This window comes from [Clostridium] ammoniilyticum, assembly GCF_025566905.1.
Lineage (GTDB): Bacteria > Bacillota_I > Bacilli_A > Erysipelotrichales > Coprobacillaceae > Faecalibacillus > Faecalibacillus intestinalis.
The window spans coordinates 57672-106199 of the sequence record NZ_JAOQJR010000009.1; the positions used below are offsets into that span (position 1 = coordinate 57672).

The window sequence follows — 48528 nt, forward strand, 5'->3', positions numbered from 1 at the left end:
GTGCGTAAAAAAACTAAAATTATTATTTTAGGAATCATAGCACTTGTCGTGGTGATTGCTATGTTAGGATTTATTTTATTTTTTAAAGGAAATAAACCATCTTATTCACCAGATAATCTTGTTAGTCAACATGTTGAAAAACCATTACATTTAGAAAAAAGTAAAGTTACATTAAATATTGGAGATGAATATACCATTCAAACTAATCTTAAATGTACTTATCAATCGAAAAATGAAAAAATATGTATCGTAGATACAAATGGTAAAATTACGGCTTTATCATCAGGTAAGACAAAAATAATTTGTACTAGTGAATCTGGTAAAGAAAAAGCCCTTCAAGTTATTGTAAATGAAAAAATAGAAACAACAGTAGAAGAAAATACAGATGAGGATGAATATATATTTGCTCATAGTGATACAGAACTTCTTACAGAAGCTGATTTAGAAAATAAAGATGATTCTCAGTTACGGTTAGGACTTAATGAAATTTATGCCAGACATAATTGTACGTTTAAAACACCTGAGATTGCAGACTATTTTAAATCTAAAAGTTGGTATAGTGCAGATGAAACTTTGACATCAGAAATGATGAATAATCATATGTCAGAGTATTTTAATGAAATTGAATTAAAAAATATTTCCTTTATTCAAGCACATCGATGAAAATAATTTGCATACACTAAATCATAAATGAAAAAATATATGAAAATAGTTATCAAAATCTATAAATTTCATTTTCAATTCATAAAAGATATGTAAAATGAAAGTGTAATCAAAGAAGATTATAAAGTCATTCTTCTCTTAGATATTTTTTTGACAACTATATTCATTGAATGACGTAGGAAAAGTAAGCGACGCCCGTTTACTTTTCTTTTTTTTATCTATTAAGAATTTGGATGCGTCAAGAAAGATAGTATATAAAAATTCATATCAAAACACTATGATATGTTTGCGTGATCTGGTATGAATTTTTTTACCCTGTGTTATATAACAGTTACCTAACTCTTCTCATAGGACCTTTACATACAGGACATTCTATTTCAACTTCACCATGTTTACTGGAGATTCTGTCTTCTTCTGCCAATTCACCAATAATCCAGTTAGGAACATTGTCAATATGACCACAAGCAGTACACTTCGTTTCGATAAGTGTATCTTCTGCAATCATTGATGCATTTTTCACTGTAGAGTCTGTCATTAGGGGTACCTATGTATATTCACATTTCATAAGATTGCCACATGAACATAAAAGAATATTTTTTTGCAATGATTCTATCATATGTGTGCGGTATTTTAGATGGTCAAGTTTGTTTTTTAAATCTTTTTTTCTTTCAGATTTCTGATACGCTTTTTCTTTTTTATGCCATAAAGTTCATATATCTTTTCAAGCAACTTTTTATTCCTGTTTGAATAGAAACCATAGTATCTGATCATTTTAAAGTTTTCATCAGGACAGTGAAGGATAAGATTGTTTATAAAGTTTTCAGCGCTTTCATATATTTCGATATATTTTTCATCCTCATGACGGTTGTACCACCATCTGATCATCTTTTTGTCATCTTCATATTTGATGATGCGGTTTTCAGCCATGGGAGGTCTGGAAGTGTATCTGGTAATGTAGTTGACGCAATCATCAACGTTATTGTCGTCATTGTCTTTTTCTTTCTTTTTAGCGTAGACATAAAAGCCGTTTACAAGTTCTTTATAGAAACGTTGTTTGAGATAATTGAAATTCTCAAGTTCTTGTTTTGAAAGAAGATCAAGGCCCTGATACATCCAAGTCTTTCTGAGCTTTTTATAGGAAATAAAAGAAAAGTTCTTCATTTTATTTTTTTTGGTATCAAAAGCTTCTTCACAAACAAGGCAGTGGATATGGGGATTCCATTTCAAATCTCTGCCAAAAGTATGTAAAGTCAAAACAGAACCGAAAACGATCTTGTTTCTGTTATTTTTATAGGAGTAAGGGCATTTTGATTTTTCTGTACTTTGCATCATTAAAAACACAGGCAAGGGTGTTTCTGGCAGCGATAAAAAGAAGATTCAAAAGGAATCTGTCTTTAATGAAATAACCTCTTAGATGTTTTGGAATGGTAAAGACGATATGACGGTGCTTGGCATCGAGTGCGATAGAGAAAATATGAGTAGCACGTAATTTAGCCTCTTTGGTACCACAAGAAGTATAGAGCTTAGACTAGCACTAAAAAGATAATAATCTTCAAAGATTATTACCATGTGGACAAAATTTATTTTTCCCCTTTTTTATAAAGAAAATATTTTTTCAAAGATAGGATCTTATTCATCAAAGGTAAGTGCAGATTATATAATGGATATTATATTCTCTTTATTGTTTAAAAATAACTATAATATTAACTTAATTGAAAAGCTTGAAAGAGCAAAAAATATTCAAAATATAGAATTTTTAAAAAATTAAAACAACGATTTTCTTTTAGGAAATCTTACTAGAAGGAACGTTGTTTTTTTATTCACATAAGCGTATAATAGAGGTAGTCTAAAAGAATTGGGGGAAACCAGAAATGTACAAAATAGTCAAAAAAGAAAGACTAAATGATGTTGTTGAATTAATGGAAGTTCATGCTCCAATGGTTGCTAGAAAGTGCGAACCAGGTCAATTCATTATTTTAAGAGTTGGTGAAGATGGAGAAAGAATTCCTTTAACAATTGCTGATTATGATCGAGAAGCTGAAACAATTACAATTATTTATCAAATTGTAGGTTTTTCAACTCGTCAATTAGCAAAATTAAATGAAGGTGATGAAATCACTGACTTCGTTGGACCTTTAGGTGTACCAACTGATTTACATAAATCAAATCATGTTGTTGGTATTGCTGGTGGGGTTGGTAGTGCACCATTATATCCACAACTTAAAAAATTAGCTGAAATGGGTGTAGATGTGGATGTTATCATTGGTGGACGTGAAGCACAATATGTATTATGGGCAGATAAGTTTAAAGCTTTCTGTAAAAATGTATATGTGATGACAGATGATGGATCTTTAGGAGAAAAAGGATTTGGAACTGTTAAATTACAAGAATTAATTGATAGTGGTGATCCAATTGATGAAGTTATCGCTATTGGACCAGTACCTATGATGAAAGCTGTTGTTGGGGTAACAAAACCTCATAATTTAAAGACAATGGTTTCATTAAACCCTATTATGATTGATGGTACAGGTATGTGTGGATGCTGCCGTGTTACTGTTGATGGTAAAATTAAATTCGCATGTGTTGATGGACCAGACTTTGATGGTTTATCAGTAGACTTTGATGAATTAATGGCTCGCCAAAGAATGTTTAAAGAAGAAGAACATCAAGTAGATGCGAATGCAGATCGTATTTGTAATTTAATGGGAGGTGCAAAATAATGCCTAATATGTCACCAAATAAGGTTAAAATGCCTGAACAAGATCCTAATGTAAGAAATAAAAACTTTGAAGAAGTTTCTTTAGGATATACAAAAGAACAAGCTATGGAAGAAGCAACTCGTTGCTTAAACTGTAAAAAACCATTCTGTATGGATGGGTGTCCAGTAGGAGTACCAATTCCTGAATTCATTCATCATGTTGCAGAAGGTGAATTTGAAGAAGCTTATCAAACAATTACAAGAGAAAATGCATTACCTGCAATTTGTGGACGTGTTTGTCCTCAAGAAAATCAATGTGAAGGTAAATGTGTTAGAGGAATTAAAACTGAATCAGTAGGAATCGGACGATTAGAAAGATTCGTTGCTGATTATCATAGAGAACATGGAAAACCTGCAGAATTAAAAATTGAAAAAAATGGTAAAAAAGTTGCTGTTATTGGATCAGGACCTGCTGGTATTACATGTGCTGGTGAATTAGCTAAAAAAGGTTATGATGTGACTGTTTTTGAAGCATTACATAAAACAGGTGGGGTATTATCTTATGGTATTCCAGAATTCAGATTACCTAAAAAATTAGTACAAAGCGAAGTAGATGGTGTTGCTGCTTTAGGTGTAGATTTCGAAACAAATGTTGTTGTAGGACGTTCAATTACAATTGATGAATTACAAGAACAAGGATATCAAGGAATCTTCGTAGGTAGTGGTGCTGGTTTACCACGTTTCCAAGGAATTCCTGGGGAAAACTTAAACGGTGTTTATGCAGCGAACGAATTCTTAACTCGTGTTAACTTAATGAAAGGATATCAATTCCCAGATCATCCAACTCCAGTTAAAGTAACAGATACAGTATGTGTTATCGGTGCTGGTAACGTTGCTATGGATGCCGCAAGAACTGCAAAACGTTTAGGAGCTAAAAACGTATATATCGTTTATCGTCGTGGACCTGAAGAAGTTCCTGCTCGTGCTGAAGAAGTACATCACGCTAAAGAAGAAGGAATTATCTTCAAATTATTAACTAATCCAGTTAAAATTGAAGGTGAAGATGGATGGGTTAAATCTATGGAATGTGTTGAAATGGAATTAGGTGAACCTGATGCATCTGGAAGAAGAAGACCAATCGCTAAAGAAGGATCTAACTTCACAATTGAAACAGGAACAGTTATTGTTGCTATTGGACAAAGTCCAAACCCATTAATTAGACATACAACTCCTGGTTTAGATTGCCAATCTTGGGGTGGAATTATCGTTGATGAAGATTCAATGAAAACATCTAAAGATGGTGTTTATGCAGGTGGAGATGTTGTTACTGGTGCAGCAACAGTTATCTTAGCTATGGGTGCTGGTAAAAAAGCAGCTAAAGCAATGGATGAATATCTACAAAATAAATAGTATTTAAAAAGTCAATTCACATTACGAATTGACTTTTTCTTTGGCTGTCATTAAATAACTAATTATATTTTCTATTAATGTTAGGACTATAATCATATTTATTTTTGGAATTAGAAGGCAAATGACTTCAATGCACATTGTTAATTTTGCTTTTTTATTTAAATATTTAAAATATTTGCTCATTACTAGTAATAATACAAATAGTATAAATAAAAATACAAGGAAATAATTACTTAAATATTGATATGCTAGTATTGAAATAAGATAAACGCTATTAGATGTAATAAAACATTTAACAGGACTATCACAATGATATCCACCTAAATTCACTCTTAATCCGGAAAATGCTAACATCCAAACTAATGTCATAAGTCCTTCATGTAAACATAATCCTAGAATAAACATAAATATATTAACGATTGAATTAAATATTAAAACTTGTTGACCATACTTATATACTTCATAATCTTGATCAAAATCATATTTATCATAAATTTTCTCTAACATCATCATCTGTTCCTTTTAATAAAAATTTCATGTAATAAATACCATCTTTATAAATGTTCTTTTTCTTAACAATTAAATCAGATTCAATTTTACATCTATCATAATCATAAAAATCATTTTCTGAATAAAGCTCAACTAACGTATAAATACCTTGACCTTTAATGTGCAAAGTTATTTCATTATGTCTTTTAACATAATCTAATATTTCAGAAATAACATCAATAAAATCTAAATCATCATATTTTTCATTTTGGCTAATTTCAAAGAAAGGTTTAATACTTATATTATCATCTTGTAACCTATTGATTTTTACAGAAATCAAAATATCAAATACTGGATTTTTAGATGCAACTAATTTTTGGTAAGTGTTTTTAGATTGATATTGTTCAATAGCTTTGGATATTTTTGGATTGGTATCGTTATTTAAGTGTTTAATGTGTTCTAATATCCAATGAATACGATGTTTCTTATCATCAATATCATAACTAATGTTTTGTATGAGACGTAAGCTTTGTTTTATATATTTTTCTTTTTGTAATTGTTTTTCATATTGCATCTTTTCTGTATATATTTTATTAAAATAGATACCATTTATAATTATAAGAAAGAAAACGATTAGTAAGAGAGAACATACGATAAATGAACTGAAACTTACAGTAATATCAACAGAAGCATATCCGATTATACGAAAATACTTAAAACTAATATTTCTGTAATGATTACAATTAGATATTGTTGATTCGGTACATTAAGGTCATATTTTAAATGTGAAAGTAGCCAATAAGTAAATAATACTAAAATGGTTTTAGAAAATACGCCAACCAATATATAAAATAGAATGGAGAAATCGCTATTTAACAATGGCCTGAATAAATAGTATAAAATAAATGTACATAAGAAAATAAAAAATATATAACCACCAAGTATAAATGCATCTCCTAGAAACATTCTGTCTTTTTTATATATTACAAATGAGTAACTTATAATAAAATAACCAATCATTAGTATAAATCCATTTTCTTTGAAAATATCACATAATTCACATATTAAGAATAAAGAAGTAAGTAGAAGACAAAACTGTTTTCTACTTGAAAATGAGTAATAAAGGTAAACGAAAGTAGTAAGGGTAAATACTTCTACAAAATTAAGAAATATATTATAAGCTACCATTGAGTAAATAATCCTGATAAGTTAGTTTAAATTTCTTTTTATATGTTTTACCTATATTGATTTCTTTTTTATTTCTTAAGATGATGAACTTGGAATTTACATCATAGACAAAATCTAAATTAATAAGATAGGATCTATGCACTTGAATGATATTGTTATTATTGAGTTGAGTTTTAAATTCTTTTATTTTTTCTTTGAATTTGTATTCACCATCTAATGTGATAATTTTTAAGTAATGACCATCAGCTTCTATGTAGATAATATCACTGGTATTAATACGTACACGTTTTTCTCTAGCGTTAATGACTATAAAACTTGTGTTTTCTAAATGTTCTTTAAACATTTTAAAGAAGATAGACATGTCTTCATTTAAATGATCTTTTCTAATGAAATAAAATGGTTGAAGTTCCATAGATTTATGAACAAAGTTATTGTTCATGGTCACAAAAACAATAAGTGCTTTAGGAAACCTCTTTTTAAGTTCTATAGAAAAATCGATACCATTTATTGATTTACTTAAATGAACATCTATAAAAATAATTTGGTAATCTTTTGTATCATCAATCTTTTCAAAGTGATCCCCTAGACAAAAGAAATGGGCATCAGTGAATAGATTGTTATTTTTGAGTATATCAACAAACTCCTCTACAAAAGTATTTGTATCCTCTAATATCAAAATATTCATAATGATGCCACCTTCCTTATTTGTTTAAATTCTTTAATTGTTCGGGTTTGTCGAATTCATAGAAGTTAAAAGCAGACATTGATGTTGCGTTACTATAGGCAACTCCACCTAACAATGCAAAGTATTTTTCAATTAAATAGTTTATCATAATTACCTCCTTAAGTGTACTTTATATTTGACATAGATATGAAGTCAATAGAACGTGCATGAAAGAATAGTTATCGTTCCTGAAGGTATCTTTTATAATGCGTAAAATGCACGATTTAATTGTTAACATGAATTAAAAGGGTGACGGATAATGAATGTTAATGAGATAATTATGAATAAAAGAATAGAAAGAGGCGTTTCTAGAAAAGAGCTTGCAGAGGGCTTAGGAGTAAGTGAGAGTACTATTTATAGAATTGAAACAAATCCTAATTTAAATCCCAATAATAAATTAGTAAAAAGAATTTATGATATTTTACGTATGAATGTAACGATTATTGTGGATGATGCACCAATATATGATGAGCATGCACATGAGATAGATTTTGAATCATATAGTCCTACAAGTAAAAGTATTATTTTTAAAACGATTGCAAAAGAAGAAAAAATGAAGAAATTAAAAGAAAAATAGTTATCTGATCGATAACTATTTTTAGGCTAATGTGATTTTTGTAATTGTATTGTTTGAAAGCGTATAGGTCATTTTAACTGTTTTATTTTCACTATAGGCAATATATTGATTGTTCGCTTCTTTGTGATTTTCGTAATCTAAATTATTTTTTTCTAAACCAACGTAGAAATTACCTTCAATTTTGTAATGATCTGTAAATAGTTCTACTTTTTTAACTTTATTCTTTTTATTTAAAGTAATTTGAATAGAATCATTATAATAAACTGTATCATTATTCTTTTTTGATTCTATATACTGATCACCAATATAATCATTTATATGATTTATCTTAGAATCCTTTGTAATTCCACGACCATCTTCAACGATAATTGTAAAACCAATATCATTATTTGTAAGAAGTTCTTCAGTTTTAGTGTCTTCCTTTTTTGAACAACCACATAATAATAAAATAAAACAACAAATAAAGAGTATTTTAGATTTCATAGAATTCCTCCTTTAGATAATTGTACTAAATATTTGATTTTTATTAAAGTAAAGATTTATAGACAAAATGTTAATCCTTAGAGCATATCTTCTTCTTATCTCATGTTATGATGAATAAAAGGATGAAAGATTATATGACACTTGGAGAACGTATTCAAAAATATCGGAAAATGAAGGAATTATCGCAAGAAGAATTAGGTAAATTACCGCATATATCAAGACAAACAATATCAAAATGGGAAAGTAATCAGTCATCACCTGATATATAAAGTTGTAAGGCTATGGCTGATGTTTTTGGCATCTCTTTAGAAGAACTTTTAGATGAAAGCAAAAAAATAAAAACGGATCAAAGTACTAATCATCGAAATATGATTATTATCTTTGGAATTGTTATTTTTGTAGTTATTATTATGGAAAGTTATGTAGCAGTTAAGATGAGTGAGAGAATAGATGCATTGGAAGAAGCAAATTCTTCGTTGCAACAACAAATCAATGACTTTTATGGTGATCAACCAATTTCACTAGATACAAATTCTATTTGTTCTTATTTTAGTGGTTATATCAGTGATATTAAAAAGGATAGTTATAATATAAATATTGATTTGATTTTAAAAAATTATCAAGATAATACAACAGCACAAGTTATTTTTAAAACAGATAAAGATACATATACACTTTCTTTAAATAAAGAAGAAGATCATTTTAAAGAAACAATAAATCTTCCTATTCAAACCTTTCAATCTGCACAGCTTATTTCACAAACAAATGGTGAAACAAATTCGGAAGTATTAGATATAGATGTGAACTTTGAAAACTATTTAGATGAAGATACTGTGATGGTTGAATATACGTATACAAATGAAATGGGAATAAAAAAGAAACAAGAAGCAACAGCTCAACTTAAAAAGAATTGGCAAGGATATTATTTGGCATGGAAATAAAAAATTAGTATGATAATTATATTTTAATTTATTTAATTCCCAATCATTATCTTATATAATTTTTCTATAGATAGAGCGAAATTGCTTATAGGAGGCCATTATGAAAAAAGATCTACTTATGACAATTCAATATAAAGACATGGGCCCTTTTTCGCTTTTTATTTTTTAATTTGAAACATATCTTTTCTAAGATATGTTTTTTTTACAATCAAAAGGAGGATTAAAGATGCCAAAAAGAGAAGATATTAACACAGTATTAGTCATTGGTTCAGGACCAATTATTATTGGTCAAGCATGTGAATTTGATTATTCAGGAACACAAGCTTGTAAAGCATTAAGAGGATTAGGGTATAAAATTGTTTTAGTCAATTCTAACCCAGCTACAATTATGACAGATCCAGAAACTGCAGATGTGACATATATTGAACCATTGAATGTAGAAAGATTAACACAAATCATTGAAAAAGAAAGACCAGATGCTTTACTTCCTAACTTAGGTGGACAATCAGCTTTAAATCTATGTTCTGAATTAAGTAATGCCGGAGTTTTAGACAAATATAACGTTCAAGTATTAGGGGTAAAAGTAGATGCTATTGAACGTGGAGAAGACCGTTTAGAATTCAAAAAAGCCATGAATGAACTTGGTATTGAAATGGCAAGAAGTGAAATTGCAAATACGGTTGATGAAGCTTTAGCTATTGCTGATAAATTAGGATATCCAGTAGTTGTAAGACCTGCCTATACAATGGGTGGAGCAGGTGGAGGACTTGTTTACAATGTTGATGAATTAAAAACAGTTGTAAATAGAGGGTTGCAAGCAAGTTTAGTACACCAATGCTTAATTGAAGAATCTATTTTAGGATGGGAAGAATTAGAATTAGAAGTTGTAAGAGATGCTAAAAATAACATGATTACAATTTGTTTTATTGAAAATATTGATCCATTAGGAGTACATACTGGAGATTCTTTCTGTAGTGCACCAATGCTTACAATTTCAAAAGAAGTGCAAAATCGTTTACAAGAACAAGCTTATCGTATTGTTGAATCAATTGGAGTTATTGGAGGTACAAATGTTCAATTTGCTCATGATCCAGTAACTGATCGTATTGTTGTTATTGAAATCAATCCAAGAACATCACGTTCATCTGCTTTAGCTTCTAAAGCAACAGGTTTCCCTATTGCTTTAATTTCAGCAATGTTAGCGGCTGGACTTACATTAGATGAAATTCCATGTGGTAAATATGGAACATTAGATAAATATTATCCTGATGGAGATTATGTTGTTATTAAGTTTGCACGTTGGGCTTTTGAAAAATTCAAAGGAGCAGAAGATAAACTTGGTACACAAATGAAAGCTGTTGGGGAAGTTATGAGTATTGGTAAAACTTATAAAGAAGCTTTTCAAAAAGCAATTCGTTCTTTAGAAACAGGACGTTATGGTTTAGGATATGCAAAGAACTTTAATGATTTATCTAAAGATGAATTATTAAAATTATTAATTAATCCAACAAGTGAAAGACAATTCATTATGTATGAAGCTTTAAGAAAAGGAGCTACTGTTAATGAATTATTTGAACTTACAAAAATTAAACATTATTTCATTGAACAAATGAAAGAACTCGTTGAAGAAGAAGAAAAAATTGCTTCTTATAAAGGAAATCAATTACCAGATGACGTTTTAAAACAAGCAAAGAAAGATGGATTTGCTGATAAATATATTTCTAAGTTATTAGATGTTGAAGAAAAAGAAATTAGAAATCAAAGACTTGCTATGGGTATGCATCAAGTCTGGGAACCAGTTCATGTATCAAGTACAAAAGATAGTTCTTATTATTACTCTACATATAATGGAAAAGATCAAGATGAAGTATCAAATAATAAAAAAATCATGATCTTAGGTGGAGGACCTAACAGAATTGGTCAAGGTATTGAATTTGACTATTGCTGTGTTCATGCTTCTCTTGCCTTAAAGAAATTAGGATTTGAAACAATCATTGTTAACTGTAACCCAGAAACAGTTTCAACAGATTATGATACATCTGATAAACTTTATTTTGAACCATTAACATTAGAAGATGTTTTAAGTATTCATGAAAAAGAAAAACCATTAGGAGTCATTGCTCAATTTGGTGGACAAACACCATTAAATCTTGCAAGTCAATTAAAAGAAAATGGTGTAAATATTTTAGGAACAACACCTGAAACAATTGATATGGCAGAAGATCGTGACTTATTTAATGAAATGATGGAAAAATTAGAAATTCCAATGCCTGAATCAGGAATGGCTGTAACAATCGATGATGCTTTAGAAATCGCTCAAAGAATTGGTTATCCATTAATGGTAAGACCATCTTACGTATTAGGTGGTAGAGGTATGGAAGTTGTTTACGATGATGATTCATTAAAACAATATATGGCAGCTGCTGTTGGGGTAACACCTGATCGTCCTATCTTAATTGACCGTTTCTTAAATGATGCGATGGAATGTGAAGCAGATGCTATTTCTGATGGAGAAAATGTTTTTGTGCCTGCTGTTATGGAACATATTGAACTTGCTGGTATTCACTCAGGGGACTCAGCATGTATTTTACCATCTAAACATATTCCAGTAAGACATGTACAAACAATAAAAGAATATACTAAGAAAATTGCTAGAGAAATGAATGTACGTGGTTTAATGAATATGCAATATGCGATTGCTGATGATAAAGTTTATGTTTTAGAAGCAAATCCACGTGCTTCAAGAACAGTACCTTTAGTATCTAAGGTATGTAACATCAACATGGTAAAACTTGCAACAGATATCGTTACGCGTGAACTTACAGGTAGACCATCACCTGTTAAAGATTTAAAAGATAGAAAGATTCCTCATATTGGTGTAAAACAAGCTGTTTTCCCATTCAATATGTTCCCTGAAGTTGATCCAATTCTAGGGCCTGAAATGAGATCAACAGGAGAAGTATTAGGTTTAGCTAATTCTTATGGAGCTGCTATCTTTAAAGCTGAAGAAGCTACTCAAACAAAATTACCAACATCTGGTCGTGTTTTAATTTCTGTCTCTGATAGAGATAAAAAAGATGTTGTTGCTCTTGCTAGAAAATATTATGATGCAGGATTTGAAATTGTGGCTACAGGTAAAACATTTGAATTAATCAATAGCAATAACATTCCAGCTATCAAAATTAAAAAGATCAAAGAAGGTCGTCCAAATATTGCAGATGCTCTTACAAATGGTGAACTTGATATGGTGATCAATACGCCACATGGTAAAGAATCTGCACATGATGATAGTTATATTAGAAAAACAGCTATTAAAATGAAAATTCCATACATGACAAACATTGCTGCTGCAAATGCAGCTGTAGAAGGTATCTTAGAAGCTGAAATTCATGGAACACATGAAGTAAAATCACTTCAAGAATATCATAAAGCAATTAAAGATTAATATGAATGATTGTTAGGAAGTCATAAGATTTCCTAACAATTTTTTTATTTTTACAAAAAAGAAGAAAAAATAAAAAAAGAGCGAATAAATAAGTAGGAGGACTACTTATGGAAACAATCAATAAAATAACAACGAGTAAACAAACAACAATGTATGATCATTTATGTAAGATGATCATAGGAAATGAAGAAGTATTATCAAGAATCATAAAGGCAGCTGTAGATGAAGCAAATCATTTAAATGTTGAAGAAATTAGAAGACTAATAAAAGGAGTACATATAGGTGATCTAATAGTTAATCCACATTTTCATCTTGTAGATAAAAAGGGCTTCATCAAAGATGAAGGTATGGTTTATTATGATATTTTATGTTATATTGATGTACCACAAGAAGATGGAAAGAATATACGGGTTTATTTATATGTAGAAATACAAAATAATCCTTATCCAGGGTATTCTATTATTACCAGAGGATATGCTTATGTTTCAAGAATAGTATCAGAGCAATGGGGAAGCGAATATGATGATAAAAACTATGATGGGATGAAGAAGGTCTATTCATTATGAATCATGCCAAAGGCACCAAAAAGAAAAGATGGGCATATGAATGTCTATGAAACAAACGAAAGGATTATTTGTGGAACGACAGTAGAAGAAAAAGAAATTTATGACAAGGGAGTAATTCTTGCGATATACTTAAACAAAGAACATGATGAATTGTTGACACCATTGATGGTCCTTCTAAATAATGTATTAGATTATAAGGGAAAGCAAAGAATTATAGAAGAATATGGATTGAATACAAAGAAAATAGAAAGTGAGGTTAAAGATATGTGTGATTTAGGTGAAAGCATTGTCTTAGAAGCAAGAAATGAAGGCAAACAAATAGAACGTAAAGAAAAGAATATAGCGCATGTAAAAAAACTGATGATAGGATTACAAATGTCATTTAAAGAAGCAATTAACTTATTAGAAATACCTGAAAAGGAAGTAAAAGAAATAGAAAAGTATTTTCAATCATAGAAAGAGAGTAAAATCTCTTTTTTCTTATACTAAAAAAATGTTAATAAAATAAAATTACATAATAATAAAAAATTATAAATTGGTGTTGAAAAATGTTGTCAAATCTACTATACTATTCAAGAACAAAAGGAGATGAGGGCTATGTTACAACAAAGTGTCAAATATGATTGCTTACAATTGAATACGAGTACCTCATTTTTATATTCTCATTGTTTCTAACATATCATTTTTAATTGATATGTTTTTTTATAACAAAAAAAGGAGGAAAATATATGAAAGCCTATTTAATCTTAGAAGATGGAAACGTATTTGAAGGTGAAAGCGTAGGAGCTGACAAAGAAGTTGTCAGTGAATTTGTATTTAATACTTCGATGACAGGATATGTAGAAGTACTGACAGATCCTTCCTATGCTGGACAATCAGTTGTTATGACATATCCATTGATTGGAAACTATGGAGTATGTTTAGAAGATCAAGAATCTACAAAACCTTATGTTGAAGGATTTGTTGTAAATGAACTTGCAAGACTTGGAAGTAACTTTAGAAAAAATGTTGATTTAAAAGATTATTTAATTGAACATGATATTCCTTGTATTCAAGGAATTGATACAAGACATTTAACTAAAATTATTAGAAATAAAGGTTGTATGAATGGAATGATTACAACAACAAAATATGATGATTTAAGTGAAGTGATGGAAAAAATACATAACTTTAAAGTAACTGGTGTCGTTGAAAGAACAACATGTGACAAACCTTATACAGTAGGTAGTGGAGATCGAAAAGTTGCTTTATTAGATTTTGGTGCTAAGAAGAATATTGCTAAATCACTTGCAAAGAGAAATATAGAAGTCACAGTTTATCCAGCATCTACTCCTGCAAGTACAATCATTGAAGGAAACTATGATGGAGTGATGTTATCAAATGGTCCTGGAGATCCAAGCGAAAATGTTGAAATCATTAAAGAAGTTAAAAAACTATCTGAAAGTGGTTTACCAATCTTTGCAATCTGTTTAGGACATCAATTGATGGCTTTAGCTCATGGTTTTAAAACAGAAAAATTAAAATATGGACACCATGGTGCAAATCATCCTGTTAAAGATTTAAATACAGGTCGTGTTTATATTTCTACACAAAATCATAACTATGTAATTTGTGATGATTCTATTGATCGAAATATCGCAAAACCTTGGTTTATTAATGTAAATGACCAAACAATTGAAGGTGTTGAATATATTGGTAAAAATATTAAAACAGTACAATTTCATCCAGAAGCATGTGCTGGTCCATTAGATACAGATACTTTATTTGATGAATTTGAAAAAATGATGGAGGGTAAATAAGATGGCAAGAGATTTAAGTATAAAAAAAGTATTAGTTATCGGTTCAGGGCCTATCATCATTGGTCAAGCAGCAGAATTCGATTATGCTGGAACACAAGCATGTCGTGCTTTAAGAGAAGAAGGGGTAGAAGTTGTTTTAATTAACTCAAACCCAGCAACTATCATGACAGATGCTGATATCGCAGATAAAGTTTATATCGAACCATTAACTGTACCTGTTGTTAAAAAATTAATCATGGAAGAAAAACCAGATAGCATTTTACCAACATTAGGTGGACAAAATGCATTAAACATCGCTATGGCTTTAGCGGATGAAGGATTCTTAGAAGAACACAATGTTCGTACAATTGGGACAAATACAGATACCATCAAACTTGCAGAAGATCGTTTAGAATTTAAAAACTTAATGGAAAGAATTAACGAACCATGTGCTGCATCCATCGTTGTTAACCATGTGAATGACGCTTTAGAATTTGCAGAAAAAATTGGTTATCCAGTTGTTGTAAGACCTGCTTATACTTTAGGTGGTACTGGTGGAGGTATTGCAAATAATGAAAAAGAACTTCATGATATTTGTTCAAATGGTTTACGTCTATCAAGAGTAAGTCAATGTTTAATTGAAAGATGTATTGCTGGATGGAAAGAAATTGAGTATGAAGTAATGAGAGATAGTGTAGGAAACTGCATTACTGTATGTAACATGGAAAACTTAGATCCTGTTGGTGTTCATACAGGAGATAGTATTGTTGTGGCACCAAGCCAAACTTTATCAGATAAAGAATATCAAATGTTACGTTCATCAGCTTTAAATATCATTACAGCATTAAATATTGAAGGTGGATGTAACGTTCAATATGCATTAAATCCAAATAGCTTTGAATATTGTGTTATCGAAGTAAACCCACGTGTTTCTCGTTCATCAGCTTTAGCTTCTAAAGCAACAGGTTATCCAATTGCTAAATTAGCGGCTAAAATTGCTTTAGGATATACCTTAGATGAAATCAAAAATGCCGTTACAGGTAAAACATACGCTTCTTATGAACCAACATTAGACTATGTTGTATGTAAAATTCCTAAATGGCCATTTGATAAATTCGTTGATGCTTCAAGAAAATTAGGAACACAAATGAAAGCAACTGGAGAAGTTATGTCAATCTGTAATAACTTTGAAGGAGCTTTAATGAAAGCTTTACGTTCTCTTGAACAAAATGTTTTCTACTTACATTTAGATGCCTTTACAAAATTAACACATGATGAATTAAAACAAAAATTAAAAGATGTTGATGATCAACGTATCTTTGCAGTAGCTGAATCCTTAAGAAAAGGAATTACTGAACAAGAAATCCATGAAATTACTAAAATTGATGTTTGGTTCATTGATAAAATCAAACATTTAGTAGAAATGGAAGAAAGAATTAAAACAGAAGAATTAACAGTTGATTTATTAAAACAAGCAAAAAGATTACAATTCCCAGATAGAGTCATTGCTGAATTAACTGGAAAAACAGAACAAGAAATTCATCAAATGCGTAAAGAAAATAATATTGTTTCAGCTTATAAAGTTGTTGATACATGTGCGGCAGAATTTGATGCACAAACACCTTATTACTATTCAATTCAAGGTGGAGTGAACGAAGTAGAACCTCAAAGAGAAAAGAAAAAAATCATGGTTTTAGGATCAGGACCAATTCGTATAGGACAAGGTATCGAATTCGATTACTGTTCGGTACATTGTGTATGGGCCTTAAAAGCAGCAGGATACGATACAATTATTGTTAATAACAACCCTGAAACAGTATCAACTGACTTTGATATTGCAGATCGTTTATATTTTGAACCATTAACTGCTGAAGATGTAGAAAGCATTGTTGATATTGAAAAACCAGATGGAGCCATCGTGCAATTTGGGGGACAAACAGCCATTAAACTTACAAAAGCTTTAACAGATATGGGTGTTAAAATCTTAGGAACAGATGCTGATGATGTAGATGCAGCTGAAGATAGAGAAAGATTTGATGAAATTCTTGAAAAATGTCATATTGACCGTCCAAGAGGTTCAACAGTCTTTACAACAGAAGAAGCCATTGAAGTTGCTAATAAATTAGGATATCCAGTTTTAGTAAGACCATCTTATGTATTAGGTGGTGCTGGTATGGAAATTGCCTTAAATGATGGCGATATTAAAAAGTTCATGAAAATCATTAATAGACAATACCAAGAACATCCAATCTTAATTGATAAATACTTATCTGGTAAAGAAGTTGAAGTTGATGCAGTTTGTGATGGACATGGTATCTTAATTCCAGGTATTATGGAACACGTTGAACGTGCGGGAGTTCACTCTGGAGATAGTATTTCTGTTTACCCACCACAAAAAATCAAACAAGAAATTAAAGATGTTATCGTTGATTATACAAAACGTCTTGCTAAAGCATTACATGTTGTGGGATTAATCAATATTCAATTCATTGTTTATGAAGATCAAGTTTATGTTATTGAAGTTAACCCAAGATCTTCAAGAACAATTCCTTATATTTCAAAAGTTACAGATATCCCAATTGTTGCCATTGCTACAAAAGCAATTATGGGACATACAATTGAAGAACAAGGATATTCTTATGGAATTGTTCCGGAAAAAGAAACAATTGCAGTTAAAATGCCAGTGTTCTCATTTGAAAAAATCAAAGGTGCAGAAATTTCTTTAGGACCTGAAATGAAATCAACAGGTGAAGTTTTAGGTATTTCTAAAAACTTAGATGAAGCTATTTATAAAGCATTCATGGGAACAGGTATTCAATTACCTAAGAGAAAGAATATCATTTGTACAATTAAAGATTCTTCTAAAGAAGAATTCTTACCAATCGCTAAACAATATTATATGTTTGGTTATGATTTATATGCAACAGAAGGAACATATAAATTCTTAAAAGAACATGACGTACCTGTACATTTTGTCAATCGTATCTGTGAAAAAACAAATACAATCTTTGACTTAATGTTTACGGATACAGTTGATTTAGTAATCGATATTCCAACAAGAAATGATAACTTAAAAGATGGCTTCTTAATTAGACGTTTTGCCGTAGAAGCAGGTATTCCAATTTATACGTCACTTGATACAGCAAAAGCACTTATTGATTCACTTGAAAAACGTAAACAAGGTGTACCATCATTAATTGATATTACAAAATTAAGATAAAACTAAAAAGAACAATGTAGTAATACTAAAGCATTGTTCTTTTTTATATGAAAAATTAGGTTATATCTTATTGGATATAACCTAATTCTTTACATGCGTAATAAATACCATCTTCATCAATAGAAGTTGTCACAAAATCACTTAATCTCTTTAAATCACTATTTCCTTGTCCCATACAAATAGAAAACGATGCATGCTTAAACATTTCAACATCATTTAAAGAATCACCAAAAGCGACATAATTATCTATATTCCATAACTTCATAAAATAAGCAATACCTGTTGCTTTAGAAATGCCTTTGATTGTAATATCTGCATAACTACTTTCACCAACCATTACATCTAATTCATCAATAGCTTTAAATTCTTGATAATCATATCCTAAAGGACCATAGGCAATCATGGCACCTACTTCTTGATTTGTATATGTACCTACAGTTGGAATAGGGTTATTGAAATAATTACATGAGCGAATAACATCTTCATTTGGTTCCATATTAATAATTCTTGGTGTACATTTAAGTGCTAAAGGAATGTTATGTTTTTTAGAAGCTTCTAGAGCTTTTAAAACCACTTCTCGAGAAAGATTTTCTTTGTGAATTAAATTTAAATCTTTATCTAATAAAGCTTGTCCACTATTACATACATAGCCATCAAAAGAAAAAGTATCATAAATATGTGTATTTTTTAAAGAATCCACACTTCTTCCTGTTGAAACTAGTAAAAGATGTCCTTTTTCTCTTAATAAGTTTAAAGCTTTGACAGTGCTTTCTGGTACTTGATGATCTGTGGTTGTTCTTAAAGTACCATCAATATCAAAACAAAACAATTTCTTCATTATTTACCTTGAGGGAAAAATCTTGCAAGTGAATTTGCGACTGCTGAAATAGGCATTGTTTGAACCACAATTTTACCAGGGCCAGTAACCACTGTATTAAATAATCCCTCTCCTCCTAAAAATTTATTTTTTAAACCAGGAACTGATTGGATATCCATTTTACAAGTAGCATCCATCATTGCAAGATAACCGGTATCAATCACCATTTGTTGACCTGGTAGTAAATTATATTCTACGGTACTTCCATCAATTTCAATAAAACATGTTCCGTGTCCTGAAATCTTTGTTAAAATAAAACCTTCACCACCAAATATACCAGAAGAAAATTTCTTATTAAAGCAAACCGATGTTTCTACATTTTCTTCACTAGCTAGAAAAGCAGATTTTTGAATGATGACTTCTTTTCCAGGCTCTACATCAATAGCGACAATTTTTCCAGGGAAACTTGAGGCAAAGGCAATCAAACCATCTTTGTTTGCCGTATAACTATTTCTAAATAAAGTTTCACCAGAAAACATTCTACCGATGATTTTACCAGCACCACCACCATTTGTTTCCATTTTCATACATGGATCCATCCAAGCCATAGCACCACTATCACTAATCATTTTTTCACCTTTATTTAAATGACAAATAACAACAGGGAGAGTATCTCCAACAATTTCGTATTTCATAATTTTTCTCCTTTTATAAAGCCACACAAACAGGTTGAATAATATCTAAGGTATTTCCTGTAGGCTTAATTTCTTCTTTTTCTTCATCAAATGTATAAAGCTCCAAACGATCATCTTCTTGACTAGCAACAACAATATAACGATCATCAATAATATTAAAATCACGAGGTCCTTTTCCAGTATGCACCATATAAAGTAAAGTGATTTTTCCAGTTTCTTGATTCACACGATAAAGGACAATACTATCATGACCTCTATTAGAAACAATAATATGTTTACCACTTGATGTCATATGAATAGCAGCAGCACTTGAAAAGCCATGGAAATGACGAGGTACACAATGAATAACTTGAATCAAAGTAAAGTGTCCATCTTCATATTGATAAACCATAATACTATTTGCAATTTCGTTAACAAGATAACAATATTTACCATCATGAGAAAAAATCATATGACGAGGCCCACTACCAGGAATCACAGATTGACTTAATGATGTTTCTTGTAATTTTTCATTAATAAATTCATACATAATAATTTTATCAGCACCTAGGTCAACACTGTAAAGATATTTATGATCAGGAGTAATTCCTACATAATGAGCATGAGGACTTGTTTGTCTTTTAAGTAAATCAATTCCTGAACCATGATGGTGAACAACTGAAAGTTTATCTCCAATTTTATGATCCTTTAAAGGGAAAGCAGCTGTTGCTCCAACGTGATAATTGGCTGTAAATAAATATTTTTGATCAGGACTTAAACATAAATGAGTATAAGAACGACCATGGGAATTATAAAAAGAAAGTTGTTTTAAATCATCTTCTTCAATATGATAACTTGCGACACCTCCTCCTTCACCAACACGTGCATCTTTTAAAGATACATAAAGATAATCATCTTTTTTAATAACATAAGAAGGAAAATCTTCGGTAGGAATATGTTTATTTAAATGAAGTTCATTTTTAGTTTCATCTAGAGTACATACATAAAGACCTTTTTCTTTTCCTTTAGCGTAACTTGATACGTAAAAACGATACACAAAATCGCCTCCTTTTGAAATAATTGTACCATAAAATAACTATAAAAAACTTTCTATATAAGAAAAAAGAGATGCATGAAGCATCTCAAAACATTATTTTTGCCCAATGCCTTTACAATAAGTTTGAACAACTTCATAATCTCTATCTAAAACAACAAGATCAGCATCATAACCAACGCCAATTGTTCCTTTACGATCATCAACATGTAAACATCTTGCTGGGTTTGATGTACATGCATTGATCGCGTAATTAACAGGAACTAAAGCATCTTCAATTAAGATTTTTAATCCTTTGTTTACATTTAAAGTAGAACCAGCTAAGTTACCTGCTTCTACTAAATGAGCACTTCCATCTGGATAAATAACAACTTCTTGTCCACCAAAATCAAATTTAGTACCAACAGGGAATCCTTTACACATTAAGGAATCTGTAATCATAATACTGTAATCAGGACCTTTTGAAGTAAAGAAATTATTTAAAGCGGCAAGAGTAGAATGATTTCCATCACAAATAATTTCTCCATACATATTTCTAATACGTAAGGCTCCACCAACAAGACCATTTGCACGATGTGTAAATGGTGTCATTGCATTATAAACATGAGTCATACTTCTTGCTCCATGAGCGTATGCTTGAACAGCTTGTTCATAAGTTGCATTTGAATGTCCAATACTTACGACCACATTATTTTGACTACAATATTTTGTAAGAGCGTAATCTTCATCATTTTCAACAGCCATAGTAATATATTTAATTAAACCATGAGCAGCTTTTTGATATCTTTTAAATTGTTCAATATTAGGTTTTACACAATATTCTTCAGGTTGAGCTCCTTTATGTGCTTTATTTAAATAAGGACCTTCAAAATGAATACCTAAGATTTCTGCACCTTCATAACCTTCTTCTACAACTTTTGCGACATTACTTACCGCGTTTGTAAGAACTTCTTCACTTTGAGTAAGAGTTGTCGCAAGGAAAGAAGTAACTCCTTCATCAACGATTCCTTTTGCCCACTTTCTTAATCCTTCAGGATTAGCATCATTTGTATCAAAACCATAAGCTCCATGGCAATGAATATCAATAAAGCCAGGAAGAATTCTTAAATCTCCATAATCTTTCGTAACTTCTTTTTCATTGTAAGGATATATTTCTTTAATAATTCCATCTTCTAATTCTAATTGTGCTGGCGTGAATTGATCCGCAATCCAGACTTTTTTACTTTGTATAATCATAATTTCACCTCATATTTATTATAGAACACTTTACTTATCTAGACAAGAAACAACTCCTCTTATTTCTAATAAAAATTCAATTTACCTTACCTCTAAATTAGTATATAATTAGAGTCATAATAAGGAGGAAGAGGATATGGATGAAAATTTACTTTTATCATTAATTGAAAACAACGCGAAAATGGAAGTCGTTGATCTTGCGGCCGCCTTAAACGAAACAGAAGAAAATGTTGATAAGACAATTAAAGATTTAGAAAAAAATAAAACAATCTATGGTTATCATACTTTGATCAATTGGGATAAAACAAATCACGATGTGTGTACAGCAGTAATTCAAGTTAACGCGAAACCTGAAAGAGATTATGGATATGATCGTATTGCAAAAAAAATCTATAATTTTCCAGAAGTAGATACAATGTATTTATTAGCGGGAAATTATGAGTTTTTATTAATTGTTAAAGGAAAAACAATGGTGGAAGTTGCTAAATTCGTTAATAGTCGTTTAGCGGTTATTGAAGGTATTGAAAGAACAGCCACAATGTATGTTTTGAAACAATATAAAAACATGGGTAAACTTGTTGAGGATGATAATAAAGATGCAGCAGAAAGATTATTGGTAACTCCATAATGGATTTTGAAAAAATTGTTAATCCTATTGTAAAAGATATTCCACCAAGTGGAATTCGTAAATTTTTTGATTTAGCTAATCAAATGGAAGGTGTTATTTCTTTAGGGGTAGGTGAACCTGATTTTGCAACCCCTTGGACAATTAGAGAAGCTGCAATCTATTCAATTGAAAAAGGAAAAACATTCTATACTGCTAATCAAGGGTTATTAGAATTAAGAAAAGAAATTTGTAAATATCAAAAAAGAAGATTTAATTTAGATTATAAACCAGAACAATGTATTGTCACTGTTGGGGGATCTGAAGGAATCGATTTAGCCTTTAGAACAATTATTAGTCCAGGTGATGAAGTCATTTTATTACAACCAAGTTATGTTGCTTATACACCAGGTGTTGCACTTGCTGGTGGAGTAGTAAGAAACATTATTTTAACTGAAGAAAATGAATTTAAATTAACACCTGAACTTTTAAAAGAAGCTATCAATGAAAAAACAAAGGCCATTCTTTTAAACTATCCAAGTAATCCAACAGGTGGATTTATGACAAAAGAAGACTATGAAAAATTGGTGCCTATCTTTAAAGAATCAGGAATTATGATCATAACTGATGAAATCTATGCAGAACTTTCTTATGAACATAAATTCTGTTCAATTGCATCTTTTGATGAAATCAAAGATCAAGTTATTTTAGTGAGTGGTTTTTCAAAAGCTTATGCGATGACAGGATGGCGTTTAGGTTATGTTCTTGCTAATGAATATCTTATTAAAATGATGAAAAAGATTCATCAATATGTCATTATGTCAGCACCAACATGTGCTCAATATGGTGCCATTGAAGCAATGAGACATTGTGACGAAGAAATTGAAAAAATGCGACAAGCTTATCTTGCAAGAAGAAATTTCTTAGTCAAAACATTTAATGAAATGGGACTTAAAACATTTACACCACAAGGGGCTTTCTATGTTTTCCCATGCATCAAATCAACAGGTTTAACATCGGAACAATTCTGTGAAGAATTATTAAATGATCAGTTAGTAGCCTGCGTGCCAGGAAGTGCTTTTGGTGAAGCTGGAGAAGGTTATATTCGTGTTTCTTATGCCTATAGTTTAGAAGAACTTAAAGCGGCAACAAAGAAAATTAGAAAATTCTTAGAAAATAAGGGAGTTATTTAACTCCTTTTTTTTGGCTTTAAAACAGATACAAATTAATCATAAAAATCATCATTTTCCTATAATATAGATAAAGAAAAGGGGATGATTTTAATGGTAGTTAAAAGTTATGAACAAATGACAGATGTATCAATTATGGAAGTAAAAACGTATTTATTAATTCATAGTGATGGAATTTATCAACAAGATATTTATGATTTAATGAATACGTGTATTGATGTTTTTCAATTAAAAAGAAAATTAAATAAAAGAAAAGATATTCAATTATGGCTTTTTTCAAATATTAAAAGATATATTGATTGTAGTTTATCTTATAATGAAATGGAATATCATTTAGTCATGATGAATTTATTAATCAATCAACATTTTAAACCATTAGTCGAATATAAATATAATTTATTTTATTATATTTTAGATCATAGTGATTTTAATATAGAAATTTATTGTCTAGTAAGGCATTTGCTTACATTTAAAATGAATCAACTCAATCAAGTCATTTTAGGTATGACACATTATAAAATGATGAGTGATGAACAAACACATTATCAAGCAAGTCTTATTCTTTTATTAGAAAAACAATATAAACAAGCTTATTTTCATTTACCATTTGTTACAATAGATGAATCATTTAAACGCTTTGAAAAATCTCTTTATAATTATTCACCATCCCGTTATGAAATGTTGTATCATAAAGATAAGACATATTCCACATTGTATGCTAGATAGGAGATCATTATGGATAGACTTTATTACACATATTTAATTATTAAAGAATCTTTAGATTATATACCTGCTGTTGAAATAAAAAAACTACTTGAAGAAAACTATCAAATTAAAGTAGATATTAAAACAGTTTATCAAGCAATTAGAAATATTAATGAATTATCTAAATATATTTATCAAAAAGAAATCATTAAAACTAAACATCGAAAAGGCTATAGTATTGATGAAGAATTCTTTAATGATGGACAATTTCAATATCTATGGGATAGTGTGCTTTTCAATAATGATTTAAATGAAGATGAAGTAAATGCTTTACTCACAAAATTACAAACTTTAAGTTCAAGTAAACAACTTTCACGTATTCAAAATCAACCAAGAAAAAATCAACCAAGAAATTATAATCTGCTTTTAAATATGACAACCGTCATTAAAGCAATTCATGAAAAGAAAAATATTTATTTTAAATATGTAAGTTATGAAATCAAAAGAAATAAGTTTGTAGAAATTGCGCATAATCATGGAAACCATAAAGAAAATAATGAATTCTATATTATTTCTCCTTATAAACTAATTCAAAGAGATTCTAAATACTATGTATTAGGTTATTTTAACCAACGACCTGATAAACTTTCTATTTATCGTCTTGATCGTATGCGTCTTGTAAGAAATCATAAAAGCCCTTTTGAAGAAGGGGAACAATTTGATTTAGAACAAGAAGTTGATCATATAAATATGTATGTTTCAGGACAAAAGGATACACTTGAAATTAGTTTTGATGAAGTGGTTTTAAGAGAAGTCATTGATCAATTTGGACAAGATCATCCTGTTAAAAAAGACTTTGAAAATCGCTATCATCTTACTATAGAAGATGTTCTTATTTCTGATGGATTGATAGGATGGCTCATGATGTTACAAGATCATGTAAAAGTTATTAAACCTTATTCTTTACAAGAAGAAATGAAAAAAAGAATTGAAAAAATGTTTATACAATATAAGTAGAGCTATCATTTAGATAGCTCTTTTGTTTTTTTCCAATCAATATTTTTGATTTGTTTAATAATAGGTTGAAATAAATTTCTTTTATCTTTTGGATAAATCGCATAATAACGAACATGGGCTTCTGGATCAGTAATCGGTATTAAAATACGATTATCTTCTGCCTCTTCTCTTTGAATCGTGATATTGCTTCTAAAATTAGGTAAAGCGGACATCTTTGTAAGTTCATTAAAAACAGAAGGATCGTCTTGAAATAAAAGATGTGATTCAGGAATCATACGTTGACAAACTTTATTCCAAAAACCAATACGTGTAAGAAGTAAAACACTTTGACCGTTTAAATCAGAAAAAGATATTTCTTTAAAAGGTGCTAAAGGATGTGCCGGAGGCACAGACAAATAAAGAGATTCATTTAAAAATTCTTGTGAAATATATTTTTTATCTTGTAAAGGATGATGTAAAACGATTAAAGAATAATCTCTTTTTTCTAGACCTTCAATTAATGTCTTTTCATCTTGAACTAGGGTACTTTCAATTTGGGCTTCTGTATTATTTAATAAAGCATATTCAACACCCCATAAAGGAGCTGGTGCACAAGAACCAAAAGAAATATGATTTTGACTAAGTTTTGTAAGTTCTTTAATCATTTCTTCTCGTCCATCAAGTAACTTTTGTGCAAATTCTACCGCAAGTTTTCCATTTTCATTCAATTCAATTTTATTTTTCTTACGATTAAATAAAGAAAGTCCTAAATCATCTTCTAATCTTTGCATAGATCTTGTAAGTCCTGGTTGAGAAATCAACAATTCCTCAGCGGCTTTTGAAATGGTTTTATTTTTCGCAATGGATACAAGATGTTCAAGTTGGTTAAATTCAATCATAGTTTCACGTCCTTTTCGTTATTATAACACACTATGACTTTGAGTTATAGTGAGACAATTGAATGATAATGTGCTTTTTTAATGCATATATTAAAATAAAAATATTAATAATTAGTGGAAGCCCTCGTCCAAGAGAAAATACAAAGATTGCCCTCGATGAAATGGTTAAAATCTTTGATCAAGAAGATATTGAAAGTGAAATTGAGCATGTTGGAAATAAGGATATTCGTGGATGTATTGCCTGTATATCATGTAAAGCAAGATTAGGTCATTGTGTCTTTGATGATTGTGTCAATGCGATTGATGATCAAAAGTTTGAAGAGGCAGATGGACTTGTCGTTGGAACACCTGATTATTATGGCTCTGCCAATGCGACCTTAGTTGCTTTTCTATATAATACGTCCTTTGATAAAAACGATGAAGGTTGGAATTTTATGGCAATATTTGGTAAAAAACTATCTTTGGATAGCTTTTTTTGTATAACTGACAGTTATAGTGAGATGATTTATTGATATTGTACTTTTGTTTCTTTGAAATCTACAATAAAGATGTAAGGAGGAACAAGATATGGAATATATAACTTTGGCTAATGGTTATCAACTACCGATGTTAGGATACGGTACTTTACATATACCTCCTAAACAAACAAAAGAATGTGTTTTAAAAGCTTTTGAAGCAGGTTATCGTTTGATTGATACAGCCGCTTCTTATCAAAATGAAAAAGAAATAGGGGAAGCCATTAAAGAATCAAAACTTAAAAGAGAAGAAATCTATTTGACAACAAAGGTATGGGTTCAAGATGCCGGTTATGAAAATACGTTACAGGCATTTCATCAATCATTAGAAAACTTAGGAGTTGATTATTTAGATCTTTATTTAATTCATCAACCCTATGGTGATTATTATGGCTCATGGAAAGCTGTGGAAGAACTTTATCAACAAGGCAAAATCAAAGCAATTGGTGTTTGTAACTTTTCACCAGAAAGATTCATGGATCTTTATATGAATAGTTTGATACACCCTATGATCAATCAACTTGAGTTTCATCCCTTCTATCAACAAAAAAATCAAAAATGTGTTTTAAAACAATGTGATTGTCTGTTAGAAGCATGGGGCCCTTTAAATGAAGGACAACGTGATATCTTTCATCATCCAATGTTATTAGATATTGCGAAAAAACATCAAAAATCAGTTTCACAAATTATTCTAAGATGGCATCTAGAAAATCACATTATTGCCATTCCTAAAACCACACATTTAAAGCGTATGAAAGAAAATATAGATATTTTTGATTTTCAGTTAGATAAAGAAGATAAAAAACAAATAGAACAACTTGATTTAGGTTATAGTGAAATTATTGATCATCAAAATTATATGACCGCAAAATGGCTTAATAAATATAAAATACATGATTAAAAGGAGAAAGGAATATGTTATTTTATTTTACAGGTACAGGGAATAGTTTGTATGTGGCGAGACAAATTGAAGAAAAGCCCATCAGTATCCCTCAAATCTTACATCAAGAAAACTTAAAATTTAAAGATGAAAAAATAGGAATTGTTTATCCTGTTTATGCAGGAGAAGCACCCAAAATTGTTTTAGAGTTTTTAGAAAAGGCAACATTTGAAACAGATTATTTCTATTTGATTTTAACTTATGGAAAAGATGTCACAGATGCTCCTGAATGTATAGCACGCTTATTAGAAGAAAAAGGAAGACATGTAAATTATATTCATTCTATTTTAATGGTAGATAACTACTTACCATCTTTTGATATGAATGAACAAAGAGCAATGAATAAAAATGTTGAACAACAAATCCAACAAGCACTTCAAGATATCCAAAATAAAAAAGAAGAAATTCCTGAAGCAACACAGGCAGGAAGAGATTTCCATGCTTCTGCCAAAGAAATCTTTGCGAAAAATCCAGAACTCATTAATGGTGAACAAATTACGGTAACTGATAAATGTGTTGGCTGTGGTATTTGTACAAAGGTTTGTCCAAGAGGTCTTTTCTATATTGAAGATAAAAAGGCTAAAAGAAAACAAAATACCTGTGAATTTTGCTTAGCATGTGCACAAAACTGTCCATCAAAGGCCATCATCACAAAATTGAAAGACGCCAATCCTAATGCTCGTTATAGACATGAAAAAGTAAGTCTAAAAGATATTATTGAAGCAAACCAACAAGTATAACTTCCAGTTATACTAACATGCACTATTTATATTGTACATTTATAGAATTTAAAACTAAAATAAAGATAGAAATTGGAGGAGATCATAATGAAAACATTTGAATTAAATAATAAACAAACAATCCCAGCAGTAGGATTTGGAGTCTTCATGATTCCTAATGATGGACCTACTTATGATGCAACTTTAGCAGCTTTAAAAGCAGGATATCGTCATATTGATACAGCTGCTGGTTACTGCAACGAAAGTGATGTAGGAAAAGCAATTAAAGATAGTGGTATTGATCGTTCAGAAATCTTTATTACTTCTAAATTATGGTTACAAGATTATGGTTATGAAAATGCGAAAAAAGGTATTGAAACTTCTATGAAATTATTAGGAGTAGATTATATTGATCTTTATTTATTACATCAACCTTATGGTGATTATTTAGGAGCTTGGAAAGCTTTAGAAGAAGCGTATCAAGCAGGTAAAATTAAATCTATCGGTATTTCTAATATTACTGTGAACTTATGGAATAAATTTAAAGACGGTATGACTGTAATGCCAGCAGTTAACCAAGTAGAATTTAACCCATTTGTTCAACAAAAAGAATTAAGAAAAGTAATGGCTGAAAACAATATTCGTTTAGAAGCATGGTATCCATTAGGACATGGAAATAAAGATTTATTAGAAAATGAAACAATTGTTTCATTAGCTAAAAAATATCATAAAAATGCTGGTCAAATTATCTTAAGATGGATTTATCAAGAAGGAGTTATTTCTTTACCTAAATCTACAAATGAAGAAAGAATGAAAGGAAACATTGATATCTTTGATTTTGAATTAACAGATGAAGAAATGAAAGCAATGCAAGCCTTAGATACAAACAAACCATCTCATAATCCTGAAGATCCTGCCAACGAAACACGTTTAATGGGATTAAAAATTCATGACTAATTTTATTACTTTAAACAATGGGTACCAAATCCCTCAACTTGGATTTGGTACCATTCAACAATTTGGTAAACAAATTGAAGACAATGTGGCTTTTGCCTTAAACCATGGCTATCAACTCATTGATACAGCCAACCGTTATGGAAATGAAGTTGAAGTAGGAAAAGGTTTAAAACAATCAGGATTAAAAAGAGAAGATTATTATTTAGAAACAAAATTAGGACCTACACTTTATGAAAATGATCAAGCTATTGATGATACTTTAAAAAGATTAGGCGTAGACTATATTGATGTTATGATTTTACATCATCTCGTTAATAATTATATCTATGCTTATAAGATGCTAGAAAAAGCCTATAGAGAAGGAAAAATCAAAGCGATTGGACTTTCTAATTTCCAAGTTTCACAAATTCAAGAAATCGTTGATCAATGTGAAATACCACCAATGATTATGCAAGTAGAATGTCATCCTTATTATCCAGCAGAACATGTATATGATTTTTGTAAGAAAAATCATATACAGCTTCAATCATGGTATCCTTTAGGTCACGGAAATAGTGAAATGTTAAAAGAGGCAATCTTTGTAGAACTTGCAAAGAAATATCATAAATCAACGGTACAAATTATTTTAAGATGGCATCTTCAAATGGGATTTGGTCTTGTTCCGGGAAGTAAATCATTAGATCATATTGAAGCGAACGCACAAATCTTTGATTTTGAACTAACAGATGAAGACATGAAAGAAATTGAAAAAGTGAATAAACATACACAATTTTATAAAGTGACTAAAGAATCTTTACAAAGACTTGCCACAACAAAATGTAATTTTGAAGAAGGAGAATAATTATGGAATACAAAACATTAAATAATGGAGTGAAAATGCCAGTTGTTGGTTTTGGTGTTTTCCAAGTTAAAGATGAAGAAGAATGTAAAAGAGTTGTTTTAGATGCAATCGATGCAGGATATCGTTTAATTGATACTGCACAATCTTATGGAAATGAAGAAGCTGTTGGTAAAGCAATTCAAGAAACAAATGTACCAAGAGAAGAATTATTTATTACTACTAAAGTATGGATTTCTAATTATGGTTATGAAAAGGCAAAAGCTTCCGTTGAAGAATCATTAAAGAAAATGCAATTAGATTATTTTGATTTGGTTTTATTACATCAGCCATTTAAAGATTATCATGGAGCTTATCGTGCTTTAATTGATTTGTATAAAGAAGGAAAAATTAAAGCTATTGGTGTATCTAACTTCTATCCAGATCGTTTAGTAGATTTAGCTTTAGATACAGAAGTTGTACCAGCTGTTAACCAAGTAGAAGTGAATCCTTTCCATCAACAAGATACAGCTTTAATTTACAATACAAAATACGGTGTACAATTAGAAGCATGGGCACCATTTGCGGAAGGTAAAAATGGTATCTTCACAAATGAAACACTTGTAGAAATTGGAAACAAATACAATAAATCAGTTGGACAAGTTATTTTAAGATGGCTTGTACAAAGAGGAATTGTTCCTTTAGCTAAAACAGTCAGAAAAGAAAGAATGCAAGAAAACTTAAATATCTTTGATTTTGAATTAAGTGAAGAAGATATGCAAACAATTACTTCACTTAATAAAGATACAAGTTCATTTTTCTCTCACTATGATCCAGCAACTGTAGAAATGATTTGTGGCTTAAAACGCTAGTGGAGAAAAGTTTATAGCGTGCTTGATAGTGTAAGTGGTTAGCTCTATATAAATAAAACAAAGTGATCTCTTAATGAAATTAGGTTTATATTTAAAATATGTAAGAAAATAGTGGGACGTAGTTCTCACTTTTTTGTATAACTGATAGTTATAGTGGTATGAGATATCAATAATGTACTTTTATGGGAGTGTGGATAAAATAATATTAGATAGAAATTTGATTAAAGGAGCCAGGTTATGAATGATTCAACAAAAATAAATGATATTTTAAAAAATCTGTTATTTAGCGATATAGGACAATTTTTATTCAATTACAAATAATATGACCCTAAAAGATGTAGACTATTTACTTCCTTATCATAGTCATATTGAAGTAAGTACAACTTTAGAAGTATTAGAATATTTAGAAAAGCAAAAACAAAAAAGAAATATGAAAAAGCTCTAACCCTTATGGAACCTAAAGAATGGTATAAAGCAAGTGAACTTATAAAAGATTTAGATATTAAAGAAAGAAGAACAAGAGAACTTTTAAATGAACTTGAAGAAAAAGGAGTTACTAAGGGTAAATGTTATGGGAAAAAATAATAAAAAGTGAGTTCGTGTTTATAAACATGGACTTTTTTCATTTTACATAAACTTAACATAAACCATACGTTCTTTTGATTTTTGAAAGTGTTGAAAAACACTATGATAGGAGTGTCTTAAGAAAAGGAAACAAAAATAAATAATATCTTAAGAGAAAACAAAGGAAGGTAAATAAAAAATGAAAAAGAAAGTATTAAGTGTTTTAATAGTTTTCATGATGTGTCTTGGTTTAGCCGGATGTGGCGGAGGATCAAATAGTGCATCAGATGACATTAGTGGAAAGGTAAGTTTAAATGGATCAACTTCAATGGAAAAATTCGTTAATGCCTTATCAGAAGGAATTAAAGAAAAATATCCAAACTTACAATTAGAAGCACAATTTACAGGATCTGGTGCAGGTCTAGAAGCAGTTGCTTCAAAAACAACAGATATCGGAGATTCTTCTCGTGCTTTAACAGATGAAGAAAAAGCAAAAGGATTAGAAGAAAATATTGTTGCTATCGATGGTATCGCAACAATTACAAACAAATCTAATAAAGTAACAAACTTAACTAAAGATCAATTAGCAAAAATCTATACAGGACAAATTACTAACTGGAAAGATTTAGGTGGACAAGATGAAGCAATCGTAGTTATCGGACGTGAAGCTGGTTCTGGTACGCGTGGAGCATTTGAAGAATTATTAGGAATTGAAGAACAATGTCAATATGCTCAAGAATTAAATGAAACTGGTGCTGTTCTTGCTAAAGTTGCTAAAACTTCTGGATCAATCGGTTATGTTTCATTAGATGTATTAGATGATACAGTTTCTCCTCTTCAATTAGATGGTGTTGAACCTAGTGAAAAAACTGTAAAAGATGGAAGTTATGCTTTACAAAGACCATTCGTAATGGCTACAAATGGAAAAATTAGTGAACAATCTAAACAAGTTCAAGCAGTATTTGATTTCATCAATAGTGATGCTGGACAAAAAATCATTGAAAAAGTTGGTTTAGTAACACCAAATAAATAAAAAATAAAGAGGGAAGTATTATGGAAAAAAAGTTATCAATTATTAGCCATAAGAAAGCAAAATCCCTAGTAGAAAAAACAGCCGCGATGATCTTTCGTGGCTGTGCTATTATCTCTGTTTTAGCAGTTGTTACTATTACAGGATATATGATTATTTCAGGGACACCTGCCATCTTTAAAGAAGGAATTACAGGTATTTTGTTTTCTACAACGTGGGCACCAACAGCAGCCAATCCTCAATATGGGATTGCTTATGTTATATTAACATCCATTGTTGGGGTTTTTCTAGCAATCTGTATAGGAGTACCTATTGGTTTATTTACAGCAATTAACCTTGCTGAAATTGCACCAGTAAAACTTAGAAAAATATTAAAATCAGCAATTGAATTACTTGCAGGGATTCCGTCTGTTGTCTATGGATTATTAGGTATTTTGATTGTCAATCCAATGATGTATAAATTAGAATTAATGATTTACCATGGTTCTAAAACACATCAATTTACAGGTGGGGCCAATCTTTTATCAGCTATTATCGTACTAGCAATTATGATTTTACCTACACTTATTAATATTTCAGAAACAGCCTTAAAAGCTGTACCTGATGATTATCGTAAAAGCTCACTGGCTTTAGGGGCAAGTAAAATTCAAACAATCTTTAAGGTTGTTGTACCAAGTGCTAAATCTGGAATTATGTCAGCTATTGTACTTGGTGTAGGTCGTGCTATTGGAGAAGCGATGGCTATTTTGTTAGTAGCCGGAAATGCAGTATCTCTTCCACTTCCATTTAATTCGGTACGTTTTTTAACAACAGCCATCGTTTCAGAAATGGGATATGCTAGTGGTACACATCGTCAAGTTTTATTCACAATTGGACTTGTTCTATTTATCTTTATCATGATTATTAACTTAATCTTAACATATGTTTTAAAAAGAGGTGACTTAGATGAATAATACAATATTAGAAAAAAAGAAACGTGTTAGTGATCAAATTCTCTATGCACTTATTCAATTAAGTTCATTTCTTTCAATTTTTATCTTATTAGTTATTATTGGTTATATTCTCTATCGAGGAATACCAGCCTTTGATTTTTCTTATTTAGTAAATACAACAAGTATTATTAATGATACTGTAGGTATATTACCTAATATTATTAATACACTTTATATTGTTATTGTGACACTTTTAATTGCTTGTCCAATAGGAATTGGTGGAGCAATTTATTTAAATGAATATACAAAAAATAAAAAATTCGTTAGTATCATTTCATTTACAACGGAAGTTTTAGCAGGTATTCCATCAATTATTTATGGATTATTTGGAATGTTGTTCTTTGGATCTGTTTGTCATTTAGGATTTTCAATTTTGACAGGTTCACTTACGCTTGCCATTATGATTTTACCAATCATTTCAAGAAATACCCAAACAGCTTTAGAATGTGTTCCTAAAAGCTATCGTGAAGCTGCTTTAGGAATTGGAGCAACAAAATGGTATATGATTCGTACAGTTCTTTTACCAAGTGCAATTCCTGGTATCTTAACAGGAGTCATTCTTGCGATGGGACGTATTGTTGCTGAATCCGCTGCCTTATTATTTACGGCAGGCTCAGTTGCTATTTTACCTACTAATATTTTTAAACATTTGTTAAGTAGTGGGGGAACTCTTACTATTCAATTATATTTAGAAATGGCTAAAGGTAATTATGAAGTTTCATTTGTGATTGCTCTTGTTTTAGTAGTTATTGTTTTAGGTTTAAATATGTTAGCTAAATGGATCAGTCGCAGATTTGATGTAAATAAAGGGGATAATTAAGATGGAAAATAAAATAGAAGCAAGACATCTGAATTTGTATTATGGACAAAAACATGCTTTAAAAGATGTCAGTTTAGATATTAAAGAAAATAAAATTACAGCGTTTATTGGCCCTTCAGGGTGTGGTAAATCAACATTTTTAAAAACACTAAATCGTATGAATGATTATGTTGATAACGTTAAAATTGAAGGGGATGTTATCTTAGATGGTGAAGATATTTATGATAGCCGTGTTGATACAACTTTACTTAGAAAAAAAGTTGGGATGGTTTTCCAACAACCAAATCCATTCCCTATGTCAATTTATGATAATGTCGCTTATGGACCACGTATTCATGGTATTAAAAATAAAAAACAACTTGATAAAATCGTTGAAGATAGTTTAAAAGCAGCAGCACTTTATGATGAAGTTTCAGATCGTTTACATTCAAGTGCCTTAGGTTTATCTGGTGGACAACAACAAAGATTATGTATTGCCCGTGCTTTAGCTGTACAACCAGAAGTTATCTTATTAGATGAACCAACAAGTGCCTTAGATCCGATTTCAACACTTAAAATAGAAGAACTTTTATTACAATTAAAAGATCAATATACGATTGCTATCGTTACTCATAATATGCAACAAGCAAGTCGTATTGCTGATTATACAGCCTTCTTCTTAGTAGGAGAAATGGTTGAATATGGACCGACAAAAGATGTCTTTGGTATGCCAAAAGATAAAAGAACTGAAGATTATATTACTGGTAGATTTGGATAGGGGGAAATTAGAATGCCAAGAAGTCAATTTGATCAAGAACTTAATAAGATGCATGTTGATTTAGATAGAATGTGTCATCTTGTTGTTTTAGCTATTGAAAACTGTGTTACAGCTTTTAAGGAACAAGATTATGAACTTGCCCAAGATATTATTCATGGTGATAAACAAATTAATGATGTGGAAAGATCTATTGAAGCAAAATGTTTATCATTGATTTTAAAACAACAACCCGTTGCTTCTGATTTAAGAGATGTTTCAACTGCTTTAAAAGTAGTTACTGATTTAGAAAGAATTGGAGATCAAAGTGCAGATATTGCGGAATTGATTTTAGAAATGAAAGAAATGGATAGTTTCTTAATGATTGGTCATATTCAAGATATGGCAAAAATTGCAACTAAAATGGTTAAAGAAGCTTTAGATGCTTTCCATCAACATGATTTAAACCATGCTTTAGAAGTAAAGAAGATGGATATTAAAATGGATGAATTATTTGATCAAGTTAAAAAAGATATTATTCAAATGATTAAAGAATCAAATGATAAAGGTGATTTAACAATCAATTTCTTAATGATTGCAAAGTATTTTGAAAGAATTGGTGATCATGTTGTTAATATCTGTGAATGGATTGAGTTCAACCAAACAGGAAAACTTAACAATGCGCGATTAATTTAGACCTCTTTTAGAGAGGTTTTTTCTTTATTTGATTTAAAAGGATGATTGATTTCTATATAATAAAAATATAAGGAGGTATTATTATGCTAGGTCAAATTCGTAGACATATAGCTAAAAAGAATGAGAAGCTATTTTATATTTTTGTTCTTTTTATCGTTGCCTTTGGTATAAGTATTGTTCATTATATGTTTTTAGAAAAAGATGCTGTTTTATCTTTAAAACAAGATGATGTATCTTCAACTTATTATGCAAAATATCATTACTTATCAAAAAATGTCAATAATATAACATTTTATTTTCAATATGAAAAAGATGGTGAAATTATTCAAGATGTTTTAGGCAGTTACGAAATCAATAATCATTTTGATATAAAAAATATATTTAAAGGTTATAGTGCTGATGAAGGGAAAATAACTGTGAAATTAATCGATGAAGATACATGTATTTATCTTGATTGTTCTAGCAATATAAATACCTCAAAACCAAAAACAATATCTAAAATTAATTTATTAGAAAATGAGGATTTTTCTAATTATAAATGTTATTTTATTTCAGAAAAAAGGTTAAAAGATAAAAATGTTTATACATTGATGGAAGGAGAAAGTTTGAAAAGTAATTCAAAAATAAAATTGTACTTAACTTACGAATAAAATAAGTAATAATTAGGTAAGAAAAGATGTAAAGAAATTTAATATTTTGAGTGGTTTTCTTTAGTTTTTACATGTTTTTCTTAAATTATTAAGAAAAATTTGAAATCTAAATTCATATTTTGTATCAGTTATACATTTATCGTCATGAAAAAATTATAGTTTGCTATAAATACTTCTATATATAATAGAAAATAATGCAAAAAAATAACTACCTCGAAAAGTTTTGGCGAACATTGAGGTAGTTATTTTTCTCAAGAAAATCCAAGGCTAGTCGTTTATGACTATTCCTTTTTTCATTTATATTATAATTTATGATAATTTCTGAGTCAATATCACAAAATGACAGTTTAAAAAAAGCTTTTTATGCAAATAAAGAACATCTTGTGCAATAAATATATCATTAATGCTAATCAGCGCATATAATTGTATTAATTAGGGAGGATTACCATATGAACAAGAAAAGAAATATTATAATTGGGTCAATAGTTTGTGTACTGCTTATGACAGTGGTATTTTTTGTTTTTAATCATGGAAAAAGTAATGAACAAGTTGTTACAGAATATTTTGAACTTTTAAAAAAGAAAGATTATAAACAAATGTATCAAATGTTAGACCAAAAGACAGTCTATACTCCTACACAAAAATATTTTATTGAAAAGCATAAAGAAATCTATGATGTAATAAATCCAAGTAATATACAGGTAAAAGTAATAGATGAAAAAGATAATATGGTTCAATATCAAATATCGATGGATACTGTAGCTGGAAAAGTTAAATATAAAAATAAGATTGAAATTAAAAATGAACAAATTAAATTTAATAAGCAACTTATTTTTGATGAGTTTTCTGATAAGAACAAAGTAAAAGTGATTACGACACAACCTTATAGAGGGTATATTTTAGATAGAAATGGAAAATATTTAGCTAAACAAGGAAATGCTTATTCATTTGGTCTTGTAAGAGGAAAACTTAATGGTGAAAATGATTATGCACAAATAGCTAAGTATTTAGAAACGGATGTTGAAACCATTCAAAAGAAAATGAGTGCATCTTGGATCAAAGATGATTCTTTTGTACCTATTAAAAATGTATCAGAACAAGTAAAGAATCAATTGATTCAACAAGAAATTTTAAATATTAAAGGTGTTAAAATCAATACGATTTCTATGCGTGTTTATCCTTATGATAAAATAACATCTCATATCATTGGGTATGTCCAAAATGTTAATTCAGAAGACTTAAAAAAACATAAAAATGAAGGTTATACAAGTAACTCAATAATTGGTAGAAGCGGTATTGAAGCAACATATGAAAAAGAGTTACGTGGAGAAGTAGGTGGAAAAATTGTCATTGTTGATGAAAATAATAATGTCATTAAAACAGTTGCCCAAAAAGAAGCAAAAGATGGTAAAGATATTCGTTTAACAATTGATATTGATTTACAACAAAGTCTTTATAATGAATACCAAAATGATAAAAGTGCTTCTGTTGCTTTAAATCCACAGACAGGAGAAGTTTTAGCACTTGTTTCAACGCCATCCTATTCAAATAATGATTTTGTCTTAGGACTTTCAACAGATAAATGGAATGCTTTAAATAATGATAGTAATCAACCAATGATGAGTCGTTATAAACAAACCTATACACCTGGATCAACAATGAAGCCTATTACAGCAGCTATTGGTTTAGAAACAAAGACAATTGGTCCAGATAAAGATTTAGGTGCTAAAGATAAATGGCAAAAAGATTCAAGCTGGGGAAGCTATTATGTAACAACATTACATGCTCCTTCACCTAATAATTTAAAGAATGCCATCACATATTCAGATAATGTTTATTTTGCAAGAAGTGCTTTGAATATTGGAAAAGATAATTTATTTAAATATTATAAAAACTTAAAGATTGGTGAAAAGATTCCTTTTGAACTGGCTTTAAATAGAAGTCAGTATATCAATAAAAATCAAAAAGTAAATGATCAATTCATTGCTGATAGTGGTTATGGGCAAGGACAAATTTTGATGAATCCTTTACAACTTGCAAGTATCTATAGTTCATTTGTCAATGAAGGATCAATTTATCAACCCCATATCGTTCAAGGAAAAACAAAAACATGGATTAAAAATGTCTTTTCTAAAGAAACATCACAAACAATAAAAGAAGATTTAATTAATGTTATTGCAGACGAAAAAGGAACAGGCCATAGTATTTATCATGATAATGTGGCTCTTGCTGGAAAAACAGGAACAGCAGAAATCAAACAAAGCCAAAGTGATACCACAGGAACAGAACTTGGTTGGTTTACAGTAATGACGACAGATAGTAAACAACCTCTTTTAATAACAACATTGGTCGAAGATGTTAAAGATAGAGGTGGCAGTGGTTATGTTGTTGAACATACAAAAACACCTTTAGATTTATATCTTTCTAAGTAGGTAAAAACGATGAAGAATAAGATAGTTTTAAGTTATCGATTCATTATACTAGTTTATTATTTATTGGCTTTTTTGATTGTTATTATAAATATTAATCATTTAGAAAGGGTATTAATCTATTCTTTGATTTTAATCGTTTTGTTTGGTATTGTAGTGCATATTTATATATTGAATATTCCAAAATTATTGTTGTCAAATAAGTATATTGAAAAGAATTTATCTACAGTAAAAGAAGCGATAGATAAAATTCATAATAAGTCTATTAATGACAGTTTAATAACAATATATATTTTTCTTTTAGAAATTTCTAATTATAAAGAAGAATATCAAAACTTTGTAGAACAAAATAGTAAAAGAATTTTTGATGAAAAGCAAAATAGACATTGGTATACTATAAAATTACAATATTATTATAATTTGAATAAAAAAGATGAATATTTAAAATTATATGATCCTCAATTGGATAATAAAGTTAAAAACCCACTTTTTAAAATCATGTATCTCATTTTAAATGAAGAATATGAAGAAGCTCTTGAATTATCAAAGAAGGTTACAAGTCAACAAAAAGACATAGGATATATTATGAAGTTATATTATAGAATTATTTGTTTAGAGCATTTAGAAAAAGAAAATGAATTGAATGATTGTATTAATGAGATGGTAGAATTCAATGATCAAATACATTATGTTAAAGAAATTAAAGATAAGTATAAAAAATAATAATATGGTATACTTCTTTTCGTAACTTTATTTAGAAAGAAGTGAAATATGAATGTTAATAAAGATAGTAGATGATGATCAAGTTTTTGCTAAAAAGATAGAGAGTATGGTGTATGATGGATTTAAAGATATCTTTCTTGATTATTCAATAGATTGTATAACAAGTCATTTTGAAGATCGTTATTTTGAAAAAGGAGATATTTTCTTTTTGGATATTGATTTAAAAGAAAAAAATGGCATCAAAATTGCTGAAAAAATTAGAGAGAATAATTCTAATGCAATTATTATATTTGTTTCAGCAATGAATGATATGATTTTTGATTCATTAATTGTACAACCTTTTTACTTTATTAGAAAAGATAATTTTGATAGAGATATGAAAATAGCATGTACTCTAATTCAAAAATATATTAATAAAAATCATAAAATTATTACTTTTGATTTAAATGGTAGAAAAACCTCTATGCAATTATCAGATATCATTTATTTAGAATCCTTTTTACATGAAATTACGATTCATGCACCATTTAATGATTATAAATATTCGAGTACTTTTAATAAAATGATGTCACTTATTAATTCTACGAATATCATTAGAATTCAAAAATCCTATGCAGTTAATTTATTTTGGGTTAAAGAAATTTATAAAGAAGAGTTATTATTGAGAAATGGAGTTACTTTAAAGATTGGAAAGAAGTATCAACAAGATGTAATTGCATCGTATAAGGAGTATTTATTAAAATGATGTATTTCTTTTTAGATTATTTAGAAGTGTTATTAGGCTCCTTATTGATATGTGTCTTTTGTGATATAGAGGATAAGAAAAGATTTTGTTTAATAACATCTATTATTAATTTTTTCATTATGCAGTTCTTACAAAAATATAATTTATTTGGGAATGTGCTAGTGTATGCTATAGGTATTATAAGTTTTATTTTTGTCTCTTTAATGAAAAAGAAATTTGTTCTTTTTAATTTTATTCTTTGTATATTGCCTTCGTGGATTTCTGTTTTTACTTCAACATGTGTTATTCTTTTAATTAAAATAGTTGCACATCTCTCTGTTGTTGAAATCATGGAATCCTATAAAATAATGGTTATGTTTACAGCAAGGATTTTGTTTTTTGTAATCATTATAATAATTGAAATTTTTAAATCTAAAATAAATAATGCAATCATTGAAAAAAATAAATTTTTATTATCAGTAATCATGATGCTGATTTTTGGAATATATGTCATTTTGTTAAATAATGTAGGCCACATGCAAAAAACAATAGATGATATCTATTTAGTTTTACTTTTGTTAACAGTTTTATTTTTTGTGGTATGTATTTTATTTATACATATGACACGACTCTATAATGAAAAAACAGAATATGTGTTAAAAAATAAAGAATTGGAATACATAGAAAAAAATAAGTCTTTAGTTCATTATCTTCATGATAATGTTATGAAAATACAGCATTCTTTAAGATATGGATTGATTTTGATAGAAAATAATATAGATGATCAAAAATATGAAGATGCAAAAAATCAGGTAGAGCATTTTTATGATTTGTTAGATGAGAAAACAAATATCATGACAAATAATTATATATTTGATACATTATTGAATGATTATATTTTCCTAATAAAATCTCAATTTGATACAAAAGTAAAATTATTGATAAATATCGGAAATGATTCGTTTTTTAAAGATTTTAATAATTGTGATAAAATAATTAATACTATTTCCAATTTTTTTGAACAATCAGATAAAACATATTTAGAAATAAAATTGATTGAACATGAAGCATATGTTCAATTAGATTTATTTGTAGAAAATAAAGAAAATAACATTGATAAAATAAATCAAGATATGAATGTTGAATATTTTGAAGATTATGCACATCTAAAAGTGATTTTTGACAAATAACCGTTTGAGCTTATACATCGTATAAGTTCTTTTATTTCTAATCAACTTTTAACCTAAACTTAACATAACCCCCCCTTTGCTATGTTAAGATAATGTAAAGGATGTGGAAATAATGAAAGAATGTATATATGTAGTAGAAGATGATGAAAATATTAGAGAAATTATAGATTTAGCTTTAACAAGTGCAGGTTATACTGTTAAACAATATTCAAATGCTTTAGATGCTTTAGAAAATATGAAAACAGATCAAGTGGATCTAGCTGTTTTTGATTTAATGTTACCTGGCATTTCAGGAATTGATGCTATCAAAAAGATACGTGAAACTGATCAAGAATTACCTATTTTGATTTTAAGTGCGAAGGACCGAGAAATTGATAAAGTCAATGGTTTAGATAGTGGTAGTGATGATTATATGACAAAACCTTTTGGGGTTTTAGAATTACAAGCAAGAGTACGTTCTTTGCTTAGAAGACATGCTCCTAAAGCAGCGCCGATTATTGAAAGTCAAACCTTAAAAATTGATAAACAAACAAGAACAGTGATGCATAATGGACAAGTCATGGAACTTACAAATAAAGAATATCAGTTACTTCTTTATTTAGTAGAAAATCATACACGTGTAGTCGAAAGAGATGAAATTTTAAATCATATTTGGGGTTATGATTTTATAGGTGAATCAAGAGTTTTAGATGTGCATATTCGTGCTTTAAGAGCCAAATTGGATGATGATGGAAGTAAGTATATTAAAACTATTAGAGGTGTAGGATACCGCTATGTTGAGGAAGTGAAATAAGATGAATAAAGCTCTATTTAAATATTTTGCAACAGTTTTAATTATTACGTTATTATTTTCTTCAAGTGTTTCAATGGTGATTCTTTCTGATCAAATGATGCAAACAACAAGAAAAGATATGTACTATACGGTAAAGCTTGTAGAAAATCAAATTGATTACCAAAAACCATTAGAAAAACAAATAGATAAATTAAATGATTTAGCTTATACAAAAGATACACGTTTAACAATTATTGATAAAGAAGGAAATGTTTTAGCGGATAGTGATAAAGAGGGGATTCAAGAAAATCATAGTGGACGTAGTGAATTTAAAGAAGCTTTAAGTGATCAGTTTGGTTATGCGACACGTTATTCTTCAACTGTTAAAAAGAATATGATGTATGTGGCTTATTATCATCGTGGTTATGTTGTTCGTATTGCGATTCCTTATAATGGTATCTTTGATAATATAGGACCACTTTTAGAACCATTATTTATTAGTGCTGCTTTATCATTATGTGTTGCTTTAGCTCTTTCTTATCGTTTTTCTAGAACACTTACGAAACCATTAGAGGAAATTAGTGAAGAGGTTTCTAAAATCAATGATAATCGTTATTTAAGTTTTGATCATTATCAATATGATGAATTTAATGTTATTGCGACAAAGCTTAAAGAACAAGCAGATACAATAAGAAAAACACTAAAAACTTTGAAAAATGAAAGATTAAAAATAAATAGTATTCTTGATAAAATGAATGAAGGGTTCATTTTATTAGATACAAATTATGAAATACTTATGGTCAATAAAAAAGCTAAACAACTTTTTAGTGATAAAATGGAAGTGAATCAACCTATCCAAGATTTTATCTTCGATCACCAAATTATAGATCAATTAGAAAATATCGGTGTAGAACCTAAAATCGTTACTCTAAAAAAAGATGAAGAAGTCTATGATTGCCATCTTGCTAAAGTAGAATATGGAGTGACTTTGCTCTTTGTAAATGTTACTGAATCTGTTAATGCTACAAAAATGAGACAAGAATTTTTTTCAAATGTTTCTCATGAACTTAAAACACCTATGACATCCATTAGAGGTTATAGTGAATTATTACGAGCAGGAATGATTGATGATCCTAAAGTAAGAAAACAAGCATTGGATAAAATACAAAAAGAAGTTGATCATATGTCACAATTGATAGGTGATATTTTAATGATTTCAAGACTTGAAAACAAAGATATTGAAGTCATTAAACATCCTGTTCATCTCCAACCAATTGTTGATGATATTTTAGAATCATTAAAAGTAGAAATAGAAAAAAGAGAAATTACAGTAGAATGTGATTTAACATCACAAACTTATCTAGCAAATCATCAACACATCCAACAATTGATGAACAACCTTATTAATAATGCTGTTAAATATAATAAACAAAAAGGAAGTTTAAATATTCATTCTTATCTTGTTGATCAAGACTACATTATTGAAGTAAGTGATACAGGTCGTGGAATTTCACTTATTGATCAAGGGCGTGTCTTTGAACGTTTCTTTAGATGTGATGCAGGGCGTGATAAGGAAACAGGTGGTACAGGTCTTGGACTTGCAATTGTAAAACACATTGTTCAATATTATAAAGGAACAATTCATTTAGAAAGTGAATTAGGTAAAGGAACAACCTTTAAGGTTGTCTTACCAATCATTAAGGACTCATTGTAGTCCTTTTTTTATGAAAAAGTATCTAACTTGATAAAATGTGTAATTTTACATATTTTATCAAGTTGAAGGGTGTTGTTACTCATTTTCAAGATATTTTGAATATGTTAAAATGTCATAAAAGAGAGGTAGAAAAAATGCTTCAACAAGAAAGACATGAACAAATACTGGCAAGATTAAATACAGAAGGAAAAGTAAAAGTTAAAGAACTCGCAAATGATTTCGAAGTCACAGAAGATTGCATTCGTAAAGATTTAACGGCTCTAGAAAAAGAAGGACTTTTAAAACGTATTCATGGAGGAGCTATGCAAGTAAGAAAGAATCTCCATGCTTACCATGTAGATGAACGTATGAGTGTACGTTTATCACAAAAGAAAATCATCGCGAAAAAAGCAGTTGAATTGATTGAAGAAAATACGGTGATTTTTTTAGGAATCTCTACAGTGAATTTAGAACTTGCCAAGTGTATTTATCAAAAAAATATATCACTTACAATTATTACAAATATGATTGATATTATGCAATTATTTAGACATGGGGAACATAAAGTAAATCTTATTTTCATTGGAGGACATTTTAATCGCGCTAAAGATGGTTTTATAGGTACTCTTGCAATTGAACAAATTCACAATTATCGTTTTGATCTTTCTTTTATCGGTACAGTAGGAATGAATATCCATGATGGAAAAGTAACCACATATGATGTCGAAGATGGTCTTACAAAAAAAGAAGTCATGGATGCAAGTAAAAAATGTTATCTTGTGGCCGAAAATGAAAAACTCAATTTAGATGGGAATTATGTTTTTGGGCATTTAAGTGAATTTACTGGATATATTGGTGAACAAGAGTTAGGAAGTCCTTTTAAGGAAAAACTAATGGAGTATGGATTAGAAATCATTTAATGATTTCTTTTTTTATAAAAAATCAATAAAACAATTATTGAAATTTATTGTTTTATTGATTTATAATAGCCTTGTAATAAGAAAAAACAATAAAAGGAGGCGTGTTATGAATTGTTTATATCAAACAAAAAGAATTTCTGATTTAAAAGAAAAGATGTTGAGCAGTAAACGTTATGCTTCTATTGAACAGGCACGAATCATTACACGTGTTTATCAAGAAAATGAGAAATTATCTCTTCCTAAAAAAAGAGCTCTTTCTTTAAAAGCAGCATTAGAGGAATTAGAGATTTCTGTTGAAGATGAAGAGTTGATTGTTGGAAATCGTACAAAGGGTATACGTTATGGTGTTGTTTTTCCTGAAAGTGGTTGTTCGTGGATCAATCAAGAATTTGAAACGTTACCAACAAGACCACAAGATCAGTTTTTAGTAAAAGAAGAAGATATTAAAGAATTTAGAGAAAAGATTTATCCTTATTGGAAAGGAAAATCTTTAGAAGATGCAATTAAAGGAACTTATGGAATAGAAATTAATGGAATAAGTAAAGTGGTAAAAATTAATCAAAAAGATCATGCTCAAGGTCATATTTGTCCTGATAGTGCTTTATGGTTAAAACTTGGTCCTCAAGGTTTAATGGAAAAAGCAAAAAAAAAATTAAAGAATTGTAAAGATGAACAAAAAGAATTTTATGAATGTACGATTCTTGTATTAGAAGGGGCAGTTCATTTTATGCAAAGATATCATGATTTGATTGAAAGTGAAAAAATCGAATCATTAAAAGAAGTGGGAAAGATTTGTATGAAGCTTTCTAAAAGACCTCCAGAAACTTTTCATGAAGCGGTGCAATCTTTGTGGTTTTTATTTGTGATATTACATATGGAATCCAATGCTTCTTCTTTTTCACCAGGGAGAATGGATCAATATCTTTATCCTTATTATCAAAGAGATATAGAAAAAGGAATTCTTACTAAACAAGAAGCTTTAGAAATATTAGAATGTTTGTGGTTGAAATTTAATCAAGTTGTTTATTTAAGAAATCAAAATAGTGCTAAATATTTTGCTGGATTTCCAATTGGTTTTAACATTGCTATTGGAGGTGTAGATGAAAAGGGAAATGATACATATAATGAGCTTTCTTTACTTTGTTTAAAAGCACAAGAGCATTTAGGATTACCACAACCTAATTTATCTGTAAGACTTAATAAAAATTCTAGCCATGAATTAATGCAAGCTGCTATTAAAGTTGTTTCACTTGGAAGTGGTATGCCACAATTTTTCAATGATGAAGCTATTATTCAACCAATGATTGAAGATTTAGGAATTGAAGAAAAAGATGCACGTAATTATGCTATTGTTGGATGTGTTGAACTGACAACACATGGCAACAATTTAGGATGGTCTGATGCAGCCATGTTTAATTTAAATAAAGCATTAGAACTTACTTTGAATCATGGAAAATGTTTACTAACAAAGCAACAAATAGGATTAGATTTAGGAAGTTTAGAAACATATCAAACCTATCAAGATTTAGAAAATGCTTTTCAAAAACAAATTGATTATTTTATTGATAAAATGATGGCTGCAGAAAAGATTGTAGAAAAAGCACATCAAGATTATTTACCAACAGCTTTTCTATCTACTGTTATTGATGATTGTTTAGAAAAAGGATTAGATGTTACTAAAGGTGGAGCTAAATATAATCTATCGGGTATTCAAATGATTCAAGTAGCCAATCTTGTAGATTCTCTAGCAGCTATTAAACAACTTGTTTATGATGATAAAATGATAAGTCAACATGATTTATTAAATGCTTTACAAGAAGATTTTAAAGGCTATGAAATCATACAAATAATGCTTTTAAATAAAGTGCCTAAATATGGAAACGACGTAAAGTGGGTCGATGAGCTTGGAAATCAATGGGCATGTTACTTTAGAGAAAAGATGAAACGTTATACAAATTATCGAGGAGGTCCTTATCATACAGGAATGTATACTGTTTCTGCACATGTTCCAATGGGTGAAAATGTAGGAGCATCACCAGATGGCAGAAATGCTTTAAAACCACTTGCTGATGGAGGTATGTCACCTGTCTATGGTAGAGATCTACAAGGCCCAACAGCTGCTTTAAAATCTGTTTCAAAACTTAATAATTCATGTACGACGAATGGTGGTCTTTTAAATATGAAATTCTTACCAGAATTTTTTAAAACAGAAACAGGCTGTTTGAAATTTGAAAATTTCTTACGTGCTTTTGTGGATTTAAAAGTACCTCATATACAATTTAATGTTATTAGAAAAGAAGATTTGCTTGATGCTAAAGTTCATCCTGAAAATCATCAATCGTTGACAATTCGTGTTGCTGGTTATACAGCATACTTTGTTGAACTTGCTGGCAAGCTACAAGATGAAATTATTGAAAGAACAACTTATGAAAATATCTAAAGCATTGGTTTTTGATATTAAAAGATTTGCAATACATGATGGGAGTGGTTTAAGAACAACAGTTTTTTTTAAGGGGTGTCCACTTCGTTGTCTATGGTGTCAAAATCCAGAAGGATTAAACACTCAAAGACAAGTCATCTATTTTAAAAATAAATGTATTCATTGTAGATGTTGTCAACAATTCAAAGAACAAATTAATTATCAAAACGATCGTCCGTATTTTCAAAATCATCAAGACTTTGATCAAGTTATTAAAACATGTCCTAGTAGTGCTATTCAATATGATAGTCAAGAGTATACTTTAGATAAATTAATGAATAAAATTAAAGAGGATGAAGTTTTCTTTCAACATGGAGGAGGTGTTACATTTTCTGGTGGAGAACCCTTTATGCAAGGTGAATTTCTTATTAAAATTTTAAAAAGATGTCAGAAAGAAAAGATTCATACAGCTATTGAAACATCATTTTATACATCATTAGAACTTATAAAAAAGGCATTGCCTTATTTAGATTTAGTTTATATAGATTTAAAAATATTTGATGAGCAAAAACATCAGGCCTGTACAAATGTATCATCACAACTTATTAAAGAAAATATTCGTTATGTTTTACAAAGTGAATATAAAGATAAAGTGATCATTAGAACACCACTGATTCCAACAATGAGTGCAACGGATGAAAATATTCATCAAATCGTAAAATTTTTAATTCAAATAAATCCAGAAGTAAAATATGAGATGCTGAATTATAATCCTTTAGCTTCAGCTAAATATGAACTTGTGAATTTAAAATACGGATTAGAATCATATCAAATGTTTACCAAGCAACAAATGCAACATTTTTATGATGTTGCTTTACAAGCAGGAATAAAAAACTTAATAAAAGAATAGGAGAAAAGAAAATGGAATTTATAATTGATACAGTAAACTTAGAAGATATAAAAGAAGCAGTAGAATATATGCCAATTGTAGGAGTA

General features: G+C 29.4%; 49 protein-coding genes (1 of these 49 cut by a window edge). 37 read left to right on the forward strand and 12 right to left on the reverse strand.

The features are described 5' to 3' along the window. Nucleotides 1–663, forward strand: the 3' portion of a protein-coding gene (locus OCV55_RS09505) for a YARHG domain-containing protein (protein WP_267309894.1). 141 nt of this gene lie to the left of the window's left edge; the window shows 663 of its 804 coding nt (coding positions 142–804); the start codon falls outside the window, past its left edge; its stop codon occupies nt 661–663. A gap of 331 nt (nt 664–994) precedes the next feature. Here the strand turns inward: OCV55_RS09505 and OCV55_RS09510 are convergent, their stop codons facing one another. Both OCV55_RS09510 and OCV55_RS09515 read right to left on the reverse strand, forming a co-directional pair. Continuing rightward, nucleotides 995–1198 carry a hypothetical protein gene (locus OCV55_RS09510; protein WP_147580461.1) on the reverse strand — a complete coding sequence of 68 codons (204 nt, stop codon included), beginning with the start codon at nt 1196–1198 and terminating at the stop codon, nt 995–997. A 116-nt stretch (nt 1199–1314) separates the two neighbouring features. Then, complete coding sequence (locus OCV55_RS09515; protein ID WP_147580462.1) at nt 1315–1995, reverse strand: IS91 family transposase; 681 nt, start codon at nt 1993–1995, stop codon at nt 1315–1317. A gap of 539 nt (nt 1996–2534) precedes the next feature. On the opposite strand from OCV55_RS09515, the gene OCV55_RS09520 reads away from it, so the two are divergent. After that, the gene (locus OCV55_RS09520) at nt 2535–3383 is read left to right on the forward strand and encodes a sulfide/dihydroorotate dehydrogenase-like FAD/NAD-binding protein (RefSeq protein WP_117788143.1); all 849 of its coding nucleotides are present in this window, start codon (nt 2535–2537) and stop codon (nt 3381–3383) included. Then, on the forward strand, nt 3383–4771 hold the full coding sequence (gene gltA, locus OCV55_RS09525; protein ID WP_032090871.1) for an NADPH-dependent glutamate synthase: 1389 nt from the start codon (nt 3383–3385) through the stop codon (nt 4769–4771). The genes OCV55_RS09520 and gltA overlap by 1 nt, the downstream gene beginning before the upstream one ends. Nucleotides 4772–4792: 21 nt before the next feature. Here gltA and OCV55_RS09530 read toward each other — a convergent pair whose 3' ends face one another. From OCV55_RS09530 to OCV55_RS09545, 4 genes are all read right to left on the reverse strand, one after another. Continuing rightward, nucleotides 4793–5278, reverse strand: coding sequence for an accessory gene regulator B family protein (locus OCV55_RS09530; RefSeq protein WP_267309895.1), 486 nt, complete (start codon nt 5276–5278; stop codon nt 4793–4795). Beyond that, nucleotides 5259–5834, reverse strand: coding sequence for a hypothetical protein (locus tag OCV55_RS09535; protein WP_147580464.1), 576 nt, complete (start codon nt 5832–5834; stop codon nt 5259–5261). Before OCV55_RS09535 ends, OCV55_RS09530 begins: the two co-directional genes overlap by 20 nt. Before the next feature lie 600 nt (nt 5835–6434). After that, complete coding sequence (locus OCV55_RS09540) at nt 6435–7133, reverse strand: LytR/AlgR family response regulator transcription factor (protein WP_147580465.1); 699 nt, start codon at nt 7131–7133, stop codon at nt 6435–6437. A 16-nt stretch (nt 7134–7149) separates the two neighbouring features. Further along, nucleotides 7150–7281, reverse strand: coding sequence for a hypothetical protein (locus tag OCV55_RS09545; protein WP_256179748.1), 132 nt, complete (start codon nt 7279–7281; stop codon nt 7150–7152). A gap of 171 nt (nt 7282–7452) precedes the next feature. Between OCV55_RS09545 and OCV55_RS09550 the strand changes: the two genes are divergently transcribed. Beyond that, entirely contained in the window at nt 7453–7749 is a 297-nt protein-coding gene (locus tag OCV55_RS09550) for a helix-turn-helix domain-containing protein (RefSeq protein ID WP_158546495.1), read from the forward strand. 21 nt (nt 7750–7770) lie between these two features. Here OCV55_RS09550 and OCV55_RS09555 read toward each other — a convergent pair whose 3' ends face one another. Continuing rightward, entirely contained in the window at nt 7771–8232 is a 462-nt protein-coding gene (locus OCV55_RS09555) for a hypothetical protein (protein ID WP_147580466.1), read from the reverse strand. Between the two features lie 134 nt (nt 8233–8366). On the opposite strand from OCV55_RS09555, the gene OCV55_RS09560 reads away from it, so the two are divergent. The 7 genes from OCV55_RS09560 (at nt 8367) to carB (OCV55_RS09590) (ending at nt 18182) form a co-directional block, all read left to right on the forward strand. Next, nucleotides 8367–8501, forward strand: coding sequence for a helix-turn-helix transcriptional regulator (locus OCV55_RS09560; RefSeq protein ID WP_227391988.1), 135 nt, complete (start codon nt 8367–8369; stop codon nt 8499–8501). A gap of 12 nt (nt 8502–8513) precedes the next feature. Then, the gene (locus tag OCV55_RS09565; RefSeq protein WP_147580468.1) at nt 8514–9173 is read left to right on the forward strand and encodes a hypothetical protein; all 660 of its coding nucleotides are present in this window, start codon (nt 8514–8516) and stop codon (nt 9171–9173) included. Between the two features lie 226 nt (nt 9174–9399). Further along, nucleotides 9400–12618 (forward strand): carbamoyl-phosphate synthase large subunit, encoded by a 3219-nt coding sequence (carB, locus tag OCV55_RS09570; RefSeq protein ID WP_147580469.1) that lies wholly within the window; start codon nt 9400–9402, stop codon nt 12616–12618. A gap of 107 nt (nt 12619–12725) precedes the next feature. Continuing rightward, complete coding sequence (locus OCV55_RS09575; protein WP_147580470.1) at nt 12726–13184, forward strand: hypothetical protein; 459 nt, start codon at nt 12726–12728, stop codon at nt 13182–13184. A 36-nt stretch (nt 13185–13220) separates the two neighbouring features. Next, on the forward strand, nt 13221–13640 hold the full coding sequence (locus OCV55_RS09580) for a hypothetical protein (RefSeq protein ID WP_147580471.1): 420 nt from the start codon (nt 13221–13223) through the stop codon (nt 13638–13640). Nucleotides 13641–13912: 272 nt separating this feature from the next. Further along, complete coding sequence (locus OCV55_RS09585) at nt 13913–14983, forward strand: carbamoyl phosphate synthase small subunit (protein ID WP_147580472.1); 1071 nt, start codon at nt 13913–13915, stop codon at nt 14981–14983. 1 nt (nt 14984) lies between these two features. Next, entirely contained in the window at nt 14985–18182 is a 3198-nt protein-coding gene (gene carB, locus OCV55_RS09590) for a carbamoyl-phosphate synthase large subunit (RefSeq protein WP_147580473.1), read from the forward strand. A 67-nt stretch (nt 18183–18249) separates the two neighbouring features. On the opposite strand, the gene OCV55_RS09595 is transcribed toward carB (OCV55_RS09590), so the two are convergent. The 4 genes from OCV55_RS09595 to nagA form a co-directional block, all read right to left on the reverse strand. Continuing rightward, nucleotides 18250–19020, reverse strand: a complete 771-nt coding sequence (locus tag OCV55_RS09595; protein WP_032090861.1) for an HAD family hydrolase — start codon at nt 19018–19020, stop codon at nt 18250–18252. Beyond that, complete coding sequence (locus OCV55_RS09600) at nt 19020–19694, reverse strand: TIGR00266 family protein (RefSeq protein ID WP_119364077.1); 675 nt, start codon at nt 19692–19694, stop codon at nt 19020–19022. The genes OCV55_RS09595 and OCV55_RS09600 overlap by 1 nt, the downstream gene beginning before the upstream one ends. Before the next feature lie 13 nt (nt 19695–19707). Beyond that, nucleotides 19708–20730: a lactonase family protein gene (locus OCV55_RS09605; protein WP_119364076.1), complete on the reverse strand. Its 1023-nt coding sequence runs from the start codon at nt 20728–20730 to the stop codon at nt 19708–19710. Between the two features lie 93 nt (nt 20731–20823). Continuing rightward, nucleotides 20824–21963: an N-acetylglucosamine-6-phosphate deacetylase gene (nagA, locus tag OCV55_RS09610; protein ID WP_147580474.1), complete on the reverse strand. Its 1140-nt coding sequence runs from the start codon at nt 21961–21963 to the stop codon at nt 20824–20826. A gap of 136 nt (nt 21964–22099) precedes the next feature. Here nagA and OCV55_RS09615 point away from each other — a divergent pair, with 136 nt between their 5' ends. The 4 genes from OCV55_RS09615 to OCV55_RS09630 all read left to right on the forward strand — a co-directional run bounded on the left by OCV55_RS09615 (nt 22100) and on the right by OCV55_RS09630 (nt 25479). Next, complete coding sequence (locus OCV55_RS09615) at nt 22100–22591, forward strand: Lrp/AsnC family transcriptional regulator (protein WP_032090857.1); 492 nt, start codon at nt 22100–22102, stop codon at nt 22589–22591. Continuing rightward, a complete protein-coding gene (locus tag OCV55_RS09620) occupies nt 22591–23760 on the forward strand; it encodes an aminotransferase class I/II-fold pyridoxal phosphate-dependent enzyme (RefSeq protein WP_147580475.1) in 1170 nt (389 codons plus the stop codon). The genes OCV55_RS09615 and OCV55_RS09620 overlap by 1 nt, the downstream gene beginning before the upstream one ends. Nucleotides 23761–23850: 90 nt before the next feature. Beyond that, nucleotides 23851–24483 (forward strand): hypothetical protein, encoded by a 633-nt coding sequence (locus tag OCV55_RS09625; RefSeq protein ID WP_147580476.1) that lies wholly within the window; start codon nt 23851–23853, stop codon nt 24481–24483. A 9-nt stretch (nt 24484–24492) separates the two neighbouring features. Continuing rightward, nucleotides 24493–25479 carry a helix-turn-helix transcriptional regulator gene (locus OCV55_RS09630; RefSeq protein WP_267309896.1) on the forward strand — a complete coding sequence of 329 codons (987 nt, stop codon included), beginning with the start codon at nt 24493–24495 and terminating at the stop codon, nt 25477–25479. A gap of 5 nt (nt 25480–25484) precedes the next feature. Here OCV55_RS09630 and OCV55_RS09635 read toward each other — a convergent pair whose 3' ends face one another. Then, complete coding sequence (locus OCV55_RS09635) at nt 25485–26357, reverse strand: LysR family transcriptional regulator (protein ID WP_147580478.1); 873 nt, start codon at nt 26355–26357, stop codon at nt 25485–25487. 62 nt (nt 26358–26419) lie between these two features. Here OCV55_RS09635 and OCV55_RS09640 point away from each other — a divergent pair, with 62 nt between their 5' ends. From OCV55_RS09640 to OCV55_RS09745, 22 genes are all read left to right on the forward strand, one after another. Next, complete coding sequence (locus tag OCV55_RS09640; RefSeq protein WP_256186972.1) at nt 26420–26869, forward strand: flavodoxin family protein; 450 nt, start codon at nt 26420–26422, stop codon at nt 26867–26869. Between the two features lie 55 nt (nt 26870–26924). Next, the gene (locus OCV55_RS09645; protein WP_147580479.1) at nt 26925–27773 is read left to right on the forward strand and encodes an aldo/keto reductase; all 849 of its coding nucleotides are present in this window, start codon (nt 26925–26927) and stop codon (nt 27771–27773) included. 14 nt (nt 27774–27787) lie between these two features. Continuing rightward, complete coding sequence (locus tag OCV55_RS09650) at nt 27788–28552, forward strand: EFR1 family ferrodoxin (protein WP_147580480.1); 765 nt, start codon at nt 27788–27790, stop codon at nt 28550–28552. An 87-nt stretch (nt 28553–28639) separates the two neighbouring features. Then, on the forward strand, nt 28640–29488 hold the full coding sequence (locus OCV55_RS09655; protein ID WP_147580481.1) for an aldo/keto reductase: 849 nt from the start codon (nt 28640–28642) through the stop codon (nt 29486–29488). Next, nucleotides 29481–30329, forward strand: a complete 849-nt coding sequence (locus tag OCV55_RS09660) for an aldo/keto reductase (protein WP_147580482.1) — start codon at nt 29481–29483, stop codon at nt 30327–30329. The genes OCV55_RS09655 and OCV55_RS09660 overlap by 8 nt, the downstream gene beginning before the upstream one ends. A gap of 2 nt (nt 30330–30331) precedes the next feature. After that, on the forward strand, nt 30332–31177 hold the full coding sequence (locus OCV55_RS09665) for an aldo/keto reductase (protein WP_147580483.1): 846 nt from the start codon (nt 30332–30334) through the stop codon (nt 31175–31177). Nucleotides 31178–31627: 450 nt separating this feature from the next. Next, the gene (locus OCV55_RS09670; RefSeq protein ID WP_256186967.1) at nt 31628–31762 is read left to right on the forward strand and encodes a hypothetical protein; all 135 of its coding nucleotides are present in this window, start codon (nt 31628–31630) and stop codon (nt 31760–31762) included. Nucleotides 31763–31940: 178 nt separating this feature from the next. After that, nucleotides 31941–32774: a phosphate ABC transporter substrate-binding protein gene (locus OCV55_RS09675; RefSeq protein WP_147580484.1), complete on the forward strand. Its 834-nt coding sequence runs from the start codon at nt 31941–31943 to the stop codon at nt 32772–32774. A gap of 20 nt (nt 32775–32794) precedes the next feature. Continuing rightward, nucleotides 32795–33724, forward strand: a complete 930-nt coding sequence (gene pstC / locus OCV55_RS09680; RefSeq protein WP_147580485.1) for a phosphate ABC transporter permease subunit PstC — start codon at nt 32795–32797, stop codon at nt 33722–33724. Continuing rightward, nucleotides 33717–34583, forward strand: coding sequence for a phosphate ABC transporter permease PstA (gene pstA / locus OCV55_RS09685; RefSeq protein WP_147580486.1), 867 nt, complete (start codon nt 33717–33719; stop codon nt 34581–34583). Before pstC ends, pstA begins: the two co-directional genes overlap by 8 nt. A 1-nt stretch (nt 34584) precedes the next feature. Next, nucleotides 34585–35340, forward strand: a complete 756-nt coding sequence (gene pstB / locus OCV55_RS09690; RefSeq protein WP_106988360.1) for a phosphate ABC transporter ATP-binding protein PstB — start codon at nt 34585–34587, stop codon at nt 35338–35340. A gap of 12 nt (nt 35341–35352) precedes the next feature. Then, nucleotides 35353–36012 (forward strand): phosphate signaling complex protein PhoU, encoded by a 660-nt coding sequence (phoU, locus tag OCV55_RS09695; protein WP_147580487.1) that lies wholly within the window; start codon nt 35353–35355, stop codon nt 36010–36012. A gap of 83 nt (nt 36013–36095) precedes the next feature. Next, on the forward strand, nt 36096–36662 hold the full coding sequence (locus tag OCV55_RS09700; RefSeq protein WP_147580488.1) for a hypothetical protein: 567 nt from the start codon (nt 36096–36098) through the stop codon (nt 36660–36662). Between the two features lie 449 nt (nt 36663–37111). Next, nucleotides 37112–39094 (forward strand): penicillin-binding transpeptidase domain-containing protein, encoded by a 1983-nt coding sequence (locus OCV55_RS09705; RefSeq protein ID WP_147580489.1) that lies wholly within the window; start codon nt 37112–37114, stop codon nt 39092–39094. Nucleotides 39095–39103: 9 nt separating this feature from the next. Further along, entirely contained in the window at nt 39104–39814 is a 711-nt protein-coding gene (locus OCV55_RS09710) for a hypothetical protein (RefSeq protein WP_032090839.1), read from the forward strand. 52 nt (nt 39815–39866) lie between these two features. Continuing rightward, complete coding sequence (locus tag OCV55_RS09715) at nt 39867–40559, forward strand: LytR/AlgR family response regulator transcription factor (protein ID WP_147580490.1); 693 nt, start codon at nt 39867–39869, stop codon at nt 40557–40559. Between the two features lie 515 nt (nt 40560–41074). Continuing rightward, nucleotides 41075–41728, forward strand: a complete 654-nt coding sequence (locus OCV55_RS09720; protein WP_147580491.1) for a hypothetical protein — start codon at nt 41075–41077, stop codon at nt 41726–41728. Nucleotides 41729–41840: 112 nt separating this feature from the next. Next, nucleotides 41841–42521 (forward strand): response regulator transcription factor, encoded by a 681-nt coding sequence (locus OCV55_RS09725; protein ID WP_032090836.1) that lies wholly within the window; start codon nt 41841–41843, stop codon nt 42519–42521. A gap of 1 nt (nt 42522) precedes the next feature. Further along, complete coding sequence (locus OCV55_RS09730) at nt 42523–44214, forward strand: sensor histidine kinase (protein ID WP_147580492.1); 1692 nt, start codon at nt 42523–42525, stop codon at nt 44212–44214. A gap of 134 nt (nt 44215–44348) precedes the next feature. Next, nucleotides 44349–45113: a DeoR/GlpR family DNA-binding transcription regulator gene (locus OCV55_RS09735; protein ID WP_147580493.1), complete on the forward strand. Its 765-nt coding sequence runs from the start codon at nt 44349–44351 to the stop codon at nt 45111–45113. Nucleotides 45114–45219: 106 nt separating this feature from the next. Continuing rightward, on the forward strand, nt 45220–47553 hold the full coding sequence (locus OCV55_RS09740; protein WP_147580494.1) for a glycyl radical protein: 2334 nt from the start codon (nt 45220–45222) through the stop codon (nt 47551–47553). Next, nucleotides 47516–48442 carry a glycyl-radical enzyme activating protein gene (locus OCV55_RS09745; RefSeq protein WP_267309897.1) on the forward strand — a complete coding sequence of 309 codons (927 nt, stop codon included), beginning with the start codon at nt 47516–47518 and terminating at the stop codon, nt 48440–48442. The genes OCV55_RS09740 and OCV55_RS09745 overlap by 38 nt, the downstream gene beginning before the upstream one ends. Nucleotides 48443–48528 lie beyond the last annotated feature (86 nt).

Coding starts and splice junctions, on each gene's coding strand:
- OCV55_RS09555 (WP_147580466.1), bottom strand. CDS start 8,232: ATGAAATCTAAAATACTCTTTATTTGTTGTTTTATTTTATTATTATGT.
- OCV55_RS09515 (WP_147580462.1), bottom strand. CDS start 1,995: ATGATGCAAAGTACAGAAAAATCAAAATGCCCTTACTCCTATAAAAAT.
- OCV55_RS09670 (WP_256186967.1), top strand. CDS start 31,628: ATGGAACCTAAAGAATGGTATAAAGCAAGTGAACTTATAAAAGATTTA.
- OCV55_RS09575 (WP_147580470.1), top strand. CDS start 12,726: ATGGAAACAATCAATAAAATAACAACGAGTAAACAAACAACAATGTAT.
- OCV55_RS09545 (WP_256179748.1), bottom strand. CDS start 7,281: ATGATAAACTATTTAATTGAAAAATACTTTGCATTGTTAGGTGGAGTT.
- OCV55_RS09710 (WP_032090839.1), top strand. CDS start 39,104: ATGAAGAATAAGATAGTTTTAAGTTATCGATTCATTATACTAGTTTAT.
- OCV55_RS09535 (WP_147580464.1), bottom strand. CDS start 5,834: ATGCAATATGAAAAACAATTACAAAAAGAAAAATATATAAAACAAAGC.
- OCV55_RS09740 (WP_147580494.1), top strand. CDS start 45,220: ATGAATTGTTTATATCAAACAAAAAGAATTTCTGATTTAAAAGAAAAG.
- OCV55_RS09735 (WP_147580493.1), top strand. CDS start 44,349: ATGCTTCAACAAGAAAGACATGAACAAATACTGGCAAGATTAAATACA.
- OCV55_RS09600 (WP_119364077.1), bottom strand. CDS start 19,694: ATGAAATACGAAATTGTTGGAGATACTCTCCCTGTTGTTATTTGTCAT.
- OCV55_RS09630 (WP_267309896.1), top strand. CDS start 24,493: ATGGATAGACTTTATTACACATATTTAATTATTAAAGAATCTTTAGAT.
- OCV55_RS09705 (WP_147580489.1), top strand. CDS start 37,112: ATGAACAAGAAAAGAAATATTATAATTGGGTCAATAGTTTGTGTACTG.
- OCV55_RS09720 (WP_147580491.1), top strand. CDS start 41,075: ATGCAAAAAACAATAGATGATATCTATTTAGTTTTACTTTTGTTAACA.
- carB (WP_147580473.1), top strand. CDS start 14,985: ATGGCAAGAGATTTAAGTATAAAAAAAGTATTAGTTATCGGTTCAGGG.
- gltA (WP_032090871.1), top strand. CDS start 3,383: ATGCCTAATATGTCACCAAATAAGGTTAAAATGCCTGAACAAGATCCT.
- OCV55_RS09665 (WP_147580483.1), top strand. CDS start 30,332: ATGGAATACAAAACATTAAATAATGGAGTGAAAATGCCAGTTGTTGGT.
- OCV55_RS09635 (WP_147580478.1), bottom strand. CDS start 26,357: ATGATTGAATTTAACCAACTTGAACATCTTGTATCCATTGCGAAAAAT.
- OCV55_RS09745 (WP_267309897.1), top strand. CDS start 47,516: ATGAAATTATTGAAAGAACAACTTATGAAAATATCTAAAGCATTGGTT.
- OCV55_RS09725 (WP_032090836.1), top strand. CDS start 41,841: ATGAAAGAATGTATATATGTAGTAGAAGATGATGAAAATATTAGAGAA.
- OCV55_RS09520 (WP_117788143.1), top strand. CDS start 2,535: ATGTACAAAATAGTCAAAAAAGAAAGACTAAATGATGTTGTTGAATTA.
- OCV55_RS09640 (WP_256186972.1), top strand. CDS start 26,420: ATGATAATGTGCTTTTTTAATGCATATATTAAAATAAAAATATTAATA.
- OCV55_RS09730 (WP_147580492.1), top strand. CDS start 42,523: ATGAATAAAGCTCTATTTAAATATTTTGCAACAGTTTTAATTATTACG.
- OCV55_RS09560 (WP_227391988.1), top strand. CDS start 8,367: ATGACACTTGGAGAACGTATTCAAAAATATCGGAAAATGAAGGAATTA.
- OCV55_RS09660 (WP_147580482.1), top strand. CDS start 29,481: ATGACTAATTTTATTACTTTAAACAATGGGTACCAAATCCCTCAACTT.
- OCV55_RS09540 (WP_147580465.1), bottom strand. CDS start 7,133: ATGAATATTTTGATATTAGAGGATACAAATACTTTTGTAGAGGAGTTT.
- phoU (WP_147580487.1), top strand. CDS start 35,353: ATGCCAAGAAGTCAATTTGATCAAGAACTTAATAAGATGCATGTTGAT.
- OCV55_RS09510 (WP_147580461.1), bottom strand. CDS start 1,198: ATGACAGACTCTACAGTGAAAAATGCATCAATGATTGCAGAAGATACA.
- OCV55_RS09715 (WP_147580490.1), top strand. CDS start 39,867: ATGTTAATAAAGATAGTAGATGATGATCAAGTTTTTGCTAAAAAGATA.
- carB (WP_147580469.1), top strand. CDS start 9,400: ATGCCAAAAAGAGAAGATATTAACACAGTATTAGTCATTGGTTCAGGA.
- OCV55_RS09650 (WP_147580480.1), top strand. CDS start 27,788: ATGTTATTTTATTTTACAGGTACAGGGAATAGTTTGTATGTGGCGAGA.
- pstB (WP_106988360.1), top strand. CDS start 34,585: ATGGAAAATAAAATAGAAGCAAGACATCTGAATTTGTATTATGGACAA.
- OCV55_RS09675 (WP_147580484.1), top strand. CDS start 31,941: ATGAAAAAGAAAGTATTAAGTGTTTTAATAGTTTTCATGATGTGTCTT.
- pstC (WP_147580485.1), top strand. CDS start 32,795: ATGGAAAAAAAGTTATCAATTATTAGCCATAAGAAAGCAAAATCCCTA.
- OCV55_RS09530 (WP_267309895.1), bottom strand. CDS start 5,278: ATGTTAGAGAAAATTTATGATAAATATGATTTTGATCAAGATTATGAA.
- OCV55_RS09580 (WP_147580471.1), top strand. CDS start 13,221: ATGAATGTCTATGAAACAAACGAAAGGATTATTTGTGGAACGACAGTA.
- OCV55_RS09645 (WP_147580479.1), top strand. CDS start 26,925: ATGGAATATATAACTTTGGCTAATGGTTATCAACTACCGATGTTAGGA.
- OCV55_RS09585 (WP_147580472.1), top strand. CDS start 13,913: ATGAAAGCCTATTTAATCTTAGAAGATGGAAACGTATTTGAAGGTGAA.
- OCV55_RS09625 (WP_147580476.1), top strand. CDS start 23,851: ATGGTAGTTAAAAGTTATGAACAAATGACAGATGTATCAATTATGGAA.
- OCV55_RS09615 (WP_032090857.1), top strand. CDS start 22,100: ATGGATGAAAATTTACTTTTATCATTAATTGAAAACAACGCGAAAATG.
- nagA (WP_147580474.1), bottom strand. CDS start 21,963: ATGATTATACAAAGTAAAAAAGTCTGGATTGCGGATCAATTCACGCCA.
- pstA (WP_147580486.1), top strand. CDS start 33,717: ATGAATAATACAATATTAGAAAAAAAGAAACGTGTTAGTGATCAAATT.
- OCV55_RS09700 (WP_147580488.1), top strand. CDS start 36,096: ATGCTAGGTCAAATTCGTAGACATATAGCTAAAAAGAATGAGAAGCTA.
- OCV55_RS09655 (WP_147580481.1), top strand. CDS start 28,640: ATGAAAACATTTGAATTAAATAATAAACAAACAATCCCAGCAGTAGGA.
- OCV55_RS09565 (WP_147580468.1), top strand. CDS start 8,514: ATGGCTGATGTTTTTGGCATCTCTTTAGAAGAACTTTTAGATGAAAGC.
- OCV55_RS09620 (WP_147580475.1), top strand. CDS start 22,591: ATGGATTTTGAAAAAATTGTTAATCCTATTGTAAAAGATATTCCACCA.
- OCV55_RS09550 (WP_158546495.1), top strand. CDS start 7,453: ATGAATAAAAGAATAGAAAGAGGCGTTTCTAGAAAAGAGCTTGCAGAG.
- OCV55_RS09595 (WP_032090861.1), bottom strand. CDS start 19,020: ATGAAGAAATTGTTTTGTTTTGATATTGATGGTACTTTAAGAACAACC.